Raw genomic sequence first — 51,987 nt, forward strand, 5'->3', positions numbered from 1 at the left:
AACAGCACTCGGCCCCGCGCTCGCGGGGGTTGCTCCTGCTGCGTGGTCGGGATCGCCCGGGCGATGATCTCGGCCCCGCGCTCGCGGGGGTTGCTCTCCGGCATCGCCCCCAGCCGAACGCCAACAGCACTCGGCCCCGCGCTCGCGGGGGTTGCTCCTGCTGCGTGGTCGGGATCGCCCGGGCGATGATCTCGGCCCCGCGCTCGCGGGGGTTGCTCCCTGTTCCGAACGCTGCGGCGCGCCCGCCAGGACTCGGCCCCACGCTCGCGGGGGTTGCTCCGGCTGAAGTCGTCGTCCGCGCCCCAGTGGTAGCTCGGCCCCGCGCTCGCGGGGGTTGCTCCGTCGGCACCGCGACCGGGACCGTCGCAGCCGGCTCGGCCCCGCGCTCGCGGGGGTTGCTCCACGGCTGCAGTGGTGGAGGCGCCACCGACGTGCTCGGCCCCGCGCTCGCGGGGGTTGCTCCCTGTTCCGAACGCTGCGGCGCGCCCGCCAGGACTCGGCCCCGCGCTCGCGGGGGTTGCTCCGGCTTCCGGACCGTCTCCGACGGCTACGCCTACTCGGCCCCGCGCTCGCGGGGGTTGCTCCAGAGCGTCGTGCGCGATGAACGCGACGGCCACCTCGGCCCCGCGCTCGCGGGGGTTGCTCCGATGCGCTGTTCCTTCCGCCCGGCGATGGGCGCTCGGCCCCGCGCTCGCGGGGGTTGCTCCGACACCCGCCTGGCCATCCAGGCGGATCTGGACTCGGCCCCGCGCTCGCGGGGGTTGCTCGCGGGGCGTGCCGCTGCTGTACCGGGCCATGCGCTCGGCCCCGCGCTCGCGGGGGTTGCTCCCAGCTCGACAGCGCCGAGCGGGACGCCCTGATCTCGGCCCCGCGCTCGCGGGGGTTGCTCCCAGCTCGACAGCGCCGAGCGGGACGCCCTGATCTCGGCCCCGCGCTCGCGGGGGTTGCTCCGACAGGGTGCTGCTGCCGGGCGGGAGGGCCATCTCGGCCCCGCGCTCGCGGGGGTTGCTCCAGCCCACCGGCACCCCCGGAGACCCCCGATGACTCGGCCCCGCGCTCGCGGGGGTTGCTCGCTGGGCGCGTCCGCGACGGACCTGGGGACCCACTCGGCCCCGCGCTCGCGGGGGTTGCTCCCGGTTCCGCCCCACCAGCACCGGCTACCGGCTCTCGGCCCCGCGCTCGCGGGGGTTGCTCTCCCGGTAGACCTGGATCCGCCACTCGAACCCGCTCGGCCCCGCGCTCGCGGGGGTTGCTCTCCGGCCACCACGGCCAGGTGGTGTTCGGCCGGCTCGGCCCCGCGCTCGCGGGGGTTGCTCTTGCCGCCCAGCGTGTCGCGCCGGTACGCGCCGCTCGGCCCCGCGCTCGCGGGGGTTGCTCCCCCGCCCTGGAGGCGGGCGACTGCATCCGCGCCTCGGCCCCGCGCTCGCGGGGGTTGCTCGTTGGTGCCGCCCGGGGTGCTGACGTACGACGCCTCGGCCCCGCGCTCGCGGGGGTTGCTCTTCGACGTACCTGCTGGACGGCGACCTCGTGTACTCGGCCCCGCGCTCGCGGGAGTTGCTCCTGCGAGATCCTGGGCGGCATTGTCACGATCAGCTCGGCCCCGCACTCGCGGGGGTTGCTCCGCCTGGGACCTGCACACCCGCCTGTCCACCCCCTCGGCCCCGCGCTCGCGGGGGTTGCTCCTCGGAGGAGAGTACGAGGAGCGCAGGGGAGCGCTCGGCCCTGCGCTCGCGGGGGTTGCTCCAGCAAGAGGGAGGTCGCGCCGTCCAGGGTGCCGAGGATGAGCCGGGCGTGCAGGCCGTCGGCGGTGACCGCGGGCAGGTCGGGGTGGTGCTCGAAGGCGGGTTCGACGTGCCGGTGCGCGTCGGGGAGCGCGACCCAGAGCTGGGCGCCGTGCAGCAGCGGCGCGTGCTCGCGCGGGGACTCCTCGGAGTGCGAGATGGCCCGCCCGGCGGTCATCAGCCCGAGCTCGCGGGGGCGTACCGTCTGCAGGTTGCCGAGGCTGTCCCGGTGCAGGACGCTCCCTTCGTGCAGCCAGCTGACGGTCTGCAGGCCCGTGTGGGGGTGCGGCGGCACCTGCATGCCGGGCTCGTCGGCGATGTCGTCCGGACCGTAGTGGTCGACGAAGCACCAGGCCCCGACCATCCGCCGGCCGAGGCTCGGCAGCAGCCGCCGCACCACGGTCGACTCGCCGAGCGGGACGCGCCGCCCGGCCAGCAGGTCCCTGACCGGCCCGGTCGCGGCCTGCCGCCCGCAGACGGTCGGGGCGGGTTTCCGGTCGAGATCGCTCATGGCCGCCAGTATCGGCCACCCCCTCCCCCGCCCCCGGACGACCCGCCCACCGCGGTGCCGACCCTCCCCTCAGGACGCACCGAGCGGCGCCACCGCAGCCACCACGCCCGCCACGCCCACCGCAGCCGCCACGCCCGCCGCACCCGCCGCACCCGCCGCACCCGCCGCACCAGCCGCAGCCATCACGCCTGCCGCGGCCGTCAGTGCTTGCAGGACCACCACGCCTCGGCGCTCGCCGCCTCCGCCTGGGCCCGCAGCGCGCGGACGGCCTCCACGGGGTCGGCCGCGCCGTACACCGCGGAGCCGGCCACGAACACGTCGGCGCCCGCCTCGGCGCAGGCCTCGATGGTGGCGGGGGCGACGCCGCCGTCGACCTGCAGCCACAGGTCGAGGCCGTGCTTGTCGATCAGCTGCCGGGTGCGGCGGATCTTCGGGAGCATGATGTCGAGGAACGCCTGGCCGCCGAAGCCGGGCTCGACCGTCATGATCAGCACCATGTCGAGTTCGGGCAGCAGGTCCTCGTAGGGCTCGATCGGGGTCGCGGGGCGCAGCGCCATCGAGGCGCGGGCGCCCTTGGCGCGGATCTCCCGGGCGAGGCGGACGGGCGCGGCGGCGGCCTCGACGTGGAAGGTGACCGAGCCGGCGCCGGCCTCGACGTACTGCGGGGCCCAGCGGTCGGGCTGTTCGATCATCAGGTGGCAGTCGAGGGGGGTGTCGGTGGCGCGGGCCAGCGACTCGACGATCGGCACGCCCAGGGTGAGGTTGGGGACGAAGTGGTTGTCCATCACGTCGACGTGCAGCCAGTCCGCGCCGCGCACCGCCTCGGCCTCGTCGGCGAGGCGGGCGAAGTCCGCGGACAGGATGCTCGGGTTGATCTGCGCCATGCTGAGGGTACCTTCACGACTCGATGCGTGCGGGCGGCCGGTGCGACCACCCGGGACCATCATCCCCTGCGCGCCGCACGGCCCCACCCGCCCGCCCCGGAAGGCGTCCTCCGAACTGTTCACACCCCGGAAACACTTCCCCTTCCCGGTGTCAGCCCACTCTGGCAGGCTCCCAGAGCAGGCGGATCCAGCGCTGCTCGCCCCTCACGAAAGGCGTCCGATGACCCAGGTCGTCCACCCCGCACGTGCCCTCTGGTGGCTGTTCGAGCCCGTCCACGCCCTCACCTACTTCTCCCCCGAGGCCCGCGCCGCGTACGAGGCGGCGGGGCTCCGCGGTTACTGGCGCGGTTACTTCGGCGGACGTTCGGCGCCGCTGGGCGCGGTGGACGCGGCGCCGGTGGTGGCCGCGTTCTTCAACTTCGCGCCGCAGATGGTCGAGCGGGCGCTGCCGGACGTCTGGTCGCTGGCGAGCCCGGAGCGGGCGCTGGAGGCCCGGGTCGAGGGCGCGACGGGCGCCCTGCGGCGCGTCCTGGTGGACGTGAAGCCGGATCTGATCGACCGTTCGGTGGAGCTGCTGGAACGCGCCGTCGACGGCCTCGACTGTTGTGGGCGCGTGCTGGCCGCCGCGAACGCAGACCTCCCCCGCCCGGACGACCGCCTGGCCCGCCTCTGGCAGGCCACCACCGTACTGCGCGAGCACCGGGGCGACGGGCACGTCGCCGCCCTGGTCACCGAGGGCCTGGACGGCTGCGAGGCGCTGGTCGTCCGCTGCGCCCTCGACACCCGCCGCGAGACCCTGCAGCCGCACCGGGGTTGGAGCGACCGCGAGTGGGACGAGGCCACCGCCCGCCTGATCGACCGCAAGTGGCTCACCCCGGACGGCTCGCTGACCGTCGAGGGCCGCCGCCGCCACCTCGCCCTGGAGGCCGCCACCGACCTCGCCGCCTCCCGGGTCTGGACGCACTTCCACCGCTTCGAGCTGGACGAGCTCCTCACCGCGCTGCGCCCGATCTCGGCCGCCTGCCGCGCCGACCTCCCGCCGAGCACCCCGATCGGCCTCCCCAACGCGGCCTGACGGCGACGGCCCGGCGGCGACCCGGTCCGGCCGCCGCCCGGCCCGCACGGCCCGCAATCCGACGTCCGGCCCGCACCCCGGCGTCCGGCCGGGCCGCGAGAACCCGACCCCCTTCCCCCGCAGGGGTGTTCAGTGCGGCGGCGGACCGAGCACGATGCCGCGACCGGAGTAGAAGCGGTCGAGGTCGGCCCAGGGCACCCGGGCGTCCCGCTGGGAGCCGTCGGGGAAGCCGGACGGGTTGTGGATCATCAGGGCGTCGTCGTCGGCGCCGACCGCGAGCACCAAGTGACCGCCGGTGCGCGGGACTTCGGGCGCGAGGGTGCGGATGCCCGGGTGGACGGAGAGCATCGGCAGCCGCCCCTCGCCGAGTTCGGCGACGACCTGCTCGGCGGGCAGCGGGCTGACCGCCTCGGCACGCAGGCCCCAGCGGGTGCGGGCGTACGCGGCGAACGGGGCGTGGATCAGGCCGTCGAGCCGCCCGTCGGGGTGCCGGACGTACGCGCCGGCCCGCAGGCACTCCTCGGCGAGGCGGACGGCCGCGGGCGCGAGGCCCCACCAGTGGTCGAGCGCCATCCGCAGGCAGGCCATCCCGCACAGCCGCCACGACCAGTACTCGTACTCGTCCTCGTCGGCGGCGCCGGAGCGCTCCCACAGCGGGTCGTCGGCGGCCCGTAGCGTGCCGTCCAGGATGTCGGGGACGAGCTCGGGCGACTCCCACTGGGAGTAGTAGGGCACCTGGTGGCTGATCGGCTTCACCCGGTCATCCTGGCGTACTTTCATCCGGTTCCCCCGGAACCCCGCCCCGACACCGCGATGCGTCGGCCCGGCCCCGCCTCCCCTACCGCCCACCGAATCTCCGAAACGGCTCCCACCTGCGGCGACGAGCCCGCCCACGCGGACTTGAACACGTTCAAATCATCTGACAGAGTGAGCGCGCACCACGACGGGAAGGACGTGCGCCGTGCGTACTCGCACCCTCTCCGGCCGCCTCGCAGCCGGCCGCTCCATGGCCGGCCGCCTCGCGCCCGGCCTGCTGCTGGCCCTGCTGCTGGCCCTGCTGCTGGCTCCGCTGGGTGCCTGCGCGGGGCCCCACCAGTACGACGAAGGCACCGGGACGCACGGTGTGACCGGCGCCGAGGCGACCGGCGCGTGGGTGGGCGCGAACGGCACCCGGCTCTCCCTGCACGCCGACGGCACTGCCCGGTTCGAGCACCTCGACGGCAAGGAGTTCGACTTCGACGCGGGGTGGCGGCTCTCCGGCACCGGCACCTGGGAGCTCGCCGACCACCCCCGGGGGCAGCACCTCCACCTCTCCCTCACCACCCGGACGTCCGCCGACACCCGCCCGGAGCCCACGCCCGACCCCCGGCCGCGGCCGTCGGCCCCCGCCGACTACCGGTGGGAGTTCGAGCTGGACCGCGACGAGCAGCAGCGGCTCGTCCTGTTCTTCCTCACCGGTGACCCCGACGCGGGCAGCACCAACGTCCTCAGCCGCGCCACCGCTCCCTGAACCCCCGCACCCCGGGGCCGGACCCGGCGTATCGTCCGTCTGCGGACCGGTCACCCGTCCGGTTCCCCTCCGCCCCGCGAACGGAGCAGCCTTGACCGAGCCCCGCACCGGTTCCGCCGTCCCCCCGGAACCGGCCGAACTCCCGCACTCCGTACACCGGTCGGAGCGGGCACTGTGACCGGGACGACGGTGAACCTGTGGCGCGCGGGGCTGAGCACCGTGCCGGCGGAGGTGTGGGGCCGGTCGGACGCCGAGATGCTGATCCTGGCGGACAACGCGCTGACCGAACTCCCGGACACCATCGGCGGGTTCCCCGGGCTGCGGACGCTCGACCTGGGGCACAACGCGCTCACCGCCGTCCCCGGCTGGATCGGCGACCTCCCCGGACTGACCGGCTTCCTCTACCTGCACGACAACCGGCTGACCGCGCTGCCGGCCACCCTGGGCCGCCTGCACCGGCTGCGCTACCTCAACGTCGGCGACAACCCGATCACCGAACTCCCGGACAGTTTCGGCGACTTGGCTCAGCTACTCGAACTGCGGGCGCAGAACTGCCGGTTGGCCGCCCTCCCGGCCGCACTCGGCTCGCTCGCCCGGCTGCGCGAGCTGAGGCTGCGCGACAACTCCCTGACCACGCTGCCCGACACGCTGTCCGGGCTGCGCGAACTGCGCTGCCTGGAACTGCGCGGCAACCGGCTGACCGCACTGCCGCGCGCCCTGGCCGCACTGCCGCTGCTGCGCGAACTCGACCTGCGCGGGAACCCGTTGGTTGAGGTCCCGGACTGGCTGGCCACGCTCCCGGCGCTGGAGAAGCTGGACCTGCGCTGGACCCCGGCACCGCCCGCCCCGCGCCTGGTCGACGCCCTCGAACGGCGCGGCTGCGCCGTGTACTTCTGACCGGCCCCGGCCCGGTCGGTCCCGGCCCGGTCGACCGGGCCGGGACCGGTCGACTCACCAGGCGTAGTGCTCGGGCGCGGTGCGGTAGCCGGGGAAGATCTCGTCCAGCCGTCCGAGCGTCTTGGCGTCCAGTTCGACGTCCAACGAGCGGACCGCCGCGTCCAGCTGCTCCTCGGTGCGGGGGCCGATGATCGGGGCGGTGACGGCCGGGCGGGTGTTCAGCCAGGCGAGCGCGACGTCGCCGGGCTCGTGGCCGAGTTCCCCGCACAGGTCCTCGTAGGCCTGGATCTGCTCGCGGCGCGCGTTCAGGGTGTCCAGGGCGCGGCCCGAGGCGCGGCGGACGCCCTCGCGCTCCTTGCGCAGCACGCCGCCGAGCAGTCCGCCGTGCAGCGGGGACCACGGGATCAGGCCGAGGCCGTAGTGCTGGGCGGCGGGGGCCACCTCCAGCTCGACGCTGCGCTCGATCAGGTTGTACAGCGACTGCTCGCTGGTCAGGCCGAGGAAGTTCCGGGCCTTCGCGGCCTCCTGGGCCTGGGCGAGGTGCCAGCCGGCGAAGTTGGAGGAACCGACGTAGACGATCTTGCCCTGGAGGGTGAGCACCTCCATCGCCTGCCAGATCTCGTCCCAGGGCGTGTCCCGGTCGACGTGGTGCATCTGGTACAGGTCGATGTGGTCGGTCTGCAGGCGGCGCAGGCTGGCGTCCACGGCGCGGCGGATGTTGAGCGCGGAGAGCTTGCCCTGGTTGGGCCAGTCGCCCATGTCGCCGTACAGCTTGGTGGCGATCACGGTCTTCTCGCGCCGGCCGCCGCCCTTGGCGAACCAGTTGCCGATGATCGTCTCGGTGAGGCCCTTGTTCTCGTCCCAGCCGTAGACGTCGGCGGTGTCGAAGAAGTTGATGCCGTGCCCGTGCGCGGCGTCCATGATGCGGTGCGCGTCGGCCTCCACGGTGTGCGGGCCGAAGTTCATGGTGCCCAGGCAGAGTCGGGAGACGGACAGGCCGGTGCGGCCGAGGTGGGTGTACTCCATGATCACACCCTCCGCCGCACCGGCCCGCTTGTCCAGTACCCGGCCGGACGCACCGTCCGGCCGGGCACCTCCCCACCGGGTCGCTCCGGCCCCCGTCCGGCCTCGGCACCCGGGCGGCCCCGCCCTCGGGGCGCCTCAGCGCCCCGAGCGGGCGAAGCTCCGGACGGCGAGCGGCACGGCGAACGCCAGCAGCACGGCGCACCAGCCGAGCGCGGCGGCCACGGGGTGCTGCGCGGGCCAGGCGGCGCCGGGCGCGGACGGGTTGCCGAAGAGCTGCCGACCGGCCTCCGCGACGGCGCTGACCGGGTTCCACTCGGCGAGCGCGGCCAGCCAGCCGGGCATCCCGCCGGTCGGCACGAAGGCACTGGTGAGCATGGCGAACGGGATGGCCAGGGCGCCGAGTTGGCCGGCCGTCTCCTCCTTCCCGACGAGCAGGCCGAGCGCGGTGCCGAGCCAGCCGCAGGCGAACCGGAACAGCAGCAGCAGTCCGAACGCGCCGAGCGCGGGGCCCAGTCCGTGCCGGATCCGCCAGCCGGCCGCCAGGCCGATCAGCGCGGTCGGCAGCAGGACGGCGGCGGCGACCAGCAGGTCCGCGAGCGCCTGCCCGGTGAGCAGGCCCAGCCGGGACACCGACATCGACCGCAGCCGGTCGGTGACGCCCCGCCCGGCGTCCCGGGCCCCGCCGACCATCGCGGGCATCACGGCGTTCAGCGCGACCAGCGCGAACAGGCCGGGCATCAGGAACTCCCGGTAGCCCCCGCCGCCCGGCACGCTCATCGCGCTGCCGAACACGTAGCCGAACACCCCGACCATGGCGACCGGTACCAGCAGCGAGGACGCCAGCAGTCCGGGCGAGTGCCGGTACACCAGCAGGATCCGCCGGGCCGAGGCGGCGGCGTCGAGGGGCGCCGTCCACGCGCTCACGCGGCACTCCCGAGGTCCGAAGCGGTCCCGGCCGCGGCTCCGGACGCGGCGCCGGCCGTGCCACCGGCCCCCGCGCCGGTCAGCGCGCCGGTCAGCGCGAGGAAGACGTCGTCCAGCGACGGGGTGCGCAGCGCGACGTCCGAGGCGGTGACGCCCGCCGCGTCCAACTCCCGCACCAGGCGCGGCAGGGCGAGCGGTCGGGCCGGGTCGGAGACGGCGCTCAGCCGGCCGCGCTCGGGGTCGACGACGGGGTGGCCGCCGGTGAGCGCGGCCAGGACGGCCCGGGCCCGCTCCGGGTCGGCGTCCTCGGGGAGGACGACCTCGACCAGGGTGCCGATCGCGGACTTCAGCCGGGCGGGGGTGTCGTCAGCGACGGTCCGGCCCCGGTCGAGCACGACGATCCGGTCGGCCAGCCGGTCGGCCTCGTCGAGGTACTGGGTGGTGAGCAGCACGGTGGTGCCCTGTTCGGCCAACTCCCTCACGGCGGACCAGATCTCGCGTCGGCTGCGAGGGTCGAGCCCGGTGGTCGGCTCGTCCAGGAACAGCGCCCGGGGGCGGGCGATCAGGCTGGCCACCAGGTCGAGCCGGCGGCGCGTGCCGCCGGAGTAGCCGCGCACCAGGCGGTCGGCGACGTCGGTGAGGCGGTGGCGCTCCAGCAGTTCGGCGGCCCGGGAGCGGGCGGCGGCGGAGCCCAAGTGGTGCAGTCGGCCGAGCAGTTCGAGGTTCTCGCGGCCGGTGATGCCCTCCTCCACGGCGGCGTACTGCCCGGCCAGCCCGATCCGCCGCCGCACGGCGGCCGCGTCCCTCACCACGTCGTACCCGCAGACCCGCGCCGCCCCCCGGTCCGGACGCACCAGCGTCGCGAGGATCCGCACCAGCGTGCTCTTCCCCGCCCCGTTGGGGCCGAGCAGGCCGCACACCGCCCCCTCCGGGACGTCGAGTTCGAGTCGGTCGAGCGCGGTGGTGGCACCGAAGCCCTTGGACAGGCCGCGTACGGCAATGACCGGGTCGCTCATGGCAGGCCCCCTCTGAGTACATCGTACGTAATACCGCCACCATACTAGGTACGTCGTACGTAGAGAAGGCCCGGCCGTCAGGCGTTCCCTCCCCCACCCCCGCCGTAGTGGCCCCAGCCCGCCCTGGACCGCATCGGCTCGGTACCGCGGGCCTCGATGTGGGCGAGCAGGGTCGATCGCAGCGGCTCCGGCAGCTCCCGGCCCTGCGACGCGACCCACCTCCCGGCGCAGAACAGCTGGGCGGCGCCGTCCAGGTGGGCCGGCTCCGGCGGACGGACGGCGAGCGCGGCGAGCACCGCCTCCGTGCCTTCCGCGAGGATCAGGTCCTCCAGGGCCAGGTCGTACCGCTGCAACCCGCCCTCCTCCCGGGCGCCGACGGCGAGCCAGGCCAGCAGCGCCCGGATCCGCTCGTCGCGATCGGGCCAGTGCCACCGGACCAACCCGGCGAAGCCGATCCGGGCGTGCCGCTGCTGCTCCGACCAGGCCTCGTCGTCGTCCCCCGGCATCCGGACCATTTCGGCCGCCGCCGCGGCCAACTCCGGCGGGGCCGCCGCCGACCAGCGCTGCCCGCGCCGCGCCAGGCGCGCGTCCTCGGCCGCCAGCTCCGCCCGGGCCTCGCGCGGACCGGTCAGCCCGCGCTCGGCGAGCCAGTCATCGAGGGCCGCGCCGTGGAGCAGTTGGGCGTCGCAGTCGCCGACCCCGCGGATGTCCGTCCCGTGGTGCAGGCTCCACTCCGCGAACCGCGTCCCGTCGGCCTTCTGGAGGAGGATCGTCGGCCACCCCGAGCACAGGCAGGCGTCCCCCGTCCCGCCGTCCACGATCGCCAGCAGGCCGGCCAGTTCGGTGATCTCGCCGCCCGTCAGCTCCAGCCGCGCCGCCCCCGGCCGGTCCACCTCGCGCGGAGCCGCCTCCACGACCACCACCCGCGCCGCCCGGCGCAGCTCCTTCCGCAGCCGCGCCGTGGTCGGCCGCCCCGTTCCCGATCCGCGCATCTGCCGCTCCCCTCTCCGGGGCCACGTGGCCCGCGGCACCCTACCCTCCTCCCGGCAGCGCCTAGACTGGCCACCGAGGTGATCGAGCGAAATGCCGTCCGACGAGGAACCCGAGCTGATCTGGCTGCGCCCGGAGTACTCCGGCCGCGGGCCGAGGCCGGCGCACAGCCGGACGTCGATCGCGCGGGCCGCGCTGGCACTCGCCGACCGCGAGGGGCTGGACGCGGTCACCATGCGCAGAGTGGCGGCCGAACTCGGCGCCGGCACCATGTCGTTGTACAACTACGTGCCGAAGAAGGAGCACCTGTTCGACCTGCTGGTCGACCTGCTGGCCGAGGAGTACGACCTCCCGGCCGAACCCAGCGGCGACCCCCGGGCCGATCTCACCCTGCTGGCGCACCAGTTGCGCGCCGTCCTGGCCCGCCACGGCTGGGCCACCACGCTGATCGCGCACCGCCCGGGCCTCGGGCCGAACGGCCTGCGGGTCACCGAGTTCCACCTGGCCGCGTTGGCCGGCACCCCGCTCGGCGGCACCGCCAAGATGGAGGCGTTCTCCCAACTGACCGGATACGTCTGCCAGTTCACCGACTGGCAGCAGCGCTCGGCGCAGGCCGGCGCCCGCTGGCTGACCGACCTGGTCCGCTACCTGCACGGCGCCACCGCCACCGGCCGGTACCCGCACCTCGCCGCCACCCTCGCCGAGAGCAGCGCCCCGCCCGACCCGGACGCCGCCTTCGAACGCGGCCTGCAGCGCCTCGTCTCGGCACTCCTGGCCGAGGACTGACGCACCGTCAGGCGAGCGCGGGGCGCGGGCCCCGTGGAGCACCCGGTACGCCTCGATCCGCCGCGCGCCGACCGAGGCGAGGCGAGGTGAGGTGAGGCGAGGTGACCGGCACCGCGAACTCCGGGCCCTCCGGCACCGCCCCTCGGCCCCCCCGGTTCCCGCGCCGGAGTGGGGAGTCCGCCGTCAGGCGGTGCGCCGCAGCAGCGCCAGGTACATCGCGTCCGTCCCGTGCAGGTGCGGCCAGAGCTGGACGTCCGGGCCCTCGCCGAGGTCGGGGACGCCGGGCAGCAGCGGGCGGGCGTCGATCCACTCGACGTCCTCCCGGCCGCGCAGCACGTCGTCGACCACGGCCCGGGTCTCCGCCAGGTGCGGCGAGCAGGTCGCGTAGCCGACCACGCCGCCGACCCGCGCCGCGTCCAGCGCGGAGCGCAGCAACTCCCGCTGCAGCGGCCCGAATCCGGCGATGTCCTCGGGGCGCCGGCGCCACCGCGCCTCGGGGCGGCGGCGCAGCGCGCCCAGGCCCGAGCACGGCACGTCGACCAGCACCCGGTCGAAGGCCCCCCGCTCCCAGGCGCCGCGCGTCCCGTCGGCGGTGATGACGGCGTACGGGCCGGGGTTGCCGTCCAGCGCGCGGGCGACCAGGCGGGCCCGGTGCTGCTGCTTCTCGGAGGCGACCAGCGCCGCGCCGCGCTCCGCGGCGACCGCGGCGAGCAGCGCGGCCTTGCCACCGGGGCCCGCGCAGCCGTCCAGCCAGAGCCGGTCGGGGCCGTCCAGCGGCGCGTTGGCGAGGGCGATCGCGACCAGCTGGCTGCCCTCGTCCTGCACGCCGGCCCGGTTCTCCCGCACCGCGTCCACCCCGGCGGGGTCGCCGCCGTCGGTGAGCCGCAGCGCGTACGGCGACCAGCGGCCGTCCTCGACCTCGGGCAGCGCCTCCCGCAGTTCGGTGACCGAGGAGCGGCCGGGGCGGGCGACCAGGGTCACCTCGGGGCGGGCGTTGTCCGCCTCCAGCAGCTGCTCCATCGCCTGCCGCCCGCTCGCGGCGGGCTGCCAGCGGCCGAGCGCGTCCCACAGCGAGGAGACCACCCAGCGTGGGTGCGAGTGGGCGACGGCCAGGTGGTCCTCGGCGTCGTCCTCGTACGGCGGGGCGACCTGGGCGACCCAGCCGTCCAGGTCCTGGGCGCTGATCTTGCGCAGCACGGCGTTGACGAACTTGGCGCGGCCGTCGCCGAGCACCACCCGGGCCAGCTCGACGGTCGCGGACACCGCGGCGTGGCTGGGGATGCGGGTGCCGAGCAGCTGGTGCGCGCCGAGCGAGAGCACGTCCAGCACCGGCGGGTCGACCTCGCGCAGCGGGCGGTCCACGCAGGCCGCGATGATCGCGTCGTAGGTGCCCTGGCCGCGCAGCGTGCCGTACACCAGCTCGGTGGCGAGCGCGGCGTCGCGCCGCTCCATGCCCTTGCGCTCGGCCTCGCGCAGCAGCGACGGCAGGATCAGGTTGGCGTACGCGTCGCGCTCGTCGACGGCCCGCAGCGCGCGGAACGCGACGATCCGGGCGGGGTCCTTCTTCGGACGGCGGTGCGGACGGGGGGCGCGCTTCGCGCCGGCGGGGGTGCTCAAAACGAATGCCTCGAAACAAAAGGTGCTGCGGATCAGGTCCGACCCGACGAGGGGTCTCCCCCCAAGTCTAGGCCGAACCCGCCACGCACCCCTCTTCCGGCAACCTCCGGCGACCTCCGCCGGCCGCCGTCGACCTCCGTCGGCCTCAGCCCTCGAAGCGCTCCCCGGACTCGATCCGCGCGCCGCGCGCCCAGTCCGCGGCCGGCATCGCCTTCTTGCCCTGCGGGCGGACCCCGCCGAGCTCCACCTCGTGGCTGCCGGTGCCGACCCGGACGCTGTTCTTCGCGACCGCCAACTCGCCCGGCGCCAGGGCGCTCACGCCCGGCAGCAGCCGGACGGGGCCGGTCACCTTGAGCCGCTCGCCGCGGAAGGTGGTCCACGCGCCGGGCGCGGGCGCGCAGCCGCGCACCACCCGGTCGACCCGCAGCGCGGGGTGGGTCCACTCGATCCGGGCGTCCTCGACGGTCAGCTTGGGCGCCAGTGACACCCCGGCGAGCGGCTGCGGCTCGGGGCGGGCCTGCCCGTCCTCGATCGCGTCCATGGTGCGCACCAGCAGGTCGGCGCCCGCGTGCGCGAGCCGGCCGAGCAGGTCGCCGCTGGTGTCGGTGGGCTTGACCGTCTCGGTGAGGACGCCGAACACCGGCCCCGAGTCCAGGCCCTCCTCGATCCGGAAGGTGGACGCGCCGGTGACCTCGTCGCCCGCCATCACCGCGTGCTGCACGGGCGCGGCGCCGCGCCACGCGGGCAGCAGCGAGAAGTGCAGGTTGACCCAGCCGTGCACCGGGATCTCCAGCGCGCCGGGACGGATCAGCGCGCCGTACGCCACCACGGGGCAGCAGTCGGGGGCGATCTCGGCCAGCCGGGCCGTGAACTCCGGCTCACCGGGCCGGACGGGCTTGAGCACCTCGATGCCCGCCTCCTCGGCGCGCTGCGCGACGGGGCTGGCCACCAGCTTGCGCCCGCGCCCGGCCGGCGCGTCGGGGCGGGTCACCACGGCGACCACCTCGTGCCGGGATGCCAGCAGGGCGTCCAGGGCGGGAACGGCGACCTCGGGGGTGCCGGCGAAGACGAGACGCACGGGCTGGGGCCTTTCACTGGATTCGAGCGGTTCGAACGGTTCGAGCGGTTCAGGCGGTTCGAGCGGTTCAGGTGACCGGGAGCCCGGCAGCCGCGGCGACCGGGCGCCGCGGCACGCGGTCAGCGGATCGGACCGAAGGTCGAATGCGGCGAGATCCGCACCGTGGGCGCGGGGCCGCCGCCCCAGTCCGCCTCCCGGATCGCCTTCATGGCGGCCTTCCGGGCCTCCCGGTCCAGCCGGTCGATGAAGATGATCCCGTCCAGGTGGTCCGTCTCGTGCTGGATGCACCGCGCCAGCAGCTGGGTTCCCTCCACCTCCACCGGCTCCCCGTGCATGTTGACGCCCCTGGCCACCACGCCGTACGCCCGCTTGGTGTCGAACCGCAGGCCGGGCAGCGACAGGCAGCCCTCGGGACCGTCCTGCTCCTCCTCGCTGAGCGACAGGTCGGGGTTGATCAGGTGGCCCACCACCCCGTCCACGTTGTACGTGAACACCCGCAGCGAGACGCCCAGTTGCGGCGCGGCCAGCCCGGCCCCGGGAGCCTCCAGCATGGTGTCGGTCAGGTCCTTCACCAGCTTCCGCAGCTCCTTGTCGAAGACGGTCACCGGCTTCGCGGTCGCCCGCAGCACCGGGTCACCGAAGATCCGGATCGGCTGAACTGCCAAGACTGCGACTCCCTCTGCACCCGACGACGACTGACCTGCGGCCGACCCACCACCGCGCTGCCACGACCGCGCTGCCACGACCGCGCCCCGAGCGGAACCACGTCCTGTCCGACGGCGCGGGAACGACCTTCTCCGAGAAGTCTATGCAATGCCCGCCACCGGGGCGGGACGGCCACTGGCATATCCCGAGTCGCACTCCACGCGTGACCCAACGACCCGCCGTGCGTTGGTCAATGCGAATTGACCGGGACGCGCGAGCGCCCCGAGCACGCGACCCGACCGAGAGGTGGCAACGAGGCCATGGCCGAGCAGATCAACCACGACGCCCGGGCCCGGGCGTCCCTGCACCTACTGGTGCGGGACATCGAACGGGTCCGCCGCCAGGTCGACGCCCTGCGCACGCTCACCGCCCAACTGGGCAACGTCTACCGCCCCCGTCGCCCCAGCACCTCGGCCGGCTTCGTGGTCTACGGCCGCGCCCCCGCTCCGACCGTCCGCCTCGCCCAGGAACTGCGCGAGAGCGTCGAGACCCTGGTCGCCGCCGCCGTCGAGTTCGACCGCGCCCTGGGCTTCTCCTGGGACTCCGTCGGCTCCGCGCTCGGCGTCACCAAGCAGGCCGTCCACCGCCGCTACGGCATGCGCCGCCCCACTGGCGAACTGCTCCCCTCCCCGCGCGAGACCGAGGACCCCGCGCCCCCGCCCGCCCCCACCGCGCCGGTCGTCCCCGTCGTCGGCCGCCCCCCGATCCCGCAGGCCCGGCAGGCCAGCCCGCTGATGCCCCAGCGCACCCGCTAGCCCCCCGCCCGCGCCACGGGCAACACCACAAGCACCGCACGCACCACGCACCGCAGGCAGCACCCACCGAGCGGTCGGCTCCGCACCGAGGTCCCTCACCACCCCGGACGGATCCGGCCGCTCGCGCGCTCCACGAGCCCCGCGAAGAATCGGTTCCGCACCCCCGCACACGAGAGGAACCGAGCCCGTGACCGTCTCCGACACCCCGATGAACCTCACCCGCGCCGCGCACGTCGGCATCTCCGTCTCCGACCTGGACGCCTCCGTCGCGTTCTACCGCGCCCTCACCGGCAACGACCCGGTCGTCGCCGACGAGACCATGCGGAGCGTCCCGTTCGGCCGGTCCCAGGGCCTGCCCACCGCGAAGCTCCGGTACGCCACCATCAACCTGGACAACAACCTGGGCATCGACCTGATCCAGTTCCAGGACCCGGTCGGCGAGCCCACCCGGGGCGCCGCCAACCGCCCGGGCTCCATGCACCTGTGCTTCAAGGTCGACGACCTCGACGCCGTCCACCGCCGGATGAAGGACGCGGGGTACGACTTCCTCGGCGACCCCTACACCTTCCAGGCCGGCGAGGTCACCCCGGACGCCGCCCTCGGCACCAAGGTCGCCTACTTCAACGACCCGGACGGCACCAACCTGGAGATCATCCAGCCCGAGGGCGGCTTCGCCAACTGAGCGCCCCAGCCCCAGCACCACCCGGCACCGCCGGGTACCGCCCGGCACCGCCCGGCACCGCGGCTCTCAGCCGATGTCCGTCGGATCCACCCGGATCCGCACCGTCTCCGCCCCCCGCAGCGCCAGCCGCGCGATCTGCGCCGCCTTCAGCGCGGACGCCAGCGCGGCCCCCTGCCCCGGCGCGACCCGCACCAGCGCACGCTCCACCCCCTCCTCCCGCGCCCCCGCGTGCCCCCCGCCGCCCCCGCCCCCGAAGACCGGCACCGGCCCCAGCACGTCCGCCCCCGCCGGCAGCCGCAGCAGCCCCAGCAGGTCCGCGACCGCCCGCGGCGAGCCGGTGACCGAGGCCATCCGCGAGACCGGCGGGAACCGCAGCTCCTCCCGCTCGTCGAGTTCCGTCCCGGCGTGCCCGGCCGGGTCCCACCGCACCAGCGCCTGGACGGGCCGGGCCGCCGCCTCCGCGACGACCACCACCGTGCCGCCCTCGCCCGCCGGGCGGACCAGCGCGGCGGCCGTCAGCCAGCGCCGCACCGCCTCCTCACCGGCCCGCAGGTCGGGCCGGTTGAGCAGCGCCCAGCCGTCGAGCAGCAGCGCCGCCGCGTAGCCGGGGCCCTCGGCGACCGGTTCGGCGCCGGGCGTGGCCAGCACCAGCGCGGGCGTGCCGGGCACCGTGGCGAGCACGGCGTCCCGCCCGGAGGTGCGGACGGGGACGCGCGGGAACGCCTTGCCGAGCTCCTCCGCCGTCCGCCGCACGCCCACCACGGCCGCCCGCAGCCGGAACGAGCCGCACTCGACGCAGTGCCAGTCGTGCTCCTCGGTGCCGCACCAGGCGCAGCGCAGCGCGGTGTCCGCCCCGGGTGACTCCAGCGGCCCACCGCAGGCCCGGCAGCGGGCGGTCTCCCGGCAGCGGGCGCACGCCAGCCGGGGCGCGTAGCCCCTCCGCGGCACCTGGATCAGCACCGGGCCCCGGGTCAGCGCCTCCCGCGCGGTCTCCCAGGCCACCGAGGGCAGCCGGGCGGCCTGCGCCGCGCCGTCCCGTGCCTGGTCGTGCTCGGTGACGGTGCGCACCCGGGGCGCGGTCAGCCGGACCGTCTCCCGGCCGGCCGCCAGCGGGCGGGCCCAGCCGGAGCGCAGCAGCTGCGCGGCCTCGACGGTCATCGAGACGCCGCCCAGCAGCATCGCCGCGCCCTCCTCGGCGGCCCGCAGCAGCGCCACTTCGCGCACGTGCGGGTAGGGGGCGTTGGGGTCGCCGTGGCTGCTGTCGCCGTCCGACCAGACCACCAACAGGCCGAGGTCGCGGACCGGCGCGAACACCGCCGCCCTGGTCCCGATCGCGGCGCGCACCGAGCCCCGGCTGACCGCCAGCCAGCGCCGGTAGCGTTCCTGCGGGCCCGCCTCGGCGGCCAGCACCGCGTGCCGCCCCTCGCCGAGCAGGTCGCGCAGCGCCGCGTCGACCCGGGCGACGGCCCGCCCGTCCGGCAGCACGACCAGGGCGCCGCGCCCGGCGGCGAGCGTCGCCGCGACGGCCCGGGCAATCTCGGCCGGCCAGCCGGGGCCGGGCAGCGCCGTCCACACCGCGCGCGGGGCGTGGCCGCCCGCCAGCGAGGCGAGGAACTCGGGCCCGTGCGCGTACCGCTCCCAGCCGCCGGGCGCGGGGGCCGGGGGCGGCGGCAGCGGGCGCGGCGAGGGTTCGGACTCGGCGCCGGCGTGCCGGGGCGGGACGGCCAGCTGCAGGACGTCCGCGAGCGTCCCGGCGTAGCGGTCGGCGACGGCCCGGCACAGCCGCAGCAGCCGGGGCGTCAGCACCTGCTCGGGCGACAGCACGCGGGCCAGCGGCGCCAGCGGGCCGGGGTAGTCGGAGTCGTCCCGCCGTTCGACGATGAAGCCGTCGTGCAGCGCGCCGCCCTCACGCCGCCCGTGCGCGCCGACCCGCCCGCCGAACCGCACCCGGACCCGGACGCCCGGGCGGGCGTCCGCGGACATCGCCTCCGGCACCGCGTAGTCGAAGTACTGGTCGAGGCTCAGCACGCCCTTGTCGACCAGCACCCGGGCCACCGGCTGCCGCTCGGCGAGCACCACCCCGCGGGCGGCCCGCGGCTTCGCCCGGCGCACCGTCTCCCGGATGAACGCCAGCTGCTCCCCGGTGCCGTCCGCGCTGCTCACGCCCCCAACCTAGCGGAACCCGCCGACAGCGCCGACAGCACGACGGAGCCGCCCGCCGGGAGGAACACTCCCGACGGGCGGCTCCGTTCGAACCGGTCCGGTCAGCCCGCGACGGCGGCCTTCAGCGCCTCGACGCGGTCGGTGCGCTCCCAGGTGAAGTCCGGCAGCTCGCGGCCGAAGTGGCCGTACGCGGCGGTCTGCTGGTAGATCGGGCGCAGCAGGTCCAGGTCGCGGATGATCGCGGCCGGGCGCAGGTCGAAGACCTGGGTGACGGCTTCCTGGATCCTGAGCACCGGCACGGTCTCGGTGCCGAAGGTCTCGACGAACAGGCCGACCGGCTCGGCCTTGCCGATCGCGTACGCGACCTGCACCTCGGCGCGGCTGGCCAGGCCCGCGGCGACGATGTTCTTGGCGACCCAGCGCATCGCGTAGGCGGCCGAGCGGTCGACCTTGGACGGGTCCTTGCCGGAGAAGGCGCCGCCGCCGTGGCGGGCCATGCCGCCGTAGGTGTCGATGATGATCTTGCGGCCGGTGAGGCCGGCGTCGCCCATCGGGCCGCCGATCTCGAAGCGGCCGGTCGGGTTGACCAGCAGCCGGTAGCCCTCGGTGGTCAGCTTGATGCCCTGGTCGGCGAGCGCCTTGAGCTCGGGCTCGACCACGAACTCGCGGATGTCGGGGGTGAGCAGCGAGTCCAGGTCGATGTCGCTGGCGTGCTGCGAGGAGACCACGACGGTGTCCAGGCGCACGGCGCGGTCGCCGTCGTACTCGATGGTGACCTGGGTCTTGCCGTCGGGCCGCAGGTAGGGGATGGTGCCGTTCTTGCGGACCTCGGTGAGGCGGCGCGAGAGCCGGTGCGCGAGGGTGATCGGCAGCGGCATCAGCTCGGGGGTGTCGTCGCACGCGTAGCCGAACATCAGGCCCTGGTCGCCGGCGCCCTGGCGGTCCAGCTCGTCCTCGACGTCGCCCTCGACCCGGTGCTCGTGGGCGGTGTCCACGCCCTGCGCGATGTCCGGGGACTGCGAGCCGATCGACACCGACACGCCGCAGGAGGCGCCGTCGAAGCCCTTCTTGGACGAGTCGTAGCCGATCTCCAGGATCTTCTCGCGGACGAGCTGGGCGATCGGCGCGTACGCCTTGGTGGTGACCTCGCCGGCGATGTGCACCAGGCCGGTGGTGATCAGGGTCTCCACGGCGACGCGGGAGGTCGGGTCGTCCTTGAGGAGGGCGTCCAGGATGGTGTCGCTGATCTGGTCAGCGATCTTGTCGGGGTGGCCCTCGGTGACGGACTCCGAGGTGAACAGGCGGCGAGACACAGCGCTCCCTGGGGTTGCAGCGGCTGCTGACTGAATGCGCTCGGAAGTCCCGAGGCATCCGGAAAGACTTGATTCCTGGTGTGGAGTGTAACGGTCGGCTACCGATCGCGGGTGCTCCCCTACGAGGTCCGTCGTGTCCGGGACGCGAATCACACCGTGTGGATCTCCGCCGGTCAGGACGGGTGGCGGCCGAACGATCCGGCCCCGGGGTGCCAACTGGCCGAGTGACCAGGGGTGTTGCCCCGGTTAACGCTCCGTTTCGGCGGCGTGGCGGGGCAGTCGGGCGACCACCTGGTCCCAGACCGCGTCCGCCAGGACGTCCTTCGGACCGTCCGCGATGTGGACCTCGGTGCCGTCCGCGCCGAGCAGGACGGCGCTGTTGGTGTCCTGGCCGAACGCCTTGCCGTCGCCGACCTCGTTGACCACCAGCAGGTCGCAGCCCTTGCGGGCGAGCTTGGCCCGGCCGTTGGCCAGCACGTCGTCGGTCTCGGCGGCGAAGCCGACCACCAACTGCCCGTCGTGGGCCCGGTCCGCCGCGACCTCGGCCAGGACGTCGGGGTTGCGGACCAGCGCGATCGGCGCGGGCTCGACCCCGTCCACCTTCTTGATCTTGCCGGTGGCGTACTCGGCGGGACGGAAGTCGGCGACGGCGGCGGCCATCACCACCGCGTCGGCGTCCTCGGCGGCCCGCAGCACCGCCTCGCGCAGCTGCCTCGCGGTGCCGGCCCGGACGACGTCGACCCCGGCCGGGTCGGGCAGCGCGGTGTTGGCGGCGACCAGGGTGACCCGGGCGCCGCGGGCCGCGGCGGTGGCGGCCAGCGCGTAGCCCTGCTTGCCGGAGGAGCGGTTGCCCAGGAAGCGCACCGGGTCGAGCGGTTCGCGGGTGCCGCCCGCCGAGACCACCACGTGCCGGCCCGCCAGGTCCTGCTCCAGCGCGCCGCGCTGCAGCACCCGCCGGCAGAGCGCGAAGATCTCGCCCGGGTCGGGCAGCCGGCCCTTGCCGGTGTCGACGCCGGTGAGCCGGCCGACCGCGGGCTCGATCACGATCGCGCCGCGCCGCCGCAGCGTGGCGACGTTCTCCTGGGTGGCGGGGTGCTCCCACATCTCGGTGTGCATCGCGGGCGCGAACACCACCGGGCAGCGCGCCGTCAGCAGCGTGTTGGTCAGCAGGTCGTCCGCCAGGCCGTGGGCCGCCTTCGCCAGCAGGTCCGCGGTGGCCGGGGCGACCACCACCAGGTCCGCCTGCTGCCCGATCCGCACGTGCGGGACCTCGTGCACCCGCTCCCAGGTCTCGGTCGCCGCCGGCCGCCCGGACAGCGCCGCCCAGGTCGCCTCCCCGACGAAGTGCAGCGCCGCCGAGGTCGGCACCACCGTCACCTCGTGCCCGGACTCGCTGAACCTCCGCAGCAGCTCGCAGGCCTTGTAGGCGGCGATCCCGCCGCTCACCCCGAGGACCACACGGGACGCGTTCATGACGGTCGGCTCTCCTTCATCACGGCACTGCGACGGGCTCGCGCCCACCCTACGACCCCCCGGCGGCGCGTCGCGACGTGTCACCGGGCACACACCGACCGGCACCCCCGCGACGCGGACAGGGCCCGTTCCGACGCCGTGCGGCGTGGGAACGGGCCCTGCGGTGGCTCTCGGGGCTCAGACGCCCTCGACCGCCTCGGCGGTGAGCAGGCCGGCGTTGATCTCGCGCAGCGCGATCGACAGCGGCTTCTCGTGCACGTGGGTGTCGACCAGCGGGCCGACGTACTCCAGCAGGCCCTCGCCCAGCTGCGAGTAGTACGCGTTGATCTGGCGGGCGCGCTTGGCCGCGTAGATCACCAGGCTGTACTTGGAGTCGGTGGCCTCAAGCAGCTCGTCGATCGGCGGGTTGATGATGCCCTCGGGCGCGGTCATCGAAGAGGACACGCTGAACCTTCCGAAGTGGTTTTTCAGGACCTCTGTCCGGACCGGCTGGATGCAGCCGATCCGGTCAGGCTACACCGAGCAAGGCTAGCAGTTCGGCCGCTACCTGCTCGACGGAGGTGTTGACAAGCGTCGTGTCGAACTCCGACTCGGCCGCCAGCTCGACCTTCGCCGCCGCCAGCCGCTCGTCGATCACGTCCTGCGACTCGGTGCCCCGGCCGGTGAGCCGGCGCACCAGCTCCTCCCAGCTCGGCGGCGCCAGGAAGACCAGCTGGGCCTCCGGCATCGACTCCTTGACCTGCCGGGCGCCCTGCAGGTCAATCTCCAGCAGGACGGGCTCGCCCTTGTCGAGCTTGTCCAGCACCGCCTGCCGCGGCGTGCCGTACCGGTTCCCGGCGAAGACCGCCCACTCCAGCAGTTCGCCGTTGGCCACCAGCTTGTCGAACTGCTCGTGGTCGACGAAGTGGTACTGCACGCCGTCGCGCTCACCGGGGCGCGGGTGCCGGGTCGTCGCCGACACCGACAGCCAGACCTCGGGGAACTGCTTCCTCATATGAGCGACGACCGTGCTCTTGCCGACCCCGGAGGGGCCGGAGAGCACGGTCAGCCGCGGACGCTCACTCATGTACCGATTATCCCGGATCGCGGACGTTCCGCCGACACCGGCCTCCGTTCAGGAGGCGGCGCCGCCGAACTCCCGCTCCAGGGAGGCGATCTGGTTCGTACCGAGGCCGCGCACACGACGGCTCTCGGAGATGCCCAGGCGCTCCATGATCTGCTTGGCGCGCACCTTGCCGACACCCGGCAGGGACTCCAGCAGGGCGGAGACCTTCATCTTGCCGATGACCTCGTCATCGGACTTGCCGGCCTTGATGACGTCGTGCAGCGAGGCGCCCGAGTGCTTCAGCCGGTTCTTGACGTCAGCGCGCTTCCGGCGAGCCTCGGCGGCCTTGGCGAGCGCGGCGGTGCGCTGTTCGGGAGTAAGGGGCGGAAGAGCCACGCCGTTCACCTCAGGTGTGGATGGAAGGGATGAGCCATGACTTGGTGGTGCCCGGACGCCACAGGCTCTGACCTGCGGAGGTGGCCGTGACCACCGCCAACTGGCGTCCTACCGCCGGACACTACCCAACTTGGGCCGCCGCGTCAGGAAAAGAACACGAAAAGTCCAGGTCAGCCGGTGCCGACCTGGGAGTTTTCCGGTCAAATCAACCGAGTTGGCGCCCCGGTGCTCAGCGATTTGTGACGGCCCTCACATCGTCGACGAACACCTGCGCGGCCTGCCGGAGGGCCTGCACCGACGGCCCGTGCCTGAGCACGTCACGGCTCACCGAGGGGACCACGTTGCGGACTTGGTCGCCGAAGACGCGCGGCAGGTCGGCCGCGGTGGCGCCCTGCGCGCCCACCCCGGGGGCCAGCAGCGGGCCGTTGATCGCCAGGTCCACGCCCGCGTCGGCGAGCGTCGCGCCGACCACCGCGCCGAACGACCCCAGCGGCTCGGCGCCCGCGTTCTCCGCCGCCAGCCGCCGCAGCACCGCCTGCGCGACGCTCTGCCCGTCCGCCCCGACCGCCCGCTGCACCTCGTGCCCCTCCGGGTTCGAGGTCAGCGCCAGCGCGAACAGGCCGCAACCGTTGGCGCGCGCCAGGTCGACGGCCGGCTGCAGCGAGCCGAAGCCCAGGTACGGGCTGACGGTCAGCGCGTCCGAGAACAGCGGGCTGTCCGGCACCAGGAAGGTCTCGGCGTACGCGGCCATGGTCGAGCCGATGTCGCCGCGCTTGGCGTCCATCAGCACCAGCGCCCCGGCCTCCCGCGCCTCGGCCACCGAGCGTTCCAGCACGGCGATGCCGCGGCTGCCGAAGCGCTCGAAGAACGCGGCCTGCGGCTTCAGCACCGCGACCCGGTCGGCCAGCGCCTCGACCACCGTGCGGGAGAAGGTCTCCAGCCCGGCCAGGTCGTCGTCCAGGCCCCACGCGGTGAGCAGCGAGGCGTGCGGGTCGATGCCCACGCAGAGCTGGCCCCGGGTGTCGAGGGCGGTGCGCAGGCGGGTGCCGAAGGGGGTGGTGTCAGTCATCGCGGTGTTTCATCGTCCTTCGTGGGAGGGGTGGCGCGGTGGGCCGGTCCCACCGCGTCGGTGTAGGCGGCGAAGCCGCGCCGGGCGAGCTCCGCGCGCGGTTCGTCGAGGATCCGGGCCGGTGCGGTCGGGTCGCGCGGCGGCTCCGAGCCGACGGCGACGCCGGACGCGCCGGCCGGGGTGGGTTCGAGGGCGTCCCGGCCGGCAGGTGTTCGGCGAGGACGGGTTCCGCGGGGTCGGCGGGGTCGGCGGGCAGCAGCAGGCCGGGGGTGTCGCCGTCGGCGCGCAGGAGGGGTGCGGCGTGCCGCAGGACGTCGGCGCCGCCGGCGGGGGCGGGTCCGTCGGCCCGAGTGCCGGCCACCCCGGCCCGGGCCGCCACCGGATCGGCCATCCCCGCCGTCCCTTCCTCTCCCGCCCGACCCGACCGCCGCTCCCGCCCCGCCCCGCACCGCCCGCGCGGCTACCGGCCGCCCTTGCCCACCGCTTCCCCGATGGTCGCGTACCCGGCCGCCCGCAGCCGGGCCGACAGGCCCTTGTGCACCTTGCGCATCCAGAACGGCCCCTCGTAGACGAACGCGGAGTAGCCCTGGACGAGGTCGGCGCCGGCCAGGATCCGCTGCCAGGCGTCCTCGGCGGTCTCGATGCCGCCGACCGAGACGATGGCGAGCCGGCCGTCGGTGCGCTTGCGCAGCCGCTCCAGCACCTCCAGCGCGCGTTCCTTGAGCGGGGCGCCGGAGAGGCCGCCCGCGCCGATCTCCTCGATCCGGGCGGCGGGGGTCCGCAGGCCGTCCCGTCCGATGGTGGTGTTGGTGGCGATGATGCCGTCGAGGCCGAGGTGGAGGGCCATGTCGGCGATCTCGTCGATGTCCTCGTCGGCGAGGTCGGGGGCGATCTTCACCAGCAGCGGGACGTGGTGGTTGGTGACCTCGTCGGCGGCCTTGCGGACGTCCCAGAGCAGCGGCCCGAGCACCTGGACGGCCTGCAGGTTGCGCAGTCCGGGGGTGTTCGGCGAGGACACGTTGACGACCAGGTAGTCGGCGTACGGCGCCAGCGCCCTCGCGCTCTTCAGGTAGTCGGCCGTCGCCTCGTCCTCCGGCACGACCTTGGTCTTGCCGATGTTGACGCCGATCACCGGGGTGCTGGTGGTGTGCGGGCGGGTGGAGAGGCGGGTGGCGACCCGGGCGGCGCCCTGGTTGTTGAAGCCCATCCGGTTGATCAGGGCGCGGTCCTCGACCAGGCGGAACAGCCGGGGGGCGGGGTTGCCGGGCTGCGGCTCGCCGGTGACCGTGCCGATCTCGACGAAGTCGAAGCCGAGCATGGACAGGCCGTCGATGCCGATGCCGTTCTTGTCGAAGCCCGCGCCGAGGCCGAACGGCCCGGGCAGGTCGAGGCCGAGCGCGGTGGTGCGCAGCCGGGGGTCGCGGGGGGCGAGCAGGGCGCGCACCAGGGAACGCAGGCCGGGCACCGAGTGGGCCAGCCGGATCCAGAAGAACGCCAGGTGGTGGGCCTTCTCCGGGTCCATCTTCTTGAAGACCAGGTTGAACAGGAGCTTGTACATCGCGGGGACACCCTCCGAGGGCCGAGCCGGGACATGGACGTGGGGGGCAGCCGGTGTCCGGACCGGCGTGCCCCCCACGGTTTCGACCTAGTTGCGGCCGGAGTTGATCAGCGCCGCGTGCTCCTGCAGCGACATCACGCCGACCTCGCCGCGCCGCAGCTCGGCGATGCCCTGCACGGCCGCGCCCATCGCCTGGACGGTGGTCAGGCAGGGGACGCCCCGGGAGACCGCGGCGGTGCGGATCTCGTAGCCGTCGAGGCGGCCGCCGGTGCCGTACGGGGTGTTGATGATCAGGTCGACCGCGCCCTCGTGGATCAGCTGGACGATGGTCTGCTCGCCGTCCGGGCCCTGGCCGTCGGAGTGCTTGCGCACCACGGTGGCGGGGATGCCGCCGCGCTGCAGCACCTCGGCGGTGCCGGTGGTGGCGAGCAGTTCGAAGCCGAGCTCGACCAGCGCGCGGGCGGGGAAGACCAGGTTGCGCTTGTCGCGGTTGGCGACCGAGACGAACACCTTGCCCTTGGTGGGCAGGGCGCCGTACGCGCCGGTCTGCGACTTGGCGTACGCGGTGCCGAAGACCCGGTCGATGCCCATGACCTCGCCGGTGGAGCGCATCTCGGGGCCGAGCACGGTGTCGACGCCGCGGCCGTGCACGTCGCGGAAGCGCGACCACGGCATCACGGCCTCCTTGACGGAGATCGGCGCGTCGGCGGGCAGGGTGCCGCCGTCGCCCTCGCGCGGCAGCAGGCCCTCGGCGCGCAGTTCGGCGATGGTGGCGCCGAGCGAGATCCGGGCGGCGGCCTTGGCCAGCGGGACGGCGGTGGCCTTGGAGGTGAACGGCACGGTGCGGGAGGCGCGCGGGTTGGCCTCCAGCACGTACAGGATGTCGCCGGAGAGCGCGAACTGGATGTTGATCAGGCCGCGCACGCCGACGCCCGCGGCGATGCCCTCGGTGGCCGAGCGCAGCCGCTTGATGTCGTACCCGCCGAGGGTGATCGGGGGCAGCGCGCAGGCGGAGTCGCCGGAGTGGATGCCGGCCTCCTCGATGTGCTCCATCACGCCGCCGAGGTAGAGCTCCTCGCCGTCGTAGAGGGCGTCCACGTCGATCTCGACCGCGTCGTCCAGGAAGCGGTCGATCAGCACGGGGTGCTCGGAGATCAGGCCGGCGTGCCGCTCCAGGTAGGAGGCGAGCGAGGGCTCGTCGTAGACGATCTCCATGCCGCGGCCGCCGAGCACGTAGGACGGGCGGGCCAGCACGGGGTAGCCGATCTCGTCGGCGATCGCCTTGGCCTCCTCGAAGGAGAACGCGGTGCCGTGCTTGGGGGCGGGCAGGCCGGCGTCGCGCAGGACGCGGCCGAACGCGCCGCGCTCCTCGGCGAGGTGGATCGCCTCGGGCGAGGTGCCGACGATCGGCACGCCGTTGTCCTTGAGCGCCTGGGCCAGGCCGAGCGGGGTCTGGCCGCCGAGCTGGACGATGACGCCGGCCAGCGGTCCGGCCTGCTGCTCGGCGTGGACGATCTCCAGCACGTCCTCCAGGGTGAGCGGCTCGAAGTAGAGCCGGTCGGAGGTGTCGTAGTCGGTGGAGACGGTCTCCGGGTTGCAGTTGACCATGACGGTCTCGTACCCGGCGTCGGCGAGCGCGAAGGAGGCGTGCACGCAGGAGTAGTCGAACTCGATGCCCTGGCCGATCCGGTTCGGGCCGGAGCCCAGGATGATCACGGCGGGCTTGGTGCGCGGGGCGACCTCGCTCTCCTCGTCGTAGGACGAGTAGAAGTACGGGGTCTTGGCGGCGAACTCGGCGGCGCAGGTGTCGACGGTCTTGAACACCGGGCGGATGCCGAGCGCGTGCCGCACCTCGCGGACCACGTCGGCCTTCAGGCCGCGGATCTCGCCGATCTGCTGGTCGGAGAAGCCGTGCCGCTTGGCGTGCAGGAGCAGTTCGGGGTCGAGCTTGTCGCCCTCGGCGAGCTCGACGGCGATCTCGTTGATCAGGAAGAGCTGGTCGACGAACCACGGGTCGATCCGGGTGGCGTCGAACACCTCCTCGGGGGTGGCGCCGGCCCGGATCGCCTGCATGACGGTGTTGATCCGGCCGTCGGTCGGGACGACCGCCTTCGCCAGCAGCTCGGCCTTCTCGCCCGGCTCGCCGACCCAGGTGAACTGGGAGCCCTTCTTCTCCAGCGAGCGCAGCGCCTTGTTCAGCGCCTCGGGGAAGTTGCGGCCCATCGCCATGGCCTCGCCGACCGACTTCATGGTGGTGGTCAGCGTGGCGTCGGCGGACGGGAACTTCTCGAACGCGAAGCGCGGCACCTTGACGACGACGTAGTCGAGGGTCGGCTCGAAGGAGGCCGGGGTCTGCTCGGTGATGTCGTTGGGGATCTCGTCCAGCGTGTAGCCGACGGCGAGCTTCGCGGCGATCTTGGCGATCGGGAAGCCGGTCGCCTTGGAGGCCAGCGCGGAGGAGCGCGAGACGCGCGGGTTCATCTCGATGACGATGACCCGGCCGTCCTCGGGGTTGACCGCGAACTGGATGTTGCAGCCGCCGGTGTCGACGCCGACCTCGCGGATCACGGCGATGCCGATGTCGCGCAGGATCTGGTACTCGCGGTCGGTGAGGGTCATCGCCGGGGCGACGGTGATCGAGTCACCGGTGTGCACGCCCATCGGGTCGAAGTTCTCGATGGAGCAGACCACCACGACGTTGTCGTGCTTGTCGCGCATCAGCTCCAGCTCGTACTCCTTCCAGCCGAGGATGGACTCCTCCAGGAGCACCTCGGTGGTCGGCGAGAGGGCCAGGCCCTGGCCGGCGATCCGGCGCAGGTCCTCCTCGTCGTGCGCGAAGCCGGAGCCGGCGCCGCCCATGGTGAAGGAGGGGCGGACCACGACCGGGTAGCCGCCGAGGGTGTCGACGCCGGCGAGGACGTCCTCCATCGAGTGGCAGATCACCGAGCGGGCGGACTCGCCGTGGCCGATCTTGGCGTTGACGGCCTCGACGACGCCCTTGAAGAGCTCGCGGTCCTCGCCCTTGTTGATCGCCTCGACGTCGGCGCCGATCAGCTCGACGTCGTACTTCTCCAGCGTGCCGGCCTTGTGCAGGGAGATCGCGGTGTTCAGCGCGGTCTGGCCGCCCAGGGTCGGCAGCAGCGCGTCGGGGCGCTCCTTGGCGATGATCTTCTCGACGAACGCGGGGGTGATCGGCTCGACGTAGGTGGCGTCGGCGATCTCCGGGTCGGTCATGATGGTCGCCGGGTTGGAGTTGACCAGGACGACCCGCAGGCCCTCGGCCTTGAGCACCCGGCAGGCCTGCGTACCCGAGTAGTCGAACTCCGCCGCCTGGCCGATGACGATCGGGCCGGAGCCGATCACCAGGACGGACTTGATGTCGGTGCGCTTAGGCACGCTGGCCCTCCATAAGGCTCACGAAGCGGTCGAAGAGGTAGGCGGCGTCGTGCGGGCCGGCTGCCGCTTCGGGGTGGTACTGCACGCTGAAGGCGGGGACGTCGAGCGCCTGCAGGCCCTCGACCACGTCGTCGTTGAGGCAGACGTGGGAGACCTCGACCCGCCCGAAGGGGGTGTCGCTCACCCGGTCCAGCGGCGCGTCCACGGCGAAGCCGTGGTTGTGGGCGGTCACCTCGACCTTGCCGGTGGTGCGGTCCTGCACCGGCTGGTTGATGCCGCGGTGGCCGTACTTGAGCTTGTAGGTGCCGAAGCCGAGGGCCCGGCCCAGCAGCTGGTTGCCGAAGCAGATGCCGAAGAACGGGGTCTTCTCGGCCAGCACGCCGCGCAGCACCTCGACCTGCCGGTCGGCGGTGGCCGGGTCGCCGGGGCCGTTGGAGAAGAACACGCCGTCGGGCCGCACGGCGTAGATGTCCTCGACGGTGGAGTTGGCGGGCAGCACGTGCACCTCGATGCCGCGCTCGGCCATCCGCTGCGGGGTCATGCCCTTGATGCCCAGGTCGAGGGCGGCGACGGTGAACTTCTTCTCACCGACCGCGGGGACGACGTAGGCCTCCTTGGTGGCGACCTCGGCGCACAGGTCGGCGCCCTTCATCTCCGGCGCGGCCTGCACCTTGGCGAGCAGTTCGGCCTGCTCGGCGAGGGCCGGGCCGGAGAAGATGCCGACCCGCATCGCGCCGCGCTCGCGCAGGTGGCGGGTGAGCGCGCGGGTGTCGATGCCGCTGATGCCGACGACGCCCTGGCGCTCCAGCTCCTCGTCCAGCGAGCGCTTCGAGCGCCAGTTGGAGGCGACCCGGGAGGGGTCGCGGACCACGTAGCCGGACACCCAGATCTGCTGCGACTCGTCGTCCTCGTCGTTCCAGCCGGTGTTGCCGATCTGCGGGGCGGTCATCACGACCACCTGGCGGTGGTAGGACGGGTCGGTCAGGGTCTCCTGGTAGCCGGACATGCCGGTGTTGAAGACCGCCTCGCCGAAGGTCTCGCCGACCGCGCCGTACGCCTGGCCGCGGAAGGTCCGGCCGTCCTCCAGGACGAGCACGGCAGGCACGCGCTCGCGCCTGGTGCGCTGCGTGGTGGGGGCAGGTGCGGTCATGTGGCGGCCTCTTCCGTCTTCATCGTCTTCGTACGTGTCACTAGTGCCTCGACGGCCTCGACCCAGTCGTCGTGCCCGGCGGCGGCGTCCAGGCGGAAGCCGCTCTCCAGCGCGCGGTCGCCGTGCGTCCAGCCGACCACCAGCAGTCCGCTCGGCACGACCTTGCCGGCGATGCCGGAGTCGGTGCGGGCGCCGGTGAGCGCCGGGGCCGGGATCCACAGGTCGGTCCCGCCGGGGCGGCGGGCCAGCAGGCCCCGCTCGGTGAGGGTCAGTTCGGCGAGGCTGCGCGTTCCCAGGCCGTGCGCGACGACCCGGTCCAGCCAGTTCCCGGCGGTGGTGGAGCCGTGGTAGCGGCCGGGCGCGGCGAGCAGCGCCGCGCCGGGCTCGGCGGGCACCGCGGGCAGCTCCGGCAGGTCGGACTGGAGGGTGCGCCGCCAGTTCCAGCCCTGCCGCATCAGCCAGTACACCAGCGCGACCAGGACCAGCAGGCCGACGGTCGCACCGATGTACCCGGGCCAGTCGGTGACCTGGCCCTTCTCGGTGGCCAGCATCAGCGCTCGACCAGCTCGCCGGCGAGCACGGTGGCCTCGCCGCGCAGGAAGGTGGCGTGCACCCGTCCGGGCAGGTCCATGCCCTTGTACGGGCTGTTGCGGGAGCGGGTCGCGAAGGTGTCGGGGTTCACGACTCCACGGTACGCGGGATCGAACAGCACCAGGTTGGCAGGCTCGCCCACCGAGACCGGCCGTCCGTGGCCGGCGAGCCGGCCGATCCGGGCCGGGCGGTGCGACATCCGGTCCGCGACGCCCTCCCAGTTCAGCAGGCCGGTGTCGACCATGGTCTGCTGGACGACCGACAGCGCGGTCTCCAGGCCGACCATGCCCATCGCGGCGACCGCCCACTCGCAGTCCTTGTCCTCCGCGGGGTGCGGGGCGTGGTCGGTGGCGACGGCGTCGATGGTGCCGTCGGCGAGCGCCTGGCGCAGCGCCTCGACGTCCTCGGCGGTGCGCAGCGGCGGGTTGACCTTGTACACCGGGTCGTAGGAGCGGACCAGCTCGTCGGTGAGCAGCAGGTGGTGCGGGGTGACCTCGGCGGTGACGTCCCAGCCCTTGGCCTTGGCCCAGCGGACGATCTCGACCGACCCGGCGGTGGAGAGGTGGCAGATGTGCACCCGGGAGCCGACGTGCGCGGCGAGCAGCACGTCCCGGGCGATGATCGACTCCTCGGCGACGGCGGGCCAGCCGCCCAGGCCGAGCTCGCCGGAGACCAGGCCCTCGTTCATCTGGGCGCCGGCGGTCAGCCGGGGCTCCTGGGCGTGCTGGGCGACGACGCCGTCGAAGGCCTTCACGTACTCCAGCGCGCGGCGCATGATCACCGCGTCGTCCACGCACTTGCCGTCGTCGGAGAAGACCCGCACCCCGGCGGCGGAGTCGTGCATCGCGCCGAGCTCGGCGAGCTGCTTGCCCTCCAGGCCGACGGTGACGGCGCCGACCGGCTGCACGTCGCAGTAGCCGGACTCGCGGCCCAGCCGCCAGACCTGCTCGACCACGCCGGCGCTGTCGGCGACCGGGAAGGTGTTGGCCATCGCGTGCACGGCGGTGTAGCCGCCCATCGCGGCGGCCCGGGTGCCGGTGAGGACGGTCTCGGCGTCCTCCCGGCCGGGCTCGCGCAGGTGGGTGTGCAGGTCGACCAGGCCGGGCAGGGCGACCAGGCCGCCCGCGTCGATGTCGATGTCGGCCTGGACGTCGAGGCCCGCGCCGATCGCGGCGAAGACGCCGTCGACGATGTGGATGTCCTGGGGGGCGCCGCCGAGGATCTGGGCGTTGCGGATCAGGTAGGTGGTCACTGGGCGGCCTCCTGGGTTTCGGTGGTGCGGGGGGCGTCGGCGAGGGTGGCGCCGCCGACCAGCAGGTAGAGGACGGCCATCCGGACCGAGACGCCGTTGGCGACCTGCTCGACCACGGTGCAGCGCGGCGAGTCGGCGACCTCGGCGGTGATCTCCATGCCGCGGACCATCGGGCCGGGGTGCATGACGACGGCGTGCTCGGGCAGCTTGCCGAGCCGGACGCCGTCCAGGCCGTAGCGGCGGGAGTACTCGCGCTCGGTGGGGAAGAACGCGGCGTTCATCCGCTCGCGCTGGACGCGCAGCATCATCACCGCGTCGACCTTCGGCAGCACGCTGTCCAGGTCGTAGGAGACCTGGCAGGGCCAGGTCTCGATGCCGATCGGCAGCAGGGTCGGCGGGGCGACGAAGACCACCTCGGCGCCGAGCGTGGTCAGCAGGTGCACGTTGGAGCGGGCCACCCGGCTGTGCAGGATGTCGCCGACGATGGCGATCCGGCGGCCGGCCAGGTCGCGGCCGACGCCGGGGTTGAGGTGGCGGCGCAGGGTGAACGCGTCCAGCAGGGCCTGGGTGGGGTGCTCGTGGGTGCCGTCGCCGGCGTTGATCACCGAGCCGTGCAGCCAGTCCGAGCCGGCCAGCCGGGCGGGCGCGCCGGAGGCGTGGTGGCGGATCACGACGGCGTCGGCGCCCATCGCCTGCAGGGTCAGCGCGGTGTCCTTGAGGCTCTCGCCCTTGGAGACCGAGGAGCCCTTGGCGGAGAAGTTGACGACGTCCGCGGACAGCCGCTTCTCGGCGACCTCGAAGGAGGTCTTGGTGCGGGTGGAGTCCTCGAAGAACAGGTTGACGACGGTGCGGCCGCGCAGGGTGGGCAGTTTCTTGACGGCCCGGCCGGAGAACTGGGAGAGCTCCTCGGCGGTGTCCAGGATCAGCAGGGCGTCGTCGCGGCCGAGGTCGGCGGTGGAGACGAGGTGGCGCTTCACGCGGTTCTACTCCGGGAGTTCGGGGTCGGCGGCCAGGGCCTGGGAGGAGCGGGCGGCGTAGTCGCGGTCGCCCAGCAGGACGGCGTCGAGCCCGTCCTGTTCGGCCAGCCGGACCTGCACGGCCTCGCGCAGCGAGGTGGGCAGGTTCTTGCCCACGTAGTCGGCGCGGATCGGGAGCTCCCGGTGGCCCCGGTCGACCAGCACGGCGAGGCGGACGGCGCGCGGGCGGCCGATGTCGCTGAGCGCGTCCAGCGCGGCGCGGATGGTCCGGCCGGAGAACAGCACGTCGTCGACCAGGATGACCAGCTTGCCGTCGATGCCCTCGGCGGGGATCTCGGTGTGCTCCAGGGCCCTGGCGGGCTTCAGCCGCAGGTCGTCCCGGTACATGGTGATGTCCAGCGTCCCGAACGGGATATCCCGGCCGGTGATCTGCGACAGCTTGGCCTGCAGCCGGCGGGCGAGGTGAACGCCGCGGGTGTGGATGCCGAGCAGCACCACGTCCTCCGCGCCCTTGGCGCGTTCCACGATCTCGTGGGCGATCCGGGTGATGACCCGGGCGATGTCGGTGGCGTCCAGCACCTGGTGCGGGGCGCGCGGGTTCGAACTGGGTGTGGTCATGCCGAAGCGGACCTCCTTCCCCGCCTCACTGGACGGGTCTTAAAGGATGTCGGGAAAAGTCCCCGGCCGCAGCCGGGGTCCGGCCGCGGCCGGAGCATCGCCCATGGTAGCAGTGTGCTGATCGCGGCCGGTCCGGAGCCCGTTCGCACGAGTGCCCCATTCGGCTTGACGCGCCACCCTCACTCTACGTAACCTCACAGTGAGTTACGAAGGTGCTCCGCAGAGACCCGTCGTCGCTCCCATTTCAGCGCACGCGAAGCAATCTCGTCCGGGGAGATCCATGTCCAGCGACTACGCAAAGCAGCTCGGGGCCAAGCTCCGGGCGATCCGCACTCAGCAGAACCTCTCCCTGCACGGTGTGGAGGAGAAGTCCCAGGGTCGCTGGAAGGCTGTGGTCGTCGGCTCCTACGAGCGCGGCGACCGCGCGGTCACCGTCCAGCGCCTCGCCGAGCTGGCCGAGTTCTACGGCGTGCCGGTCCAGGAGCTGCTGCCCGGCGGCACCCCGGGCGGCGCCGCCGAGCCGCCGCCGCGCCTGGTGCTCGACCTGGAGCGCCTGACCCAGGTCCCGTCCGAGAAGGCCGGCCCGCTGCAGCGCTACGCCGCGACCATCCAGTCGCAGCGCGGCGACTACAACGGCAAGATCCTCTCGATCCGCCAGGACGACCTGCGCACGCTGGCCGTCATCTACGACCAGTCCCCCTCGATCCTCACCGAGCAGCTGATCAGCTGGGGCGTGCTGAACCCGGACGCGCGCCGCGCCGTCCGCGAGGAGGACGCGAGCTGACCCGCGGTCGGCTCCCCGTTTGAAGAAACGTCACGGCGGGGTGGGGCACCGGCAGCGGCCGGCGCCCCACCCCGCCGTCCTCGTCCCGCCCCCGCTCAGACCACCGTGCCGAGGCTGAACCCGGGCTCCGCCGCGACGCCCGCCACCGCCAGGCCGGCCGGCGACCACTCGTAGCCGGTGCTCCGCCAGGCCCAGGCCACCTGCCGGTACTCACCGCACAGCGTGCCCGAGCCCTGCGTCCCGTGCAGCACCGCCGCGCCCGGCAGCTCGCAGTACAGCCCGGCGCAGAGCACCGCGGTGACCAGCTCCAGCTCCTCGTCGTGGATCCGGACCGCGCCGTCCTCCCAGTGCAGCACCCGGGCCCGCGCCTCCAGCGGCCCGCCCGGCGCGTCCACCACCGCCCGGAACTCGTACGCCCCGCAGCCCGCGCCGACCAGCATCCGGCGGAACACCTCCGACGCCTGCTGGTACGTCCACCGCGCCCGCGGGTCGGCGGCCGCGCGGTCGGCGCCGCGCAGCGCGCCGTCCATCAGCAGGTCGGCGTGACCGAGCGCGAGGCCTCCCTCCCGGGCCCGGACCAGCCGGGGCAGGAAGTCGGCCGGGTCCTCGCCGCGGTAGGTGACCAGCTGGGTCTGCAGCGGCGGGTTGACCAGGTAGCCGTCCCGGGCGGCCTGCTCGCGCAGGTCCAGCCCGTGCAGCAGGCAGTAGTCCGCGAAGTCCTCCGGGTGGAACATCCGGGCCCGGACCACCGCGTACTCCTCGACCGCCCCGGCCAGCAGCTCGCCCGTCTCCCGCAGGTAGCCGGCGTAGTCCGGGGCGTCCGTCACCCGCCAGCCGCGGACCCGCTCGAAGTCCGCCTCGCTGGTCAGGATCCCGGTCACGAAGGCCTCCTCGCCCCGACGCGAGGGCTCTGCACTGCAACGGCGCGGCCGGCGGCTGTTCCTGGACATCGGTGGGCTCCCGGGGTTTCTCGGTCGAGCGACTGCTGACCGAGTCCTCCCCACCCGCACCCGTCCCACACGCACGGCCTGTCACAACTCTGCAACCGACCGTTAATACGGACGCGTCGGTTTCCGCCCCGGGCCGGGGCCGGACGCGGCCCGGGCCCCGCGTCCGAGGACGCGGGGCCCGGGCGGCCGGGGTGCGGCGGGTCAGACGGCGGTGCCGCCGCCGTAGTAGCCGCCGACCTGGTTGCGGTAGGCCGGGTCGTCGGCGTGCCGCTCCTTGTCGTACTCCGGCGAGTTCTTCACCTCGTCCTGGGTCCGGTCGACCCACACCGTCTTCTCCGCGTCGTCGACCCGGGTGACGGTGCCCGCCGGGAGCAGCACCTCGCGGCCGAAGATCCACGGGCCGGTGTCGACCACGATGTAGCCCGCGCCGACGTCCGCGGTGTGCTTGTCGACCTTGCCGATGTGCCCGTCCGTCGCCTCGACCCGGTACCCCGTCAGGTCCGTGCCCGCGGCGTAGCCCTGGGCACCCTCGTAGCCCCACAGTCCCTCGGTCATCCGGTGCCTCCTCGTTCGACGTGCCTCGTTCTCCTTGCGGGGACCGCCTGCCCGGACACCGGGGAACCATGCCACCCCGGCGCGGCCGGCTACCGGCCGGCGGTGAGGACGAGGACGGCCTGGTCGTCGTCGGTGTGGTGGCCGGCCGTGTGGGCGTGCACGGCGTGGACGACCGCGTCGACGACGTCCTGGGCGGTGGGGGTGCCCGCCGCGCCGGCCAGGGCGGCGGCGAGGCGGTGGTCGTCGAACAGCTCGCCGTGCGGGTCGCGGGCCTCGGTGATGCCGTCGGTGTAGAGCAGCAGGCTCTCGTGCGGCCGCAGGCGCAGGTGCCGGGGGACGAGGCCGGGGTCGGCGGTGACCCCGAGCAGCAGGCCAGGGGTGTCGAGGGTCCGGACGGTGCCGTCGGCGCGCAGGTGCAGGGGCGGGGTGTGGCCGGCCCGGACGAGTTCGACGTCGACCCCGTCCGCGGTGGGGGTGAGCTGGCCGTAGACGAGGGTGACGAAGCCGGTGCTGTGGCCGCCGGGGCGGTTGGTCAGCGCCCGGTTGACGGCGCCGACGACCTCGGCGGGGCCGGGGAGCAGGGGGGCGACGGCCCGGGCGGTGTGGCGGACGAGGGCGGTGGTGGTGGCGGCGCGGGGGCCGCGTCCGCAGACGTCGCCGAGCAGGAAGGCCCAGCGGCCGCCGTCGAGGGGGAAGAGGTCGTAGAAGTCGCCGCCGATGTCGAGGCCCTCGCCGGCGGGGTGGTAGTGGGCGGCGACGTCGGTGCCGGGCACCTCGGGCAGGTCGGGCAGGAGCAGGCCGGCCTGGAGGTCGCGGGCGAGGGTGTGACGGTAGGTGTACTGGAGGGCGTTGTGGGCGGTGGAGGCGGCGCGGCGGGCGAGTTCCTCGGCGAGGGCGACGGTGTGGCCGTCGAAGGCGTGCTCGCCGGTGGACAGGAGCGTCACGGCGCCGAAGGCGCGGCCGCGCTCCAGCAGCGGGACGCACAGGTAGCCGGTGGCGCCGAGCTCGTGCCACGGGCCGGGGCCGGTGGGGGTGCGGCGGGCGATCTCGCTGGTGCCGGTGGCGAGGACGCGGGTGACGACGTCGGCGTCGTGGACCGGGACGTGGGAGGCCAGCAGGTCCCGCTCGCGCGGGGTGGGGGCGGCGGTGGCGACGCGGCGCAGGCGGCCGTTCTCGACCACGTCGACCGCGCACAGCGGGGCCAGCCGGGGGGCGCAGGCGTCGGCCAGGCGCTGCACGGTCTGCGCGGCGTCCAGGCCGGCGGCCAGGGCGGTGCTGGCGTCCAGGAGGAAGGCGAGGTCGTCGCGGGCGGCCTGCTCCCGGGCCTCGGCGGCCCTGCGGGCCTGGTCGGCCCGGTGGCGTTCGATGGCCAGGGCGGCGGTGTCGGCGAAGGTCCGGGCCAGGGCGAGGTCGCTGTCCTGCGGGGCGCGGGGGGTGCGGTGGTACATGGCGAAGGTGCCCAGCAGTGAGCCGTCGCCGGCCAGGATCGGGGTGGACCAGCAGGCCGCCAGGCGGGCCCGGTCGGCCAGCTCCCGGAAGTCGTCCCAGAACGGGTCGGTGGCGATGTCGGTGACGATCACGCTGCTGCGGCGGTGGGCGGCGGTGCCGCAGGAGCCGACGCCCTCACCGGTGGCGATGCCGTCGATGGCCTCGTTGTAGAAGTCGGGCAGGCTCGGGGCCGCGCCGTGGCGCAGGTGCAGGCCGTCGGGGCTCGCGAGCAGCACCGACACCAGCACCTCCTCGGGGGCGAGGTCCTCGATCGCGCGGGCCATGCCGTCCAGGACGTCCGCCAGCGGTGCCTGCCGGGCGATCTGCTCCAGCAGCGCCTGCTGCTCGGCGGCCAGCCGCTGCGCGTGCCTGGCCTGGGTGGTCTCCACCCCGATGACCAGGACGCCCACCGTGTTGCCGAACGCGTCCAGGCGCGGCTCGTAGGTGAAGTCGAAGAACGCCTCGCGGCTGCGCGCGCCCTGCCCCAGCAGGATCCGGGCGTCACGGCCGGTGTGGGCCCGGCCGGTGCGGTAGACGCGGTCGAGGGTGGTGACGAAGCCCTGCTCGACCAGTTCGGGCAGCAGCTGTCCGATCGGCAGGCCCGCCCGGACCCGGTCGGGGCCGCCGACCGCGTCGACGAAGGCGTCGTTGGCCGCCTGCAGCATGTGGGCCGGGCCGGCGAGCGAGGCGAACACCGCCGTGGACTGCCCGAACAGGGCCCGCAGGTCCTGCTCCGCGCCCGCGGCCCCGGCGCGGAGGGCCGCAGCGTCGGTGGACCGGACGGCCGGTCGGCCGGGGAGCCCGGTCATGTGCTCCGCCCTTCTCCGGACGGGCCCGGGCGGCCCCGGTCGAACGCGTGGACGCCGTCGGCGGACCGGGCCAGCGCCAGGTCGGCGTCCGCGTACACCGTGAAGATCCGGTCGAGTCCGGTCACCGCGAACAGCCGCAGCAGCGCCCCCGGGACGGCCGCCAGCCTGAGCTGGCGCTCCTGGGCGGCCAGGAGCTGGAACAGCTCCACCAGGACGCCGATGCCGGAGGAGTCGCAGAACGCCAGGGCGTCGCAGTCGGCCACCACCGGGCCCGCGCCGCGCCCCCGGGCGAGTTCCCGCTCGGCGGCCTCGCGCAGCTGCACCGCGCTGTCGAAGTCCAGCTCCCCGCGCAGCGCCAGGACGGCGCCTCGGGCGTCACGCGTGACCCGTACCGCGAACACCTGCTGCTTCCTCCCGACGGAACCCGTACCGGTAATCCCTCCATGGTACGGACCCCGCCGGAACGGCTTCGCCGTCCGGGAGGCGGAGACGACCGGACGGGCCCGCGCCTGCGCGCGGGCCCGTCCGGAGCGGGTTCCTGCCGGTGGCGGCTACCAGCGGTACCAGCGGCCCCGACCGCCGCCGGTGTTGGTGCCCCGGGCGACGAAGCCCACCAGCCACACCACCAGCACGATGATCGCGACCCACCACAGGGCCTTGATCGCGAAGCCCGCGCCGAACAGCAGCAGGGCCAGCAGCAGAACGAGAAGAAGGGGAACCATGAAGACCTCCAGGCAGTCTGTGTCGGGCCGCCGCTTGCCCCCGCCCCCGCCGAATATTCCTATGAATCTCCCCAGTTGAGGGGGGTATCCGGAGCCCCACCGGCACGAGGGAGACCGAGCGCCGGGCGGGCCCGCACGCACCGGCGCGGGAACGTGGAAGCCGTGCACCGACGACGGAGGAGGCTGCTGTGGCCAGGGGGATCTGGGACTACGAGAGCGCGGAGGGGTACAACGCGGGCGACGACCTGACGGGGTACCGGGTGGAGGCCGCGGACGGCCGCATCGGCAAGGTGGACAAGCACAGCGAGGAGGTCGGCCGGGCGCACCTCGTGGTCGACACCGGCCCGTGGATCTTCGGCCGCACCGTGGTCGTCCCCGCGGGCACCATCAACCGGATCGACCACGACGACAGGTCCGTGTGGCTGGACCGCAGCATGGAGGACGTCCGGAACTCGCCCGAGTTCGACCCGGACGCCCACGGTGACGGCTCCGCCTACCACCAGGCCCTCGGCGCCTACTACCTGGGAACCGCCTGAGCCCGGGCGGCGCGCCGTCCGGGCGCCGCCGGGGCCGGGCCGCACCGCGTCCCCCGCCGTCACAGGGCCAGGGTGACGCTGATCCGCTTGCCGCCGCCGGGCAGCAGGGCGACCTCGCAGGTGGCGGCGAGCATCGTCACCAGGGCCCAGCCCCGGCCGCCCGGCCGGGCGGGGTCGCGCAGGGCGCGCGGGCGGGCGCGGGGCGGGCGGCTGTCGGCGTCCTCGACGACGACGCGCAGCCGCAGACCGGGCGGCCGGTCGTCCCCCTCGCCCCGGTCGGCGGCCGGGGGCGCGGCCTCGGTGCGGGCGGTGAAGGCGGTGACGCCGCCACCGTGCAGGTTCGCGTTGGTGACGAGCTCGCTGACGGCCAGGAGGGCGTCCGCCACGCCGGCGGCCGCGGCCGGGCCGGCGTCGCGCAGCAGTCGCAGCACGTCCCGGCGGGCCCGGGCGGGGGTGGTCACCGGCCCACCCGCCCGGGACCGCCGGGACGGGGGCGTCCGGTCCGGTGCCCCGGCGGGGCACCGGACCGCTCCGCGGGCGGGCGGGTCGGTGGGGAAGGCGGGTGTGCGGGTCTCGGTCATGGCGACAGGCAGGTCCTCGTGTGCAGCTCTACCGGTACGGCGGGACCCGTCGTCGGGCCCGGTCGACGGGTCGACTACCCCGGAGGAAATCGGACATTCCCCCTCGGATCGTGCACGTGTGCCGTTCCGTCCGGCCGCCGCCGCGACCGCCCGGGGGTCGTCCGGGGGTCGTCCGGGATCGTCCGGTGTTCGGGGGAATCTTCCGGCGGAGACGGGGCACCCGACTGTCCGTCAGCGCGGAACCGGTAGCCAGGAGGCGACATGAGCGCGAAGGACAAGGCCGGCAACACCGGCGAGAAGATCAAGGGCGCCGTCAAGGAGCACGTCGGCCGGGCCGTCGGCAACGAGCGCCTGGAGGCGGAGGGCCGGGCCGAGCAGGCCGCGGGCGACCTCCGGCAGGCCAAGGAGAACCTCAAGGACGCCTTCCGGCACTGACGACCCCTCCCCCGGGCTTCCGCTGCCCCGCACGGTGGCAGCGGACACCGACGCCGCCCCGGCGTGATCCCACACCTCCGCCGAGGCGGTGCGGCCGGTGAAGTCCCACCCGGCCGAGCGGGCCCCGGGCACCGACCCCCTCACCGGGGACGTGCCCGGGGCCCTGCCGCGTCCACCTCCGCGCCCGGCCCCGGCCCGCGCCGCGCCCGCGCGCGGAGCGCCCGCCGAGCGCTTCGAGTCGGTGCGACGGGGCAACCGGACGGTGTCCCCCCAGGCCCGCGAGCGGAACGGACCGACGACCATGAAGATGCCACCGGGACTGCGCGTCGTCACCACCGGAGCCGCCGACGGAATCCGTCGGCGGCTCCTGGTGCCCCCCGACGCCGCACCGACCGCGCCCGCGGCCGGCCCCGTGCTGCCGGCGGCGCGCGCCCGGCGCCCCTCCCCGGCCCGTTCGCTCGGGTTCTCCACCGGCCTGCGGCTGGCACTGGGCGCGCTCACCGGCTGGTTCCTCTTCCGCCAACTGCTGCGCCTGGAGGAGTTCCTGACCCTGCTGCTGCTCTCCGCCTTCCTCGCGGTGAGCCTGGAGCCGGTCGTCGCCGCGCTGTGCCGGCGCCGGTTGCGGCGCGGCTGGGCGGTGGCCGCCGTGCTCGGCGTCTTCCTGCTGTCGGCCGCGGGCTTCCTGCTGCTGGTGGTCCCGCCGGTGGGCCAGGAGGCCGGCGTGCTGGCCCGGCGCGTCCCGCTCTGGCTGGACCAGGTGCACGACGGCCACACGACGCTCGGCCGGATCGAGGACCGCTTCCACCTCGCCGAACAGGCCGGGAAGGCCCTCGGCGGCAGTGGCGGCCCCGGCCTGGTGGGGGGCGTGCTGGGCGCCGGCCGCCTGCTGCTCGACACCGTCACCTCGGTCACCGTGGTCGCCACCGTGACCCTGTACCTGATGGCCGGGATGCCCGACATCAAGGAGTTCTGCTACCGCTTCGTGAAGGGCAGCAGCCGCGGCCGGGCCCGCGAGCTCACCGAGGAGATCCTCTCCCGCACCGGGCGCTACATGCTCGGCAACCTGGTCACCTCCGCGATCGCCGGTCTCGCCACGGCCGTGTGGTGCGCCGCGGTCGGCGTACCGTACGCCGCCGCCCTCGGCGTGTTCGTGGCCCTGATGGACCTGGTGCCGATCGTCGGCTCCACCATCGGCGGCATCGTCGTCAGCCTGGTCGCCCTCGCGGTCTCCTGGCCGGTCGCCCTGGCGACGGCCGGCTTCTACATCGGCTTCCGGCTGCTGGAGGACTACCTGATCATGCCGCGGACGATGAAGTTCGCCGTCGACGTCCACCCCTTCGTCACCATCGTGGCCGTCCTGGTCGGCGGCGCGCTGCTGGGCATCGTCGGCGCGCTGGTCGCCGTCCCGGCCGCGGTCGCCCTCGGCCTGCTGCTGGACGAGTTCGTCTTCCCCCGCCTCGACCGCCGCTGACCGGCCGGCCGCCCCTCGACCGCTCCGGCACCTCGTGGTCCGGAGCCGGGTCGCCGAGGCCGCCGGCCGGGCGCGGGGCCGGCCGGGAGCCAGGACCTCAGGAGCGCGGCACCATCGCCAACTGGCGGGACTGGGCGACCAGTCGGCCGTTCTCGTCCCAGACCTCGCAGTCCTCCTCGAAGTACCCGCCGGCCAGGTTGCGGGTGGCGTGCGAGACCCGGAGCCAGCCGGCGGCGGGCAGCGCGCGGAGGTGGACGGTGAGTTCGATGGTGGGGGCCCAGCCCGGGCGGCCGAGGTCGAAGGTGACCGGGGGGAGGGCGTCGGCGGTGAGCAGCAGGGAGAGCGGGTCGGCGGGACGGCCGTCGGCCAGCCGGAACCAGCCCTGGATCCGGCCCTCCTTGGACGGCTGGCCGAGCGCCCAGCCGATCGTGGCCGGGTCGAGCCGCAGGTCGAGGCGCTCCAGCAGGGCGGCCTGGGCGAGGAGTTCGCGCGGGGCGTGCTCGACGCCGACGCACTGCTCCGGCGCCGGCAGGGCGGGCGGCAGCGCGGTGGTGGCGACCTCGCCGTCGAGCCCGGCCAGGTCGGTGAACGCGGCGGTGACCCGCAGCCGCTCCTCGCCGCCCTGGGAGAGCACCGCGCTGCCGGTGGCCAGGTTGCGGCCGCGCCGGGCGATCTCGGTGCGGACGGTGGCCGGCCCGGGGCGGGACGCCGACACGTAGGTGCCGCTGACGGTCAGCGGGTGCGGGTGGCCGGGGCCGGCCTCCAGGGCGAGCGCGTGCGCGGCGAAGGCGAGCAGCAGGCCGCCGTTGACGCCGCCGCCGATCTGCCAGCCGTCGCCGAGCTCGCCGTCGTAGCGCCCGGCCTCCTCGGGGTGCGGGGTGAGCGCGACCGCCTGGTCGAACTCGAAGGCGGGGGTGGCGGGGGTGGTTTCCGGCATGGCTCCGCGGCCCTTCTGCGCAGGGGGCAAGACATTACTTGCCGGTAGCTTACGCGCGGAGGCCGCCGGACCAACAGGTCCGGCGGCCTCCGGGAGTGCGGGCGGGCTCAGCGCCGGATGCTCGGCTTGAGCTCCATGAACCGGGCGAGCAGGCCGTTCACGAAGGCCGGCGACTCGTCGGTGGAGAACTCCTTGGCGATCTCCACCGCCTCGTCCAGGACCACCGCGTCGGGCGTCCCGTCCTCCCAGATCAGCTCGTACGCGCCGAGCCGGAGCACGTTGCGGTCGGCGATCGGCATCCGGTCGAGCGCCCAGCCCACCGCGTAGGTGGAGATCAGGTCGTCGATGGTGCGCGCGTGCTGCGCGTACCCCTCGACCAGCTGCATCGTGTAGTCCGCGACCTGCGGGATGCCCTCGTCGGGGCGGGGGTCGCGGGCCCGCGCGATCCAGTCGGCGAGCACCCGCTCGGGCGACACGCCTCGGTGGTCCGCCTCGAACAGGATCTGGAAGGCCCGGGTGCGGGCCTTGCTACGAGCAGCGGCCACGGTTACTTGACCCGGCCGAGGTAGCTGCCGTCGCGAGTGTCGACCTTGACCTTCTCACCGGTGGTGACGAACAGCGGCACCTGGATCTCGGCGCCGGTCTCCAGGGTGGCGGGCTTGGTGCCACCGGTGGAGCGGTCGCCCTGGACGCCCGGCTCGGTCTCGGCGATGACCAGCTCGACCGCGGCGGGGAGCTCGACGTACAGCGGGACGCCCTCGTTCTGCGCGACCAGGGCCTCGAAGCCCTCCAGCAGGTACTTGGCGGCGTCGCCGACGGTGGCGGCGTCGACCGGGACCTGGTCGTAGGTGTCCATGTCCATGAAGATGAACGCCTCGCCGTCGCGGTACGAGTACTGCATGGTCCGCTTGTCGACGTTGGCGGTCTCGACCTTGATGCCCGCGTTGAAGGTCTTCTCGACGACCTTGCCGGACAGGACCTCCTTCAGCTTGGTGCGCACGAAGGCCGGGCCCTTGCCGGGCTTGACGTGCTGGAACTCGACGACGGTCCAGAGCTTGCCGCCGTCCAGCTTGAGGACCATGCCGTTCTTGAGATCGTTCGTGGTAGCCACGGGCGCACTTACTCCTGATATGTCCGCTGTCAAGGAACACCAAGCCGCGCGCCACCGCGACCGCTTCCGGTCACAGCGCGAGGAGCTCCTTGGTGGTGATGGTGAGCAGCTCGGGCCCGCCCTCCTCGGGAGGCCGCACCACGAGCGTGTCCTCGATCCGGACGCCGCCCCGGCCCGGGAGATGGACCCCTGGACCGACGGTGACCGGCACGCGGTTGTCCAGTTTACCCATGTCGGCGGGCCCCAGGCGCGGAGCCTCCCGGATCTCCAGGCCGATGCCGTGCCCCAGCGCGTGGACGGACCGCTCGGGGTGGCCCGCCGCCTGGAGGATCGAGCGGGCCGCATCGTCCGGGACGTGCTGCTCGACGCCCGGCCCGAGGGCCTCCCGGCCCGCCCGCTGGGCGCGGAAGACCAGCCGGTGCAGCTCGACCTGCCAGGCGGCGGGGGCCGCGCCGATCACGAAGGTGCGGGCGGTGGAGATGCCGTAGCCGCGGTAGCGGGCACCGAGCGCGACGGTGAGGAAGTCGCCCTCCTCGACCCGGCGGTCGGTGGGCTGGTGGTGCTCCAGGCCGGAGTGGCTGCCGGTGCCGACCGAGACCGGGAAGGCGGCCCGGTCGGCGCCGTGGTCGATCATCCGGCGCTCCAGCTCCATCGCCAGGTGCCGCTCGGTGCGGCCGACCAGGATCGACTCGAGCAGCTCGCCGAGGGCCTGGTCGGCGATCTCGGCGGCGATCCGCAGGTCGGCGATCTCGTACTCGTCCTTGACCACCCGCAGCCGCTCCACCGCCCGGTCCAGGTCGAGCAGCCGGGTCGTCCCGGCCAGGCGGGCGACGGCGCGGTGCCGGGCCACGGTCAGGTCGTGCTCCTCGACCGCGAGGTCGCGCACCCGCAGCCGGGCGGCGGCCTCGGCGGCGGCGAACGCGGCGTCGCCCTCGGCGGGCACCGGCAGCCGGGTGACCTCGGGCTCGCCGGGCCGCTCGCCGCCCGCGTCGGGCTCCGCGCCCTCGGGCACCGCGAGCACCGCCCGGTCCCGGGTCAGCAGCAGCGCGGCGCCCAGCGGCGGGCAGCCGGTCAGGTAGCGGACGTTGGCCGCGCGCGTGATCAGCGCGGCGTCGGCTCCGGAGGCGCTGCAGTACTCGCGGAGGCGTTCGCGTCGGGCGGCGTGCGCGTCGGACATGGTCCGAGCGTACGAACGGGCTCGCCGGGGCGCCTGTCGGGACCGGCCGACGGGGTCGGGAATGCGGGCGGGGGGCCTCGTGTTGTGACGTGGTGAAAACGGCAATCGTTGCCGGGAGAGGGAGGACGAGACGATGGCACGCAGCGAACTGCGACCGGTGGTCACGCTCCGGTCCACGGCGGGCACCGGCTTCACGTACGTGACCCGGAAGAACCGCCGCAACGACCCCGACCGGATGGCCCTGCGGAAGTTCGACCCGGTGGCGGGCCGCCACGTGGAGTTCCGCGAGGCCCGCTGAGCCCGGGGGCGGCACCCGTCCGGTCCGGCACGCAAGCATCCAGCGAGGACTCCAGCGAGGAGGAGCAGTCATGCAGCAGGGAATCCACCCCGAGTACCGCCCGGTGGTCTTCCGGGACAAGACCGGGGGTCTGTCGTTCCTGACCCGCTCCACCGCCGCGAGCGACCGCACGGTCGCGTGGGCGGACGGGCGGACGTACCCGGTGGTCGACGTCGAGACGTCCTCGGCGAGCCACCCGTTCTACACCGGCAAGGCCCGCCTGATGGACACCGAGGGCCGGGTCGAGCTGTACCGGCGCCGCTACGGCGGCTGACGGAGCGCGGCGAAGGGGCCCCGGGTTCGCCCGGGGCCCCTTCGCCGTACCGGGACTCCGTCTCCCCGTCCGGGCCGGCTACGCCCCGGGCGGGGGGACGGAGACGACCATGGTGACCAGGCACGGCAGGTCGCCGTCGTTGCGGTAGCCGTGGGCGGTGCCCGCCTCGTAGGAGGCGGTGGAGCCGGCCGGGACGCGGTGGTCGCGGCCGTCCAGGACGAGGGTGAGGACGCCCTCGTCGACCCGGGCGATCTCGACGGTGCCGGGCGGGTGCGGGTCGGAGGTGTGCGCTTCGCCGGGGTGCAGGCGCCAGGACCACAGCTCCAGCGGCCCGGGGGCCTCGGTGCCGCCGAGCAGGGTGCCGCTGCCGCCCTCGGGTCCGGTCCACAGCCGGACGGCGTCCTCCACCGGGACGATCCGGACGGCGGAGGAGGCGTCGTAGTCGAGCAGCCGGGCGATCGAGACGCCGAGCGCGTCGGCGAGCCGGACCACGGTGCCGACGCTGGGGTTGGTGCGGGCCTGCTCGATCTGGACGATCATGCCCCGGCTGACCCCGGAGCGGGCGGCCAGGGCGTCCAGGGTGTGGCCGCGCTCCAGGCGCAGGCGCTTGAGGTTGCGGGCGAGGGCCTGGGTGACGAGATCGGCGTCCGGCACGGGGCAGTCCAATATTCTGGTTGGGTCAGTGCACTGGGTTGAACTATGCTGCGGCGGCATCGCCAGGTCCACCGACTGTACTGCGGAGTCCACCATGCCGTCCGCCTCCCCCGTCGCCTCATGAGCGCCGCCCTCGCCCTGCTCGCCAGCCTGCTGTGGGGCGTCGCCGACTACGGCGGCGGGGCGATCACCCGGCGGCTGCCCGCGCCGACGGTGGTGGTGCTCTCGCAGTCGGCGGCCGCCGGCGTGCTCGCGCTGGCGGTGACCGCGACCGGCGGCTGGGCCGGCGCCGGGCCGGCCCTCTGGTACGCGGTGGCGGCGGGCGTGATCGGCCCGTTCGCGCTGCTGGCGTTCTACCGGGCGCTGGCTCTGGGGCCGATGGGCGTGGTGTCGCCGCTGGCCACCGTCGGCGTGCTGGTGCCGGTCGGGGTCGGCCTGTTCCTCGGCGAACGGCCGGGCGCCGTCCAGGCGCTGGGCATCGCGGTGGCCGTCACCGGGGTCGCCCTGGCGGGCGGCCCGCAGCGCGGCGGGGCGTCCGTGAGCCGGCGGGTGCTGGTGCTCACCCTCGGCGCGGCGTTCGCCTTCGGCGCGGTGCTGGCGCTGGTCGCGCACGCGGGCGCGGGCGGCGCGCTGCTGCTGACGCTGTGCGTGCAGCGGCTGACCAACACCGCGGTCGGCGCCGGGATGCTGGCCGCGCGGGCCCGCCGGCAGCCGCTGGAGCTGCGGGCGGGCCTGCGCGAACTGCCCGCGCTGACCGCCGTCGGGGTCGCCGACGTGGCCGCGAACGGCCTGTACGCGGCCGCCTCCTACCTGGGCTCGGTGGCGGTCGCGGCCGTGCTGGCCTCGCTCTACCCGGTGGTCACCGCGCTGATGGCGCGCGGCCTGCTGAAGGAGCGGCTGCTGCGGGTGCAGGTACTGGGCGCGGGCCTCGCGGTGGCCGGGACGCTGATCCTGGCCACCGGTTGACCCGCCGTCAGGAGGCCTGCGCGAACGCCCGGGAGCGCTTGGCGATCCGCCAGTAGCCGATCGCGGCGGCCCAGACCACCACGAACAGGCCGACGATCACGAAGCCGACGTTGTCCAGGCTGAGTCCGGCGATCCAGCCGGTGACCGGGTCGACCAGGCCGAACTTGTCGTGCAGCACGGCGACCAGCTCGATGGTGCCGATCACGAAGGCCACCGCGATCGACAGCCCGGTGATGGTCAGGTTGTAGTACACCTTGCGGACCGGGTTGGCGAACGCCCACTGGTAGGCGAAGTTCATGAACGTGCCGTCCAGCGTGTCGAACAGGCTCATCCCGGCGGCGAACAGCAGCGGCAGGCAGACCACCGCGTACCAGGGCAGGCCGGAGGCCGCGCCGGAGCCCGCCATCACCATCAGGGTGACCTCGGTGGCGGTGTCGAAGCCCAGGCCGAGCACCATCCCGACCGGGAACATCTGGCCGGGGCGGCTGATCGAGCGGGTGGCCCGGTTCAGCAGCCGGGCCAGCAGGCCGCGCGCCGCCAGGTGCTTCTCCAGCTCCCCCTCGTCGTACTCGCCCGCCCGCATCGCCCGGAACACCCGCCAGATGCCCAGCAGGGCGACCAGGTTGAGCGCCGCGATCAGGTAGAGGAAGGCGCCGGACGCGGTGGTGCCGATGGTGCCGAGCACCTGGTGGGTGGTGGAGTCCTCGTCCATCAGGGTGCCCGCCAGCGCCGCGCCGCCGGCCACCATGGCGGCCATGATCACCACCATCGAGGAGTGCCCGAGGGCGAACCAGAAGCCCACCGAGACCGGGCGGCGGCCGTCCGCCATCAGCTTGCGGGTGGTGTTGTCGATCACCGCGATGTGGTCGGCGTCGAAGGCGTGCCGCATGCCCAGGGTGTACGCGGTGATGCCCAGGCCGACGCCGAACACCTGGGTGCCGACGGCGTAGTGGTGCGGCGCGACCAGGAACAGCAGCGTCCCGAACGCCACCACGTGCATCGCCAGGATCACCGCCATCAACCCGGCGGTGCGCAGGGTGTCCTCGCGCCGCCACCGGAAGGCGGGCAGGGGGGATCCGGGACCGTTCCCGGGCAGGGTCGACTCATGCGCGGTCATCCGCGTTCACGCTCCAGCACCTCGTGGATCACTTCGTGAGATGCCGTGGCCGGTCTCCTGGCTGACGGGGTGTTGCGCGCCGGCGCCCGGCCTTCCCGGCCGCGGGCGGCCAGTGGCACGAGGTGGGAGCCGACGACTCCCCGATCACAGTGGCGAGGGCCGCTCCGGACTCCTGTGCCGACCACTCTCGTGGCGGACACAGTGCACCGGCTTCCCGAGCACCACGGCCCGCCCACCGTAGGCCCGCGCCGGGCCCGGGGGCAAGTGCCCGCCCGGGCCCGGGTGGCGCAGATCACGCCTGTTCAGGAGTGTGGTGACGCGGCGTCAGGCCGTCCCGGCCGCTCCGGCCATCCAGAAGAAGACGCAGGTCATCCGCTTCTCGGCGAGCGTGCTGCCGTGGTACTCGGTCGCGGTGTGGATCAGGTTGGCGGTGTAGAGCAGCAGCCGGTTGTAGCGGTGCGGCACGGCGAGGTCCTCGGTGAACGAGTCGGGCGGGACGAAGCGGGTGCCGAGGGCGTCCACCAGGTTGTCGTGCGGGGCGACCACGCTGTTGCCGCCGAGCCGGCCGCCGGGGAAGCTCTGCCGGTAGAAGCTGGTCCCGCAGCGCTTGGGCACCGCCGGGTTGAGGTACAGCACGGCCGCGTAGCGGCAGAGCGAACGCGCGTCGGTGTGCGGGCGCGGCTCGCACTCCCCCGCGCCGACCACCTGCACGCAGTTGTGGTTGAACGTGCCGCCGCCGGCCCCCTCCCGGGCCCAGATCCGCTCGGCCCCGGTCGCCGCCCGCACCAGCGCCTCGACGTGCGCCAGCTCGTCCGGTTCGAGGCCGGGCATCGCCCGCAGGCCGGGCCAGGACTCCGGTCGGTGCGGGTAGCCCTCGTCCCAGTCGGTGCGCGCCAGGTGCCTGGCCCGCACCGCGTCCGGGTCCGGGAGGACGTCGTCCAGCACCCAGTAGTCGCGTCCCCTGGTGGGCTTGCGGTACGGCAGGACCGGGAGCGCCGGGGTGGGGCGCGGGCCCTGGAACGGTTGCACGGGCATGGACCCGACAATAGGAGCGCCGCTCCGGGGCCCTCGCCCAAGACCGGGTCAACCTTGCGTCAAGGCTTGACGCGGTGACGGAGCGTCAGACCCGCTGGCAGCGGGGGCACCAGAACAGGTTCCGGGCGGCCAGCTCCTCGGTGCGGACCGGCGTTCCGCACACCAGGCAGGGCTGGTCGTGCCGCCGGTAGACGTACACCTCGCCGCCGTGGTCGTCCACCCGCGGCGGGCGGCCCATCGCCTCCGGGGTGTGCTCGGGGCGGACGGTGTCGATCCGGCCGGCCGCCACGCCGTCGTGCATCAGGGCGACCAGGTCGGCCCAGATCGCGTCCCACTCCGGGCGGGAGAGCTCGCGGCCGGGGCGGTGCGGGTTGATCCCGAGCCGGAACAGCACCTCGGCGCGGTAGACGTTGCCCACGCCCGCCAGCACCTTCTGGTCCATCAGCAGGGCGGCGACCGTGCTGCCGCTGCGGGAGACCCGCCGCCAGGCCGCGTCCCCCGCCTCGCCGGGCCGCAGCGGGTCCGGCCCCAGCCGGCCGTGCACGGCGGCCTTCTCGGCGGGGGTCAGCAGCTCGCAGGCGGTCGGGCCGCGCAGGTCGGCGTAGCCGGCGTCGTTGACCATCCGCAGCCGGACCTGGCCCACCGGCGCCGGCGGCTCGCCGGCCCCGAAGGCGTACGTGCCGTACAGCCCCAGGTGCACGTGCAGCCAGTGCGCGCCGAAGCCGAGGAACAGGTGCTTCCCGTGCGCCTCCGCGTCGTCCAGCACCCGCCCGTCGATCAGCGCGGCCCCCTCGGCGAACCGCCCCTGCGGACTCGACACCCGCACCGGGCGCCCTCCGAACAGCTCGTGGTTCTCCCTGGCCAGGCGGTGGATCACATGCCCCTCGGGCACCGGCGTCAGCTCCTCGGTCGTGGTGGTCGGCGAGGAGTCCATTCTCCCAGGCCGCCCTGACACGGCCCGGCCCCGCCTCGGGCGTCCGGACGGCGCGGGCGCCCCGGGGTCGCGGCGGGCGGCACGGGCGGCGACGGGCGGGTGCGGGCCCTCAGAGGGTGGCGGCGGTGTCGCGCAGGGTGGTGAGCGCCTCGCGGGCGAGGGCCGTGAAGTCCAGGCCGGGGCGGTCGGTCCAGCGGGCGAGAGCGGTGCGCAGGGCCAGCAGGGTCAGCTCGGCGGTCAGGACGGCGGCGGGGTCGGGGGTGCCGCGCCCGCGCAGCGCGTCGGCCAGGGCGGCGGCCAGCGCCTCGCGCTTGAGCAGTTCGCGCTCGGTGAGTTCGGGGTTGGCGGCGACCACCCCTTGCCGTTCGCGGACGGCCTGGTGGCGCTCGGCCGTGAAGGCGTGCTCCCCGGCGGCGGCCAGGGCGGCCCCGGCGGCCTCCAGCGGGGAGGCCCCGGGCGGGGCGGCGGCCACCGCGCCGGCGAGCAGCCGGGCCAGGGCGTCGCCGCCGGAGAGCACCTCGCGCTTGTCCGCGAAGTGCCGGAAGAACGTGCTCTTGGCCAGGCCGGCCCGTTCGGCGATCTCGGCGACGGTGGTGCGGTCGTAGCCCTGCCGGACGAAGAGTTCGAGCGCGGCGCGCTCCAGCCGTTCGCGCGCGTTCGGGTCCCATCTGGCCATGGTCCGCATTCTACGTGACGGGACTTGGTCGCATCGCGGAGCGGCACGGGCTATGGTGATGAGACAGAGTCCCATCACTCGGAGGTCCGTTCCCATGCACGTCTTCGTCACCGGAGCCACCGGCCACCTCGGCTCCGCCCTCGTCCCCGACCTGCTCGCGGCCGGCCACCGGGTCACCGGCCTGGCCCGCTCCGACGCCTCCGCCGCCGCGCTCACCGCCCTCGGCGCGGACGTCCGGCGCGGCGACCTCGACGACCTGGACGGCCTGCGCGCCGCCGCGGCGGCCGCCGACGGCGTGGTGCACCTGGCGTTCAAGCACGAGGCGATGCTCGGCGGCGACTACGCCGGCGCGATGGCCGACGACCTGCGCGCCGTCCGGGCGCTGGTGGAGGCGCTCGCGGGCACCGGCAAGCCCCTGGTCGGCACCGGTGGCATCGCCGCCGGCGGCGGTGCCAACGGCGAGCCCGCCCTCGAGTCCCGGGTCGCCCCGGGCGCCCCGCGCACCGAAGCCGAACGGGCCCTCGTCGACGCCGCCGCCGACGGCGTCCGCAGCTCCGTCGTCCGCCTCCCCCCGGTCGTCCACGGGCCGCTGGACCGGCACGGCTTCGTCCCGCTCCTGATCCGCACCGCCCGCGCGACCGGCGTCTCCGGCCACCTCGGCGACGGCACCAACCGCTGGCCCGCCGTCCACACCCGCGACGCCGCCCGCCTCTACCGCCTCGCCCTCGAACACGCCCCCGCCGGCACCCGCCTGCACGCCGTCGGCGACGAGGGCATCCCCTTCCGCACCCTCGCCGAACGCATCGGCACCCGCCTGGGCCTCCCCACCGCCCCCGTCGACCCCGCCCGCGCCGACGCCCACTTCGGCTTCCTCGCCCGCGTCGTCCCCCTCGACGTGCCCGCCTCCGCCGAGGCCACCCGCACCCTCCTCCGCTGGCACCCCGACCACCCGGGCCTGCTCGACGACCTCGACCAGGCCCACTACTTCACCGAGTCCTGACCCCCGCCCCCCGCCACCCCGGCGCCACCGCCGCGCAGCGGAACCTCACCGCGCCCGCACCCCGCGCATGATCGCGCGGTCCAGCGCCGCCGTCCCCTCCCCCGCCCCCCGCCGCGCAGCGGAACCTCACCGCGCCCGCAGCCTACTCATGATCGCGTGGTCCAGCGCCGCCGCCGTCCCTTCCTCCATCCCCCCGCCGC

The 51,987-nt window shown here is 74.5% G+C and carries 52 protein-coding genes, 1 pseudogene, 1 CRISPR repeat array and 1 riboswitch; of the genes and pseudogenes, 14 read left to right on the top strand and 39 right to left on the bottom strand.

Annotated elements, in window-relative coordinates; genetic code table 11:
- The first annotated feature begins 7 nt into the window (after positions 1-7).
- A CRISPR array of direct repeats spans positions 8-1,743; the repeat unit is 28 nt; unit sequence CTCGGCCCCGCGCTCGCGGGGGTTGCTC.
- Positions 1,744-1,752: 9 nt separating this feature from the next.
- Both ACZ3J7_RS06810 and rpe read right to left on the bottom strand, forming a co-directional pair.
- Positions 1,753-2,292, bottom strand: a pseudogene (locus ACZ3J7_RS06810) (pirin family protein); the annotation flags it as partial.
- A gap of 200 nt (positions 2,293-2,492) precedes the next feature.
- Entirely contained in the window at positions 2,493-3,176 is a 684-nt protein-coding gene (gene rpe / locus ACZ3J7_RS06815) for a ribulose-phosphate 3-epimerase (RefSeq protein WP_465617580.1), read from the bottom strand.
- A gap of 220 nt (positions 3,177-3,396) precedes the next feature.
- Here rpe and ACZ3J7_RS06820 point away from each other — a divergent pair, with 220 nt between their 5' ends.
- The gene (locus ACZ3J7_RS06820) at positions 3,397-4,251 is read left to right on the top strand and encodes an SCO6745 family protein (RefSeq protein WP_465617582.1); all 855 of its coding nucleotides are present in this window, start codon (positions 3,397-3,399) and stop codon (positions 4,249-4,251) included.
- 129 nt (positions 4,252-4,380) lie between these two features.
- On the opposite strand, the gene ACZ3J7_RS06825 is transcribed toward ACZ3J7_RS06820, so the two are convergent.
- Positions 4,381-5,031, bottom strand: coding sequence for a C39 family peptidase (locus ACZ3J7_RS06825; protein WP_465617584.1), 651 nt, complete (start codon positions 5,029-5,031; stop codon positions 4,381-4,383).
- Positions 5,032-5,212: 181 nt separating this feature from the next.
- Here ACZ3J7_RS06825 and ACZ3J7_RS06830 point away from each other — a divergent pair, with 181 nt between their 5' ends.
- Positions 5,213-5,761, top strand: a complete 549-nt coding sequence (locus ACZ3J7_RS06830; protein ID WP_465617586.1) for a hypothetical protein — start codon at positions 5,213-5,215, stop codon at positions 5,759-5,761.
- 174 nt (positions 5,762-5,935) lie between these two features.
- Positions 5,936-6,658 carry a leucine-rich repeat domain-containing protein gene (locus ACZ3J7_RS06835; protein WP_465617587.1) on the top strand — a complete coding sequence of 241 codons (723 nt, stop codon included), beginning with the start codon at positions 5,936-5,938 and terminating at the stop codon, positions 6,656-6,658.
- A gap of 54 nt (positions 6,659-6,712) precedes the next feature.
- Here ACZ3J7_RS06835 and ACZ3J7_RS06840 read toward each other — a convergent pair whose 3' ends face one another.
- From ACZ3J7_RS06840 to ACZ3J7_RS06855, 4 genes are all read right to left on the bottom strand, one after another.
- Positions 6,713-7,684: an aldo/keto reductase gene (locus ACZ3J7_RS06840; RefSeq protein ID WP_465617589.1), complete on the bottom strand. Its 972-nt coding sequence runs from the start codon at positions 7,682-7,684 to the stop codon at positions 6,713-6,715.
- 135 nt (positions 7,685-7,819) lie between these two features.
- The gene (locus tag ACZ3J7_RS06845) at positions 7,820-8,608 is read right to left on the bottom strand and encodes an ABC transporter permease (protein ID WP_465617591.1); all 789 of its coding nucleotides are present in this window, start codon (positions 8,606-8,608) and stop codon (positions 7,820-7,822) included.
- The gene (locus tag ACZ3J7_RS06850; RefSeq protein WP_465617593.1) at positions 8,605-9,624 is read right to left on the bottom strand and encodes an ATP-binding cassette domain-containing protein; all 1,020 of its coding nucleotides are present in this window, start codon (positions 9,622-9,624) and stop codon (positions 8,605-8,607) included. Before ACZ3J7_RS06850 ends, ACZ3J7_RS06845 begins: the two co-directional genes overlap by 4 nt.
- A 77-nt stretch (positions 9,625-9,701) precedes the next feature.
- Positions 9,702-10,616, bottom strand: a complete 915-nt coding sequence (locus ACZ3J7_RS06855) for a hypothetical protein (protein WP_465617595.1) — start codon at positions 10,614-10,616, stop codon at positions 9,702-9,704.
- A gap of 91 nt (positions 10,617-10,707) precedes the next feature.
- Between ACZ3J7_RS06855 and ACZ3J7_RS06860 the strand changes: the two genes are divergently transcribed.
- Positions 10,708-11,400, top strand: coding sequence for a TetR/AcrR family transcriptional regulator (locus ACZ3J7_RS06860; protein ID WP_465617597.1), 693 nt, complete (start codon positions 10,708-10,710; stop codon positions 11,398-11,400).
- A gap of 183 nt (positions 11,401-11,583) precedes the next feature.
- Here the strand turns inward: ACZ3J7_RS06860 and ACZ3J7_RS06865 are convergent, their stop codons facing one another.
- The 3 genes from ACZ3J7_RS06865 to def form a co-directional block, all read right to left on the bottom strand.
- Positions 11,584-13,017, bottom strand: a complete 1,434-nt coding sequence (locus ACZ3J7_RS06865; RefSeq protein WP_465617600.1) for an RsmB/NOP family class I SAM-dependent RNA methyltransferase — start codon at positions 13,015-13,017, stop codon at positions 11,584-11,586.
- A 145-nt stretch (positions 13,018-13,162) separates the two neighbouring features.
- Positions 13,163-14,095, bottom strand: a complete 933-nt coding sequence (fmt, locus tag ACZ3J7_RS06870) for a methionyl-tRNA formyltransferase (RefSeq protein ID WP_465617602.1) — start codon at positions 14,093-14,095, stop codon at positions 13,163-13,165.
- Between the two features lie 119 nt (positions 14,096-14,214).
- The gene (def, locus tag ACZ3J7_RS06875) at positions 14,215-14,760 is read right to left on the bottom strand and encodes a peptide deformylase (RefSeq protein ID WP_465617604.1); all 546 of its coding nucleotides are present in this window, start codon (positions 14,758-14,760) and stop codon (positions 14,215-14,217) included.
- A gap of 300 nt (positions 14,761-15,060) precedes the next feature.
- On the opposite strand from def, the gene ACZ3J7_RS06880 reads away from it, so the two are divergent.
- Positions 15,061-15,555 carry a hypothetical protein gene (locus ACZ3J7_RS06880; RefSeq protein WP_465617606.1) on the top strand — a complete coding sequence of 165 codons (495 nt, stop codon included), beginning with the start codon at positions 15,061-15,063 and terminating at the stop codon, positions 15,553-15,555.
- Positions 15,556-15,742: 187 nt separating this feature from the next.
- Positions 15,743-16,237 (top strand): VOC family protein, encoded by a 495-nt coding sequence (locus tag ACZ3J7_RS06885; protein WP_465617608.1) that lies wholly within the window; start codon positions 15,743-15,745, stop codon positions 16,235-16,237.
- Positions 16,238-16,303: 66 nt separating this feature from the next.
- Here ACZ3J7_RS06885 and ACZ3J7_RS06890 read toward each other — a convergent pair whose 3' ends face one another.
- From ACZ3J7_RS06890 to pyrR, 14 genes are all read right to left on the bottom strand, one after another.
- A complete protein-coding gene (locus ACZ3J7_RS06890; protein ID WP_465617610.1) occupies positions 16,304-18,400 on the bottom strand; it encodes a primosomal protein N' in 2,097 nt (698 codons plus the stop codon).
- Positions 18,401-18,501: 101 nt separating this feature from the next.
- Positions 18,502-19,713, bottom strand: coding sequence for a methionine adenosyltransferase (gene metK / locus ACZ3J7_RS06895; protein ID WP_465617612.1), 1,212 nt, complete (start codon positions 19,711-19,713; stop codon positions 18,502-18,504).
- Between the two features lie 246 nt (positions 19,714-19,959).
- Positions 19,960-21,186, bottom strand: a complete 1,227-nt coding sequence (coaBC, locus tag ACZ3J7_RS06900) for a bifunctional phosphopantothenoylcysteine decarboxylase/phosphopantothenate--cysteine ligase CoaBC (RefSeq protein WP_465617614.1) — start codon at positions 21,184-21,186, stop codon at positions 19,960-19,962.
- 177 nt (positions 21,187-21,363) lie between these two features.
- The gene (gene rpoZ / locus ACZ3J7_RS06905) at positions 21,364-21,630 is read right to left on the bottom strand and encodes a DNA-directed RNA polymerase subunit omega (protein ID WP_033258145.1); all 267 of its coding nucleotides are present in this window, start codon (positions 21,628-21,630) and stop codon (positions 21,364-21,366) included.
- 64 nt (positions 21,631-21,694) lie between these two features.
- Entirely contained in the window at positions 21,695-22,252 is a 558-nt protein-coding gene (gene gmk / locus ACZ3J7_RS06910) for a guanylate kinase (protein ID WP_465617617.1), read from the bottom strand.
- A 48-nt stretch (positions 22,253-22,300) separates the two neighbouring features.
- Entirely contained in the window at positions 22,301-22,627 is a 327-nt protein-coding gene (mihF, locus tag ACZ3J7_RS06915; RefSeq protein ID WP_030459182.1) for an integration host factor, actinobacterial type, read from the bottom strand.
- A gap of 229 nt (positions 22,628-22,856) precedes the next feature.
- A complete protein-coding gene (pyrF, locus tag ACZ3J7_RS06920) occupies positions 22,857-23,696 on the bottom strand; it encodes an orotidine-5'-phosphate decarboxylase (protein ID WP_465617619.1) in 840 nt (279 codons plus the stop codon).
- A gap of 460 nt (positions 23,697-24,156) precedes the next feature.
- Entirely contained in the window at positions 24,157-25,254 is a 1,098-nt protein-coding gene (locus ACZ3J7_RS06925; protein ID WP_465617621.1) for a quinone-dependent dihydroorotate dehydrogenase, read from the bottom strand.
- Between the two features lie 87 nt (positions 25,255-25,341).
- Positions 25,342-28,650: a carbamoyl-phosphate synthase large subunit gene (carB, locus tag ACZ3J7_RS06930; protein WP_465617623.1), complete on the bottom strand. Its 3,309-nt coding sequence runs from the start codon at positions 28,648-28,650 to the stop codon at positions 25,342-25,344.
- Positions 28,643-29,800, bottom strand: coding sequence for a glutamine-hydrolyzing carbamoyl-phosphate synthase small subunit (gene carA / locus ACZ3J7_RS06935; protein WP_465617625.1), 1,158 nt, complete (start codon positions 29,798-29,800; stop codon positions 28,643-28,645). The genes carB and carA overlap by 8 nt, the downstream gene beginning before the upstream one ends.
- The gene (locus ACZ3J7_RS06940; RefSeq protein WP_465617627.1) at positions 29,797-30,351 is read right to left on the bottom strand and encodes a PH-like domain-containing protein; all 555 of its coding nucleotides are present in this window, start codon (positions 30,349-30,351) and stop codon (positions 29,797-29,799) included. Before ACZ3J7_RS06940 ends, carA begins: the two co-directional genes overlap by 4 nt.
- On the bottom strand, positions 30,351-31,643 hold the full coding sequence (locus ACZ3J7_RS06945) for a dihydroorotase (protein WP_465617629.1): 1,293 nt from the start codon (positions 31,641-31,643) through the stop codon (positions 30,351-30,353). Before ACZ3J7_RS06945 ends, ACZ3J7_RS06940 begins: the two co-directional genes overlap by 1 nt.
- On the bottom strand, positions 31,640-32,620 hold the full coding sequence (locus ACZ3J7_RS06950; protein WP_465617631.1) for an aspartate carbamoyltransferase catalytic subunit: 981 nt from the start codon (positions 32,618-32,620) through the stop codon (positions 31,640-31,642). Before ACZ3J7_RS06950 ends, ACZ3J7_RS06945 begins: the two co-directional genes overlap by 4 nt.
- Positions 32,621-32,626: 6 nt before the next feature.
- Positions 32,627-33,238 carry a bifunctional pyr operon transcriptional regulator/uracil phosphoribosyltransferase PyrR gene (pyrR, locus tag ACZ3J7_RS06955; protein ID WP_465617632.1) on the bottom strand — a complete coding sequence of 204 codons (612 nt, stop codon included), beginning with the start codon at positions 33,236-33,238 and terminating at the stop codon, positions 32,627-32,629.
- A gap of 280 nt (positions 33,239-33,518) precedes the next feature.
- On the opposite strand from pyrR, the gene bldD reads away from it, so the two are divergent.
- On the top strand, positions 33,519-34,022 hold the full coding sequence (bldD, locus tag ACZ3J7_RS06960) for a transcriptional regulator BldD (RefSeq protein ID WP_033211647.1): 504 nt from the start codon (positions 33,519-33,521) through the stop codon (positions 34,020-34,022).
- A gap of 95 nt (positions 34,023-34,117) precedes the next feature.
- Here the strand turns inward: bldD and ACZ3J7_RS06965 are convergent, their stop codons facing one another.
- The 5 genes from ACZ3J7_RS06965 to ACZ3J7_RS06985 all read right to left on the bottom strand — a co-directional run bounded on the left by ACZ3J7_RS06965 (position 34,118) and on the right by ACZ3J7_RS06985 (position 38,546).
- The gene (locus ACZ3J7_RS06965) at positions 34,118-34,903 is read right to left on the bottom strand and encodes a hypothetical protein (protein ID WP_465617634.1); all 786 of its coding nucleotides are present in this window, start codon (positions 34,901-34,903) and stop codon (positions 34,118-34,120) included.
- 270 nt (positions 34,904-35,173) lie between these two features.
- Positions 35,174-35,527 carry a PRC-barrel domain containing protein gene (locus ACZ3J7_RS06970; protein ID WP_465617635.1) on the bottom strand — a complete coding sequence of 118 codons (354 nt, stop codon included), beginning with the start codon at positions 35,525-35,527 and terminating at the stop codon, positions 35,174-35,176.
- 89 nt (positions 35,528-35,616) lie between these two features.
- Positions 35,617-37,824 carry a GAF domain-containing SpoIIE family protein phosphatase gene (locus ACZ3J7_RS06975; RefSeq protein WP_465617636.1) on the bottom strand — a complete coding sequence of 736 codons (2,208 nt, stop codon included), beginning with the start codon at positions 37,822-37,824 and terminating at the stop codon, positions 35,617-35,619.
- On the bottom strand, positions 37,821-38,225 hold the full coding sequence (locus ACZ3J7_RS06980) for an STAS domain-containing protein (RefSeq protein ID WP_465617638.1): 405 nt from the start codon (positions 38,223-38,225) through the stop codon (positions 37,821-37,823). Before ACZ3J7_RS06980 ends, ACZ3J7_RS06975 begins: the two co-directional genes overlap by 4 nt.
- A gap of 150 nt (positions 38,226-38,375) precedes the next feature.
- On the bottom strand, positions 38,376-38,546 hold the full coding sequence (locus tag ACZ3J7_RS06985; RefSeq protein ID WP_465617639.1) for a hydrophobic protein: 171 nt from the start codon (positions 38,544-38,546) through the stop codon (positions 38,376-38,378).
- Positions 38,547-38,734: 188 nt separating this feature from the next.
- Between ACZ3J7_RS06985 and ACZ3J7_RS06990 the strand changes: the two genes are divergently transcribed.
- Positions 38,735-39,082, top strand: coding sequence for a PRC-barrel domain containing protein (locus ACZ3J7_RS06990; protein WP_465617641.1), 348 nt, complete (start codon positions 38,735-38,737; stop codon positions 39,080-39,082).
- Between the two features lie 59 nt (positions 39,083-39,141).
- Here the strand turns inward: ACZ3J7_RS06990 and ACZ3J7_RS06995 are convergent, their stop codons facing one another.
- Complete coding sequence (locus tag ACZ3J7_RS06995; protein WP_465617643.1) at positions 39,142-39,543, bottom strand: ATP-binding protein; 402 nt, start codon at positions 39,541-39,543, stop codon at positions 39,142-39,144.
- A 381-nt stretch (positions 39,544-39,924) separates the two neighbouring features.
- On the opposite strand from ACZ3J7_RS06995, the gene ACZ3J7_RS07000 reads away from it, so the two are divergent.
- Together ACZ3J7_RS07000 and ACZ3J7_RS07005 are read left to right on the top strand one after the other, a co-directional pair.
- Positions 39,925-40,098, top strand: a complete 174-nt coding sequence (locus tag ACZ3J7_RS07000; RefSeq protein WP_465617645.1) for a CsbD family protein — start codon at positions 39,925-39,927, stop codon at positions 40,096-40,098.
- 301 nt (positions 40,099-40,399) lie between these two features.
- Positions 40,400-41,569: an AI-2E family transporter gene (locus tag ACZ3J7_RS07005; protein ID WP_465617647.1), complete on the top strand. Its 1,170-nt coding sequence runs from the start codon at positions 40,400-40,402 to the stop codon at positions 41,567-41,569.
- A gap of 97 nt (positions 41,570-41,666) precedes the next feature.
- On the opposite strand, the gene ACZ3J7_RS07010 is transcribed toward ACZ3J7_RS07005, so the two are convergent.
- The 4 genes from ACZ3J7_RS07010 to ACZ3J7_RS07025 form a co-directional block, all read right to left on the bottom strand.
- Positions 41,667-42,506 (bottom strand): thioesterase family protein, encoded by an 840-nt coding sequence (locus tag ACZ3J7_RS07010; RefSeq protein ID WP_465617648.1) that lies wholly within the window; start codon positions 42,504-42,506, stop codon positions 41,667-41,669.
- Between the two features lie 107 nt (positions 42,507-42,613).
- Positions 42,614-43,051, bottom strand: a complete 438-nt coding sequence (nusB, locus tag ACZ3J7_RS07015) for a transcription antitermination factor NusB (RefSeq protein ID WP_465617650.1) — start codon at positions 43,049-43,051, stop codon at positions 42,614-42,616.
- Between the two features lie 2 nt (positions 43,052-43,053).
- Positions 43,054-43,617 carry an elongation factor P gene (gene efp, locus ACZ3J7_RS07020; protein ID WP_111555856.1) on the bottom strand — a complete coding sequence of 188 codons (564 nt, stop codon included), beginning with the start codon at positions 43,615-43,617 and terminating at the stop codon, positions 43,054-43,056.
- A gap of 70 nt (positions 43,618-43,687) precedes the next feature.
- Positions 43,688-44,794 (bottom strand): aminopeptidase P family protein, encoded by a 1,107-nt coding sequence (locus ACZ3J7_RS07025; RefSeq protein ID WP_465617653.1) that lies wholly within the window; start codon positions 44,792-44,794, stop codon positions 43,688-43,690.
- Positions 44,795-44,927: 133 nt separating this feature from the next.
- Here ACZ3J7_RS07025 and rpmG point away from each other — a divergent pair, with 133 nt between their 5' ends.
- Both rpmG and ACZ3J7_RS07035 read left to right on the top strand, forming a co-directional pair.
- Positions 44,928-45,092, top strand: coding sequence for a 50S ribosomal protein L33 (gene rpmG / locus ACZ3J7_RS07030; RefSeq protein ID WP_014134547.1), 165 nt, complete (start codon positions 44,928-44,930; stop codon positions 45,090-45,092).
- 70 nt (positions 45,093-45,162) lie between these two features.
- The gene (locus ACZ3J7_RS07035; protein WP_465617656.1) at positions 45,163-45,405 is read left to right on the top strand and encodes a type B 50S ribosomal protein L31; all 243 of its coding nucleotides are present in this window, start codon (positions 45,163-45,165) and stop codon (positions 45,403-45,405) included.
- Positions 45,406-45,483: 78 nt separating this feature from the next.
- On the opposite strand, the gene ACZ3J7_RS07040 is transcribed toward ACZ3J7_RS07035, so the two are convergent.
- Positions 45,484-46,059 carry an XRE family transcriptional regulator gene (locus ACZ3J7_RS07040; protein WP_465617658.1) on the bottom strand — a complete coding sequence of 192 codons (576 nt, stop codon included), beginning with the start codon at positions 46,057-46,059 and terminating at the stop codon, positions 45,484-45,486.
- Positions 46,060-46,179: 120 nt separating this feature from the next.
- On the opposite strand from ACZ3J7_RS07040, the gene ACZ3J7_RS07045 reads away from it, so the two are divergent.
- Positions 46,180-47,025 carry an EamA family transporter gene (locus ACZ3J7_RS07045; protein WP_465617659.1) on the top strand — a complete coding sequence of 282 codons (846 nt, stop codon included), beginning with the start codon at positions 46,180-46,182 and terminating at the stop codon, positions 47,023-47,025.
- 7 nt (positions 47,026-47,032) lie between these two features.
- Here the strand turns inward: ACZ3J7_RS07045 and nicT are convergent, their stop codons facing one another.
- The 4 genes from nicT to ACZ3J7_RS07065 form a co-directional block, all read right to left on the bottom strand.
- Positions 47,033-48,142, bottom strand: a complete 1,110-nt coding sequence (nicT, locus tag ACZ3J7_RS07050) for a Nickel transporter NicT (protein WP_465617661.1) — start codon at positions 48,140-48,142, stop codon at positions 47,033-47,035.
- A 30-nt stretch (positions 48,143-48,172) separates the two neighbouring features.
- Positions 48,173-48,383, bottom strand: a riboswitch (cobalamin riboswitch).
- 83 nt (positions 48,384-48,466) lie between these two features.
- The gene (locus tag ACZ3J7_RS07055) at positions 48,467-49,177 is read right to left on the bottom strand and encodes a DUF6445 family protein (RefSeq protein WP_465617663.1); all 711 of its coding nucleotides are present in this window, start codon (positions 49,175-49,177) and stop codon (positions 48,467-48,469) included.
- Between the two features lie 85 nt (positions 49,178-49,262).
- Positions 49,263-50,069, bottom strand: coding sequence for an Fpg/Nei family DNA glycosylase (locus tag ACZ3J7_RS07060; RefSeq protein ID WP_465618024.1), 807 nt, complete (start codon positions 50,067-50,069; stop codon positions 49,263-49,265).
- 151 nt (positions 50,070-50,220) lie between these two features.
- Positions 50,221-50,787 carry a helix-turn-helix domain-containing protein gene (locus ACZ3J7_RS07065; RefSeq protein ID WP_465617665.1) on the bottom strand — a complete coding sequence of 189 codons (567 nt, stop codon included), beginning with the start codon at positions 50,785-50,787 and terminating at the stop codon, positions 50,221-50,223.
- Between the two features lie 94 nt (positions 50,788-50,881).
- Here ACZ3J7_RS07065 and ACZ3J7_RS07070 point away from each other — a divergent pair, with 94 nt between their 5' ends.
- Entirely contained in the window at positions 50,882-51,787 is a 906-nt protein-coding gene (locus ACZ3J7_RS07070) for an SDR family oxidoreductase (RefSeq protein ID WP_465617667.1), read from the top strand.
- Positions 51,788-51,987: the final 200 nt, after the last annotated feature.

Source organism: Kitasatospora sp. NPDC015121, from assembly GCF_055562955.1.

What these genes read in the sequence shown, in the direction of transcription:
- rpe (WP_465617580.1), bottom strand. Translation starts at nt 3,176, where the DNA reads ATGGCGCAGATCAACCCGAGCATCCTGTCCGCGGACTTCGCCCGCCTC.
- ACZ3J7_RS06820 (WP_465617582.1), top strand. Translation starts at nt 3,397, where the DNA reads ATGACCCAGGTCGTCCACCCCGCACGTGCCCTCTGGTGGCTGTTCGAG.
- ACZ3J7_RS06825 (WP_465617584.1), bottom strand. Translation starts at nt 5,031, where the DNA reads ATGAAAGTACGCCAGGATGACCGGGTGAAGCCGATCAGCCACCAGGTG.
- ACZ3J7_RS06840 (WP_465617589.1), bottom strand. Translation starts at nt 7,684, where the DNA reads ATGGAGTACACCCACCTCGGCCGCACCGGCCTGTCCGTCTCCCGACTC.
- ACZ3J7_RS06850 (WP_465617593.1), bottom strand. Translation starts at nt 9,624, where the DNA reads ATGAGCGACCCGGTCATTGCCGTACGCGGCCTGTCCAAGGGCTTCGGT.
- ACZ3J7_RS06855 (WP_465617595.1), bottom strand. Translation starts at nt 10,616, where the DNA reads ATGCGCGGATCGGGAACGGGGCGGCCGACCACGGCGCGGCTGCGGAAG.
- ACZ3J7_RS06860 (WP_465617597.1), top strand. Translation starts at nt 10,708, where the DNA reads ATGCCGTCCGACGAGGAACCCGAGCTGATCTGGCTGCGCCCGGAGTAC.
- ACZ3J7_RS06880 (WP_465617606.1), top strand. Translation starts at nt 15,061, where the DNA reads ATGGCCGAGCAGATCAACCACGACGCCCGGGCCCGGGCGTCCCTGCAC.
- coaBC (WP_465617614.1), bottom strand. Translation starts at nt 21,186, where the DNA reads ATGAACGCGTCCCGTGTGGTCCTCGGGGTGAGCGGCGGGATCGCCGCC.
- gmk (WP_465617617.1), bottom strand. Translation starts at nt 22,252, where the DNA reads ATGAGTGAGCGTCCGCGGCTGACCGTGCTCTCCGGCCCCTCCGGGGTC.
- pyrF (WP_465617619.1), bottom strand. Translation starts at nt 23,696, where the DNA reads ATGACTGACACCACCCCCTTCGGCACCCGCCTGCGCACCGCCCTCGAC.
- ACZ3J7_RS06925 (WP_465617621.1), bottom strand. Translation starts at nt 25,254, where the DNA reads ATGTACAAGCTCCTGTTCAACCTGGTCTTCAAGAAGATGGACCCGGAG.
- carA (WP_465617625.1), bottom strand. Translation starts at nt 29,800, where the DNA reads ATGACCGCACCTGCCCCCACCACGCAGCGCACCAGGCGCGAGCGCGTG.
- ACZ3J7_RS06940 (WP_465617627.1), bottom strand. Translation starts at nt 30,351, where the DNA reads ATGCTGGCCACCGAGAAGGGCCAGGTCACCGACTGGCCCGGGTACATC.
- pyrR (WP_465617632.1), bottom strand. Translation starts at nt 33,238, where the DNA reads ATGACCACACCCAGTTCGAACCCGCGCGCCCCGCACCAGGTGCTGGAC.
- bldD (WP_033211647.1), top strand. Translation starts at nt 33,519, where the DNA reads ATGTCCAGCGACTACGCAAAGCAGCTCGGGGCCAAGCTCCGGGCGATC.
- ACZ3J7_RS06970 (WP_465617635.1), bottom strand. Translation starts at nt 35,527, where the DNA reads ATGACCGAGGGACTGTGGGGCTACGAGGGTGCCCAGGGCTACGCCGCG.
- ACZ3J7_RS06975 (WP_465617636.1), bottom strand. Translation starts at nt 37,824, where the DNA reads ATGACCGGGCTCCCCGGCCGACCGGCCGTCCGGTCCACCGACGCTGCG.
- ACZ3J7_RS06985 (WP_465617639.1), bottom strand. Translation starts at nt 38,546, where the DNA reads ATGGTTCCCCTTCTTCTCGTTCTGCTGCTGGCCCTGCTGCTGTTCGGC.
- ACZ3J7_RS07000 (WP_465617645.1), top strand. Translation starts at nt 39,925, where the DNA reads ATGAGCGCGAAGGACAAGGCCGGCAACACCGGCGAGAAGATCAAGGGC.
- ACZ3J7_RS07005 (WP_465617647.1), top strand. Translation starts at nt 40,400, where the DNA reads ATGAAGATGCCACCGGGACTGCGCGTCGTCACCACCGGAGCCGCCGAC.
- ACZ3J7_RS07010 (WP_465617648.1), bottom strand. Translation starts at nt 42,506, where the DNA reads ATGCCGGAAACCACCCCCGCCACCCCCGCCTTCGAGTTCGACCAGGCG.
- ACZ3J7_RS07025 (WP_465617653.1), bottom strand. Translation starts at nt 44,794, where the DNA reads ATGTCCGACGCGCACGCCGCCCGACGCGAACGCCTCCGCGAGTACTGC.
- rpmG (WP_014134547.1), top strand. Translation starts at nt 44,928, where the DNA reads ATGGCACGCAGCGAACTGCGACCGGTGGTCACGCTCCGGTCCACGGCG.
- ACZ3J7_RS07035 (WP_465617656.1), top strand. Translation starts at nt 45,163, where the DNA reads ATGCAGCAGGGAATCCACCCCGAGTACCGCCCGGTGGTCTTCCGGGAC.
- ACZ3J7_RS07045 (WP_465617659.1), top strand. Translation starts at nt 46,180, where the DNA reads ATGAGCGCCGCCCTCGCCCTGCTCGCCAGCCTGCTGTGGGGCGTCGCC.
- nicT (WP_465617661.1), bottom strand. Translation starts at nt 48,142, where the DNA reads ATGACCGCGCATGAGTCGACCCTGCCCGGGAACGGTCCCGGATCCCCC.
- ACZ3J7_RS07055 (WP_465617663.1), bottom strand. Translation starts at nt 49,177, where the DNA reads ATGCCCGTGCAACCGTTCCAGGGCCCGCGCCCCACCCCGGCGCTCCCG.
- ACZ3J7_RS07065 (WP_465617665.1), bottom strand. Translation starts at nt 50,787, where the DNA reads ATGGCCAGATGGGACCCGAACGCGCGCGAACGGCTGGAGCGCGCCGCG.
- ACZ3J7_RS07070 (WP_465617667.1), top strand. Translation starts at nt 50,882, where the DNA reads ATGCACGTCTTCGTCACCGGAGCCACCGGCCACCTCGGCTCCGCCCTC.